This window comes from Streptomyces sp. NPDC040410 (genome assembly GCF_055595715.1).
Genome location: NZ_JBVIVK010000013.1, coordinates 1 through 56052 on the forward strand (window position 1 = coordinate 1; position 56052 = coordinate 56052).

Consider the following 56052-nt stretch of genomic DNA (forward strand, 5'->3'; position numbering starts at 1 on the left):
AGCGGCGTCCGGTGCGTGCTCTCGGCGTGCCGGCCGGAAGTCCTCGTACTGGACGTACGTGGGCTTTCGGCCGGTGCGGCGAGAGGGCGTGCCGGACGCCGCGACGGGGCGAACCTTGGCTGACGCGGCACTAGCGTGGACACATGGACCTGAAACTCAAGCAGTGTTTCATCGCGGTCGACGACCATGACAAGGCGATCGCCTTCTACCGGGACGTCCTGGGGTTCGAGGTGCGCAACGACGTCGGTTTCGAGGGGATGCGCTGGGTGACCGTCGGGTCGCCGCTGCAGCCTGACGTGGAGATCGTGCTGGAGCCGCCGGGGGCGAACCCGGACTTCTCGCCCGCCGACCGGGAGACGATGGCCCGGCTGCTGGCCAAGGGGGTGCTGCGCGGGGTCAATTTCACCACCGCCGACTGTGACTCCCTGTTCGAGCGGGTCGAGCAGTCCGGCGCCGAGGTGCTCCAGGAGCCGATGGACCAGCCGTACGGGGTGCGGGACTGCGCGTTCCGGGATCCGGCGGGGAACATGCTGCGGTTCATGGAACGGGACGGCGACTGACCCCCGGGACGGGCCGCGCACCCGCCCCGCCTACGATCACAGCATGAGCATCCGCTGGACGTACGCCTTCGTCGACCGGCCCGCAGCCCTCGTCGACCGCGCCGGTGAGTTCTGGACGGCCGTCACGGACACACGGCTGTCCGGACCCCGGGGTGAGAAGGACGAGTTCGCGACCCTCGTGCCGGACGCGTCCGACCCCTGCGTGAAGATCCAGGGCGTCGGCGACGGGGAGGGCGGGGCGCATCTCGACTTCGCCGTCGACGACGTACCGGGATTCGTGAAGTCGGCACTGCGGCACGGGGCATCTGCCGTCGCCGAACACGACGGGTGGGCCGTACTGCGCTCCCCCGCCGGGCAGTTGTTCTGTGCCGTGCCCTGGCACGGCGAGTCGGCCAGGCCGCCCGTCGTACGCGGCACCCGGCTCGACCAGGTCTGCCTGGACCTCCCGCCGTCCGCCTTCGACGCCGAAGTCGCCTTCTGGAGCGGCCTCCTGGCCGGCTGGGAGTCGCTGGCGGGCTCGCTCCCCGAGTTCCACGTGGTCAAGCCGCCGCCCGGGCTCCCGATCCGTATCCTGCTCCAGCGCCTGGGCGAGGAGCGGCCGGCCTCCGCCCATCTGGACCTGGCCTGCGCGGACATCGAGGCGACCCGCGCCGGCCACGAACGGCTCGGTGCCCGGCTCGTCGCGCGCGGCCGCCACTGGACGGTGATGCGCGACCCGGCCGACGGCACGTACTGCCTGACGGGACGCGACCCGGAGACGGGCGGGCTGCCCAGGCCCTGACGTCACCTTCCCGCCCGCCCCCGCCCTCCGGGCGGACGACGGGAAGGGGCCCACCGCCACACCCGGCGGCGGCGCCGTCCCCGAGGCTCCGTCACATCCAGGCCTCCACGTCCACGACCGCTTCCACCGGGATGGGCCCGTACACGTGCGGGAACTCCTCGCCGCCCGGCTCCGGGGCCTCGTACTTCAGCGGAACGCCGAGCCGCGCGGGGTCCACGACCAGGACCACCAGTTCGTCGGGGCCGTCGTAGGAGCCGTACAGGAAGGCGGCCACCCGCGGGAGCTGGTCGCGGGTCGAGCAGTGGATGAAGCCCTCCTCCCGGAGCGTACGTCCGCGGGTCGACATCTCGTACCTGCCCTGGGCGCGGGCCTCTTCCCACAGGGAGCGTTCGGTGATGTGGAGGATGTATGTGTGTTCGGGCATGGGGAGCACGCTACGGCCTCAGGCGGGCGGCCCGCGCCTGCAGATAGCGCCGCTCCGGCAGGCTCAGGGTCTTCCCTGCCGCGGACTCGTAGGCGGCGCGGGCCTCGTCGTGGGCGCCTGCCCGCTCCAGCAGATGGCCCCGGACCGCGTCCAGCCGGTGCCCCGTGCTCAGCTCGCCCTCCAGTTCGGCCAGTTCGGCGAGGCCGGCGCGCGGGCCGTGGACCATGGCGACGGCGACCCCGCGGCCCAGGCGTTCCACGGGGCCGGGGACGAGACGTACCAGCACGTCGTACAGGCCGAGGATCTCCGGCCAGTCCGTCGCCTCCGCGGACGGGGCCTCGTCGTGCACGGCCGCGATGGCCGCGCGTATCTGGTAGGGGCCCGCGGCGCCCCGGCCGAGCGCACGGGTGACCAGCGCGACGCCCTCCTCGATCGCCGCCTTGTCCCAGCGGTCGCGGTCCTGTTCGTCGAGCGGGACGAGTTCGCCGTGCGGGCCGGTGCGCGCGTCGCGGCGGGCGTCGGTGAGGAGCATCAGGGCCAGCAGTCCGGTCACCTCGCAGTCGTCGGGGAGCAGCCGGTGGACCGTGCGGGTCAGCCGGATCGCCTCGTGGGCGAGGTCGCGGCGCTGGAGGCTGGGGCCCGAGGTCGCCGTATAGCCCTCGTTGAAGACCAGATAGAGGATCTGCAGGACGGCGGGCAGGCGTTCCTCCCAGTTGTCCGGCCGTCCGAAGCGCACGCCCCGCACCTTCTGCTTGGCCCGGCTGATGCGCTGCGCCATCGTCGGCTCGGGGACGAGGTACGCGCGGGCGATCTCCGCGGTCGTCAGACCGCCGACCGCGCGCAGCGTGAGCGCGATCTGCGCGGGCGGGGTGAGGTCAGGGTGACAGCACAGGAAGAGGAGCGAGAGGGTGTCGTCCTCGCGGGGAGCCCGCTCCGCTCCCGGCAGCGGGGCCGTGAAGGCGTCGCGCGGGGTGAGCGCCGCGGCCCTCTCCTCGCGCGCCCGCCGCGCCTCATCCGCGCGCAGGGCGTCCGTCAGCCGCCGCGAGGCGACCTTGATGAGCCATCCGCGCGGGTTGTCCGGCACCCCGGCCGCCGGCCACTGCCCGGCCGCCGCGAGAAGTGCCTCCTGTACGGCGTCCTCGGCGGCGTCGAAGTGCCCGTACCGTCTGACCAGCGCGCCGAGGACCTGCGGCGCGTGCCGGCGCAGCAGGTCCTCGATGTCGGTCGGGCCGTGACCCATACGTCGCTCAGATGTCCCCGGCGCCGTCCAGGATCGGCCGGATCACCACCGGGTAGTCGGTGAGCCCTTCCGGACCGGGGCACCGGGCGACGCGCTCGGCGATCTCGGTGACCCGTTCGAGGCTCTCGCACTCCAGGACCCAGTAGCCGGCCATCAGCTCCTTGGTCTCGCTGTACGGCCCGTCGGTGATCACGGCCTTGTCGTCCTCGCCCACGGTCACATGGCGGATCCGCGCGGGCTCGGCCAGTCCCTGCCCGTCGATCATCTCGCCGGTCTCCGACAGGTCGTCGTTGATCGCGCCCATGTAGGCGTACATGGCCTGCAACTGCTCCTCGGTCCACGCCGGGGCGTGCTCGGACGCCTTGCCGCGCATCCCCTCGTAGTCCGCCTGGGTGCCCTGCACCATGACCAGGTACTTCATGAGTCCGCTCCTTCCGCATCCGGCCGCCCGTGGTGGGCGGCTCTCACAGGGGACGTCGGAGCCGGTCCGGGATTCTCGACACGCGTCAGGATTTCTTCGCGGTGGATTCTCCGGGTTCCTCGCCGGACTCCACGCCCCCCTCTACGGCGTATGCGTCGCACTTGGGATTGCGGCACGGGCCTGCGACCCATACCGGAACCCACGCGCCCAGGGTCTTGTGACGCCGGACGACCGTATCGACGGGCTGTCCGCAGACGGGACAGGCGTGTCCTTCGCGGTCCATGCCTTCAGAGTAGGGCGGACCGGGCGTCGGCGCTTCCTGCTGTCCGTTCGCGTGAGCATGCCGCTGGTGAAGGTGCGCACCGATTCGAGCGCGAACTCGGTCACCGCGAAGCCCGAGCCCGGCCATCGGCATGCCGGTGCCCGGCACGATCGGGTAGGTCGAGATGAGGAGTTCGTCGATCTCGTCGAGCGGTTCACCCGCGAGGCGCGAGCCGCCGATCGTACGGGCGTTGACCCTGGTGCCGCGGCACCAGCTGCTGAGTACGAAGGAACAGGCCCCGCACACCGTGGGGATGTGCGGGACCTGTTCGGCCGGAGCCTTCGGTGCGATGCGGGGTCAGGTCCGCACGGCCCGCGGGGGCTACGGGGTCCGAGAGAGGCAGCCCCGGCTGCCTCCTCTCAGCTGCTCCGCCGCGTCACGAACTCCGCCAGCGCCAAAAGGCCGCCCGCCGCCTCCGGGTCGGGTACCGCGCGGGCCAGTTCCTGCATGGCGCGGGCCATCCGGTCGGCTGCCTGGACCTGCGCCCAGTCGCGGCCGCCCGCCCGCTCCACGGCCAGCGCCGTCCGTGCGATGCCCTCTGCGTCTCCTTCCCGGTGAGGCGTTTCGTACAGCTCGGCCAGTTCGGCGGCCGCCGGTGTGCCGGAGACGAGCGCGGCCACCACCGGCAGCGACTTCTTGCGGGCGGCGAGATCCGCGCCGGCCGGCTTGCCGGTGCGGACCGGGTCGCCCCATATGCCGATCACGTCGTCGATGAGCTGGAAGGCGAGTCCGGCCTGACGGCCGAACGCGTCCATGGCCTCGACGTCCTCCTCCCCGCCGCCCGCGTACAGCGCGCCCAGGGCGCAGGCGCACCCGAGCAGCGCGCCCGTCTTGGCCTCGGCCATGGCGAGCACCTCGTCGAGGGTGACGTCGCGGGGGGCTCGCCGCTCCATGGCGGTGTCCGTGTGCTGGCCCGCGCACAGTTCCATGACGCACGTCGCGAGCCGGACGGCCGCCGCCGCGGATGCCGGGTGGGGGTCCTCGGCGAGCAGTCCGAGGGCGAGCGCCTGGAGGGCGTCCCCGGCGAGGATCGCGTCGGCGTCGCCGAACACGGTCCACGCGGTGGGCCGGTGGCGGCGGGTGGTGTCCCGGTCCATCACGTCGTCGTGCAGCAGGGTGAAGTTGTGGACCAGCTCCACCGCCGCGGCCGCCCGCAGGGACGTCGCCCGCGCCTGCGGTCCGCCGAGCGCGGCGGCCGCGGTGAGGACGAGAGCGGGACGGATCGCCTTGCCCGCGTTGCCCGCCGCCGGGGTGCCGTCCGCGTGCTCCCAGCCGAAGTGGTAGAGCGCGACGCGCCGTATGGCGCCGGGCAGAGACTCGACGGCGGCGCGCAGCTCGGGGTCGACGGACGCCCGGGCGCTCTCCAGGATCGCCGCCGCCTCGTGCCCGTCGAGCGGGCCGGCTTCGGTGGGCCGCCGCTGCGCCTGCGTCATGAACTCGGCCATGGGTCCCCCTCGGAGGGTCCGCGGACGGTGGCGCTTCCGCTGCGGGTGGGCGCGTACGACCAGGGCATACCCGCCCCGGCGGACCGGGACACGACAGTCAGGTGCAAAAACGTCACCCCCAGCGGCCGATCTCGACGTTCTCCAGGACACCGAGCGCGTCCGGCACGAGAACAGCGGCCGAGTAGTAGGCCGTCACCAGGTACTTGATGATCGCCTGTTCGTTGATGCCCATGAAGCGCACGGACAGGCTCGGCTCGATCTCGTCCGGGATGCCCGCCTGCTGCAGTCCGATGACGCCCTGTTCGGCCTCGCCGGTACGCATGGCGATGATCGAGGTCGTACGGGCCTCGGTGACCGGGATCTTGTTGCACGGGTAGATCGGTACGCCGCGCCAGGTGGGGATGCGGTTGCCGGCGACGTCTACGGTTTCAGGGACGAGCCCGCGCTTGTTGAGCTCTCGGCCGATCGCGGAGATCGCGCGCGGGTGAGCGAGCAGCAGCTTGGTGCCGCGCCGCCTGCTGAGCAGCTCGTCCAGGTCGTCGGGGCCTGGCACGCCGTCGTGCGGCTGCAGCCGCTGGTCGTACTCGCAGTTGTTCAGCAGGCCGAACTCCGGGTTGTTGACGAGTTCGTGTTCCTGGCGCTCCTTCAACGCCTCCACGGTCAGCCGGAGCTGCTGCTCCGTCTGGTTCATCGGCTGGTTGTAGAGGTCGGCGACGCGCGAGTGGATGCGCAGCACGGTCTGGGCGACGCTCAGCTCGTACTCACGGGGACTGGCCTCGTAGTCGACGAAGGTGTGCGGGATGTCCGGCTCGCCGGAGTGGCCGGCCGCGAGGTCGATCTCCTTCTCACCGAACCTGTTGGTGCGCTGCTCGGGGACGGAGCGCAGCCGCTGGAGGTGTTCGCGCAGGGAGTCGGCGCGCTGCGCGATCCGCTCGACGTCCTCGCGGGGCAGGACGAGCACCGTGCATGCGGTGACGGCTCGGGCCGTGTACTCCCAGATGGCGTCCGGGTCCAGCAGCGCCTGGTCGCCGAAGTACGCGCCGTCGGCGAGGACTCCGAGGACCGCGTCGTCGCCGTACGGGCCGGTGCCGATCTTCTCCACCCTGCCGTGCGCCAGCAGGAACACCTCGTCGGCCTGGCTGCCGAACGAGGCGATCACGTTCCCCGGGGAGAAATCCCTGCGCCGGCACTGCCTGGCGAGCTCGGCGAGGACGTCCTCGTCGTCGTACGACCGCAGCGCGGGCAGTTCGCCCAGCTCGGCGGGGATCACCTCCACGCGGTCGCCGGTCTTGACGAACGTCACCCGGCCGTCGCCGACGGCGTAGGTCAGCCTCCGGTTCACCCGGTACGTGCCGCCCTGCACGTTCACCCATGGCAGCATGCGGAGCAGCCAGCGGGAGCTGATCTCCTGCATCTGGGGCGCGGACTTGGTGGTCGTGGCCAGGTTCCGCGCGGCCGCCGTGCCAAGGCTCTGCTGCGGCCTGTCCTGCTCGGTGCGGACCTCTTCGCCTACCGACATGAATCGCCCTCCCGGTCATGCCCCGGCACCGGTCTGCGCGGGGGCATCGATCTGCACGAGCAAGCCTTCCATCACGCAGTGTGTCTATGCCATTACACGAAAGAGCGGGAATGGATCATCGCCGGTTGGGCACGGATGCGCTTTTTGTCCAGGCGGGCCGCCTGTCCGAATCGGCTCGCAGGCCGTGCCGACGAGCTGGTCCGGGCCGTCCGGTTTCGGTACAAGCACCGGTAGAGGCAGCGGTACGGGGCGGCCTCGCACGGCGGCCGGCATGCGGGACACGAAGGAGGCGGCCATGGCCCCACCCATGTCCGCGGGCAGATTCCTGGCCATGCTCAGGGCGGAAGGCGTCACCGTCGTCGAGGTCGGTGACTGGGAGCACCACAACCGCGATCACGTGGGCCCGTGGGGCCCCGTACACGGCGTGATGATCCACCACACGGTGACCCACGGCGTCGAGCGCACCGTGAAGCTGTGCCGGGACGGCCGCCCGGATCTGCCGGGTCCGCTGTGCCACGGCGTCGTCACCAAGGACGGCACCGTCCATCTCGTCGGCTACGGCCGGGCCAACCACGCGGGTCTCGGCGACGACGACGTGCTGCGCGCGGTGATCGCGGAGAAGTCGCTGCCGCACGACAACGAGGCGAACACCGACGGCAACCGTCACTTCTACGGCTTCGAGTGCGAGAACCTCGGGGACGGCGAGGACCCCTGGCCCCGGGCCCAGCTGGCGGCGATCGAGAAGGCGGCCGCGGCGGTCTGCCGGCATCACGGCTGGTCGGAACGGTCGGTGATCGGGCACCTGGAGTGGCAGCCGGGCAAGGTGGACCCACGGGGATTCACGATGGCGTGGCTGCGGGAGCGGATCCGGGACCGACTGAACTAGTGCCGCGGCAGGCAACGTTTGCCCGGCAAGGAGCGGCGTTCGGTGCGTGCTCTCGGCGTGCCGGCCGGAAGTCCTCGTACTGGACGTACGTGGGCTTTCGGTCGGTGCGGCGAGACGGCGTGCCGGGCGTCGCGACGGGGCGAACGTTGCCTGCCGCGGCACTAGCCCGCCGGCCCCGTGGGCGCAGGGTGACAATGGTGCCGTGACCAGCCCCGGCCCCGCCCTCCCGAGCCCCCGCCTCCCCTCGCCCGTGCAGGAACTGCCGGACCCCCGGTTCACCCGTTACGGCGTCCGGCTGCTCCTCAAGCGCGACGACCTCGTCCATCCGGAGCTGATCGGCAACAAGTGGCGCAAGCTCGCGCCGAACCTCGAGGCCGCGGCGGGCCGTCCCATCGTCACGTTCGGCGGCGCGTACTCCAACCACCTGCGCGCCACCGCCGCGGCCGGCCGCCTCCTGGGCCTGCCCACGGTCGGCGTGGTCCGCGGCCAGGAGCTCGCCGGCCTCCCCCTCAACCCGTCCCTGGCCCGGTGCACGGCCGACGGTATGCGGCTGCACTTCGTCGACAGGTCGACCTACCGCCGCAAGGCCGAGCCGGAGACCCTCACGGCCGTCCTGCGCGCGGCGGGCGCCGAGGACGCGTACGTCGTCCCGGAGGGCGGCAGCAACGCCCCGGCCGTGCGCGGCTGCCGCGTGCTCGGCGAGGAGCTGCGCGGGCGGGCCGACGTCGTCGCGGTCGCCTGCGGCACCGGCGGCACGCTCGCGGGACTGGCCGCCGGACTCGCCCCCGGCCAGCGGGCTCTCGGCATACCCGTCCTCAAGGGCGGCTTCCTGACCGCCGGAATACAGGCTCTGCAGGACGAGGCGTTCGGTTGCCGCCGCGGCGCCTGGCACCTCGACGACCGCTTCCACTTCGGCGGCTACGCCCGCACCACCGTGGAACTCGACGCCTTCGCCGCGGACTTCGAGGACCGCCACGGCCTGCCCGTCGAACGTCTTTATGTCGCCAAATTGCTGTACGGACTCGTCGCCCTGGCGGAACAGCGTTCCTTCCCGCGCGGGACGGCACTGGCGGCCGTCGTCACCGGCCGCCCCTTCCCGTGAAACGTGAGTCCGCGCGTGCGACGAGCGCCGCTACGCCGCCTCCCGGTACGCCGCCGCCTCCTCCAGATCCAGCCTGCGCAGCAGCGTCCGCAGCATCTCGTCGTCGATGTAGCGGGCGTCCCGCAGTTTCACGAACACCCTGCGCTCGGCGCCGATCATCTCCCGGGACAGGCGGCGGTAGGTGTCGTCGACGGTTTCGCCGGTGAGGGGGTTGACCTGGCCGAGGCGTTCCCAGACCGCGTTGCGGCGGCGCTCCAGGACCGCACGCAGGCGGTCGGCGAGGGGTGGCGGGAGGGCGTTGCGCTCGTCGGAGAGGAGTTCGTCCAGGCGCTGATCGGCGGCCCGGGAGGCCTGCGCCTGGGCGTTCGCCTCCGCGAGCGTCTCGGCCTGCGGGTCGCGGCCGGGCAGCTTCAGGAGACGGATCAGCGGGGGCAGCGTCACGCCCTGCACGACGAGCGTCCCGATCACCGTCGTGAAGGTGAGGAAGAGGACGAGGTTGCGCTCGGGGAACGGCTCGCCGCCGTGCATCGTGAGCGGAATCGAGAAGGCGATGGCCAGCGAGACCACACCGCGCATGCCGGCCCAGGCGATGATGAACGGCCCCTTCCAGGTGGGGTCAGCCTCGCGTTCCCGGATCCGGCGGGACAGTATCCGGGGCACGAAGGTCGCCGGATAGACCCACACGAACCGCGACACGACGACGACCAGGAAGAGGGCGACCGCGTACCAGGCGGCGGTGCCGCCCTCGTACTCCCCGAGGCCCCTGAGGACCACGGGCAGCTGCAGCCCGATCAGGGCGAACACGGCCGACTCCAGGACGAACGCGACCATCTTCCACACGGCCTCCTCCTGGAGGCGGGTCGCGAAATCGACCTCCCACGCGCGGTGTCCCAGGTAGAGCGCCACGACGACGACCGCCAGGACCCCGGAGGCGTGCACCTGCTCGGCGGCCGCGTACGCGACGAACGGGATCAGCAGGGAGAGCGTGTTCTGGAGCAGCGCCTCCTTCAGGTGGGTGCGCAGCCAGTGGATCGGCACCATCAGCACCAGCCCGAAGCCGATGCCGCCGACCGCCGCGAGCAGGAACTCGCGGATGCCGCCCGCCCAGGTGGCGCCCTCGCCCACCGCCGCGGCGAGTGCCACGCGGTAGGCGGTGATCGCGGTGGCGTCGTTCACCAGGGACTCGCCCTGCAGGATCGTGGTGATCCGGGAGGGCAGCCCGACCCGGCGCGCCACCGCGGTGGCCGCGACGGCGTCCGGCGGCGCCACCACCGCACCCAGCACCAGCGCCGCGGTCAGCGGCAGCCCCGGGACGATCCGGTAGGCGGCCCAGCCGACGACGAAGGTCGCGAAGAGCACGTACCCCACCGACAGCAGCGCCACGGGCCGCAGCTGCGCGCGCAGGTCGAGGTACGAGCTGTCGGTGGCCGAGGTGTACAGCAGCGGGGGCAGGAGGAGTGGGAGGACGACGTCGGGGTCGAGGGTGTAGTCGGGGACCCCGGGGACGTACGAGACCACCAGCCCGGCCGCCACCAGCAGCAGCGGCGCCGGCACCGGCGTCCGCCGGGCGGCCGCGGCGATCGCCGCGCTGCCCGCCACCAGCAACAGCAGTGGCATCACGTCCATCGTCCTCGCCCGCCCTCGTATTTTCCGCGCGGCCATCCGCACACCCGTCGTAATCTGGCAATCATGAAACAGTGCACGCATGCCGACGCGCTGCCGCACCCGGATCCCGAGCCGCTGAGCGAGACCTGCCCGGAGTGCCTGCGGGACGGCACGCACCCGGTACAGCTTCGGCTGTGCCTCACCTGCGGTCATGTCGGCTGCTGCGACTCCTCACCGGGGCGGCATGCGACGGGGCACCACAAGGGCTCCGGCCACCCCGTGATGCGGACCTTCGAACCTGGCGAGAACTGGCGCTGGTGCTTTGTGGACCATGTACTTGTGTGACCCTGGAAGACCGGGGACGACTCGGGTTTCGGACGGTTCGACCGTCTGACGCCTGGGTACGTCAACCCGGCGCGCGCTCTTCCCATTTGGGCCCGCAGACCCCTAGCCACGGAGCGTATTCAAAGGTTTACTATGAGTGACAGCAGGGGGTTAGGGTCCCCGGGACAGGAAAGTCGAGAGCGCGATAGCGTCACCGCTGAACCACCTGTCGCGTTACCCCGGGGGGCGACCCTCGGCCCTGAAATGCTTGTACCACCTTGGAGGTGAGGGTGTCCCAGATCGCAGGCGAGCCCGCGACCCAGGACTTCGTGGAAGTCCGGCTGCCGGCTGCGGGTGCCTACCTGTCGGTGCTGCGGACGGCCACGGCCGGCCTCGCAGCCCGTTTGGACTTCACCCTCGACGAGATCGAGGACCTTCGCATCGCGGTCGACGAGGCCTGCGCGATCCTGCTTCAGCAGGCCGTGCCCGGCTCGGTGCTCAGCTGTGTCTTCCGGCTCGTCGACGACTCGCTCGAGGTCACCGTCTCGGCCCCGACCACGGACGGCCACGCCCCTTCGCGGGACACCTTCGCCTGGACCGTCCTGTCCGCCCTGGCGGGCAAGGTCTCCTCCGCCGTGGACGAGGACAAAACCGTTTCGATCAGCCTCTACAAACAGCGCGGCGCGGGACCCGGGCCGGCGTGAGGAACGGGGACGGGCCGGTGCGGGACGAAGAGCGCGGCACACGGGAGCTGCCGGCCGAGGGCATGGCCTCTTCGGACGGATCCCGACGCACGTCGGGCGGCATCGACGGCATCCCCGAGCAGGCCCGGCCGCACCCGGAGGACGACGCCGGCGACACGGCGGCGGCCGGCTTCCTGGACGACGGGCGGCGTGATCGGGAAGGTGCCGTGCAGAGCGCGCCTCTGGACGGGCGGATCGGGGGCACCCCTGTCCGAGCAGAGGCGAGGGCTCGGGGAAGGGCAACGGGCGGGACGATGAGCGAGCACGAGCGAGACTCCGATGACGAGGCGAAGGGTGCGCAGAGCGTGCAGGCCACGCGGCACGACCCCCAGGACCGCAGCGGCGCGCGCGTCCTGTTCGTCGAGCTGCGCCAGCTGAAGGAGGGCAGCGCCGAGTACGCGGAGCTGCGCAACCAGCTGGTCCGCATGCACCTGCCGCTCGTCGAGCACCTCGCGCGCCGCTTCCGCAACCGCGGCGAGCCGCTGGACGACCTCACCCAGGTCGCCACCATCGGCCTGATCAAGTCGGTCGACCGCTTCGACCCGGAGCGCGGCGTCGAGTTCTCGACCTACGCGACCCCGACGGTGGTCGGCGAGATCAAGCGGCACTTCCGCGACAAGGGCTGGGCGGTGCGCGTCCCGCGCCGGCTGCAGGAGCTGCGCCTCGCGCTCACCACGGCCACGGCCGAGCTCTCGCAGCAGCACGGCCGCTCCCCCACCGTGCACGAGCTGGCCGAGAAGCTGGCCATCTCGGAGGAGGAGGTCCTGGAGGGCCTGGAGTCCGCCAACGCGTACTCCACGCTGTCCCTGGACGTCCCCGACACGGACGACGAGTCCCCCGCGGTCGCGGACACCCTGGGCGCCGAGGACGAGGCGCTGGAGGGCGTCGAGTACCGCGAGTCGCTCAAGCCGCTGCTCGAAGACCTCCCGCCGCGCGAGAAACGGATCCTGCTGCTGCGCTTCTTCGGCAACATGACCCAGTCGCAGATCGCGCAGGAGGTCGGGATCTCGCAGATGCACGTGTCCCGCCTGCTGGCCCGGACACTGGCGCAGCTGCGGGAGAAGCTGCTGGTAGAGGAGTAGGCCGGCCGGTCACGGCTCCTGCCCCGGTGGCCGGTCACGACTCCCGCCTCCGGCGATACGACCACCGCTGCCCGTCCACTGCTTCACGTCTCCTGCTTCCTACTGCTTCCCGTCCTGGGCACGGCCCGGACCCTTGATCCCGAGGGCCTGGGTCGTCGCCGGATGCACCAGCAGCACCAGCGCGGTGACCGCGACGACCGCGAGCGCGATCCCCGCCGGGATCGCCACGCTGTCCGCCTGCAGCAGGTTGTAGGCGACCGGCAGTGCCATGATCTGCGTGACGACGGCAGGTCCGCGGCTCCAGCCGCGCCGGCCCAGCAGCCCGCGGGCGGCCAGCAGTGGCAGCAGCGCGAGGACGATCAGCGTGATGCCGCCGGTGACGGCGGACCGCCGGTCGTCCGGGGCGCCGCTCAGGCCCTCCACGAGCATCCATGCGCCGCCGGCGACCAGGGCCAGCCCCTCCAGCGCGGCCAGCGCCGCCGCGGCGGTCAGCCGGACGGGGCGGGCTCCCGCCTGCTGGGCGGCTTCGGCGGCTTGCGGGGCGGGGTTCTGCTGAGACGTCACACCTGCAGGGTAGCCCGCACGTCAGGGGCGCCCGTGGCGAGGTTCACGCGCGATCTCTTGCTTGATCCCTACCTCGGCCTGGGATCGGTACCGCCGAGTAGGTACTCTGCAATCCATGCGTGCACTTCTCGTGGTCAATCCGGCGGCAACCACTACGAGCGCACGTACGCGCGATGTCCTGATCCACGCGCTGGCGAGCGAGATGAAGCTCGAGGCGGTCACCACCGAGTACCGCGGCCACGCGCGCGACCTGGGCCGGCAGGCGGCGGAGAGCGGCAACGTCGACCTGGTCGTGGCCCTCGGCGGCGACGGCACGGTCAACGAGGTAGTCAACGGCCTCCTGCACTCCGGCCCCGACCCGCAGCGCCTCCCCGGCCTCGCCGTGGTCCCCGGCGGCTCCACCAACGTCTTCGCCCGCGCCCTCGGCCTGCCGAACGACGCCGTGGAGGCCACCGGCGCGCTGCTGGACGCGCTGCGCGAGGGCAGGGAGCGCACGGTCGGCCTCGGGCTGGCCGCCGGCACTCCCGGCACCGAGGACGAGGCCGTCCCGTCCCGCTGGTTCACCTTCAACGCTGGCCTCGGCTTCGACGGGGGCGTGGTCGGCCGGGTCGAACAGCAGCGCGAGCGGGGCAAGAAGTCGACGCACGCCCTGTACGTGCGCCAGGTCGTCCGTCAGTTCCTCGGGGAGTCGAACCGCCGGCGCGGGACGGTCTCCATAGAGCGGCAGGGCGAGGACCCCATCACCGATCTGGTGGTGGCCATAGTCTCGAACACCTCGCCCTGGACGTATCTCGGCAATCGTCCGATGTACACGTCGCCTAAGGCCTCGTTCGATAAAGGGCTCGACGTACTCGGTCTCAGCCGTCTGTCCACTGCCGCGGTTGCCCGGTATGGCACCCAGTTGCTTACTTCGTCCCCCGAGCGCGGACCCCACGGCAAGCACGCTTTTTCGCTGCACGACCTCGACCGGTTCACCTTGCATTCGAAGGTGCCGCTGCCCCTCCAGATGGACGGCGACCACCTGGGGCTGCGTACGACCGTGACGTTCACAGGCGTACGCCATGCACTGCGTGTGATTGTGTGAGCAGAAGACGCTAAAGTCCTTTCACTCGAACGTTTAGGCCACGATCCACCCCATGGAAGTACGGCTGTGACCTAGTCGACACCGAGGAATCAAAAAAACTTTTCCGGAAGGGGTTGTATCCGCCGCTGAGGTTTGCGAGTCTCTACGTGGCGATCGGGACGGCCCGCAACACCGGCCTCCACTGATCACCAGAACCCCTCTTCACACCACAGGACCACGCCAGGGAATCTGGCAGTAGGCCCTTCACTTGTTGAGGGATTCGTGAAAGCGTTCACATTCACAAGCAAACAGCACGTAATACCAAGGAGAGGTAGCAGCCATGGACTGGCGTCACAACGCCGTTTGCCGCGAGGAAGACCCCGAGCTCTTCTTCCCCATCGGCAACACCGGTCCTGCGCTGCTGCAGATCGAGGAAGCCAAGGCCGTCTGCCGTCGCTGCCCGGTTATCGAGCAGTGCCTGCAGTGGGCGCTCGAGTCCGGTCAGGACTCCGGCGTCTGGGGTGGTCTCAGCGAGGACGAGCGCCGCGCCATGAAGCGCCGCGCCGCCCGCAACCGGGCCCGTCAGGCCTCCGCCTGACAACCCGCCCCGCGACAGCCTGAGCTTGGCGGCGCGTACAGCGAGTACGCATCTCCCGCCCCCGAGCCGCAGCGCGCAGTACCCCGATGCGCTAAGCAACGAGCACGAGCCCCGGATCACCGAGTGATCCGGGGCTCTTTGCTGTGTGCCGGAGGGGTCTGCCGTCGGTTCGGGCGGGCCGGCAGGGCAATGTCGTACGCGATGACGACTACTTGTGCGCCCGCACCGGAATGTCCAGGATCACCTGCGTACCCCCCTCCGGCGCCGGGACCATGTCGAACGTGCCGCCCAACTCCCCCTCCACCAGAGTCCGTACGATCTGCAGGCCGAGGTTGCCCGCGGTGTGCGGGTCGAAGCCCTCGGGCAGGCCGATGCCGTCGTCCTGGACGGTGACCAGCAGACGGGCCTCCTTGGTGGTGCCGCCGCGGACGGCCGAGACCTCGACCGTGCCGGTGTCGCCCTCACGGAAGCCGTGTTCCAGGGCGTTCTGGAGGATCTCCGTCAGGACCATCGACAGGGGGGTGGCGACCTCGGCGTCCAGGATGCCGAAGCGGCCGCTGCGACGGCCGGCGACCTTGCCCGGCGAGATCTCGGCGACCATCGCGAGGACGCGGTCGGCGATCTCGTCGAACTCCACGCGCTCGTCCAGGTTCTGGGAGAGCGTCTCGTGCACGATCGCGATCGACCCGACCCGCCTGACCGCCTCTTCGAGGGCTTCGCGGCCGCGGTCGGACTCGATGCGCCGCGCCTGCAGCCGCAGGAGGGCGGCCACCGTCTGGAGGTTGTTCTTCACCCGGTGGTGGATCTCCCGGATGGTCGCGTCCTTGGTGATCAACTCGCGCTCGCGGCGTCGCAGTTCGGTGACGTCCCGGAGCAGGACCAGCGAGCCGATGCGGGTGCCCTTCGGCTTGAGGGGGATCGCACGGAACTGGATCACCCCGTCATGGGCCTCGATCTCGAACTCACGCGGCGCCCAGCCGCTGGCGACCTTGGCGAGCGCCTCGTCGACCGGTCCGTGGGTGGGGGCGAGTTCGGCGGTGGTCTTGCCCAGGTGGTGGCCGACGAGGTCGGCGGCCAGGCCCAGGCGGTGGTACGCGGACAGGGCGTTCGGGGAGGCGTACTGGACGATGCCCTCGGCGTCCACCCGGATCAGGCCGTCGCCGACGCGGGGCGAGGCGTCCATGTCGACCTGCTGGTTCGGGAACGGGAACGAGCCGGCGGCGATCATCTGCGCGAGGTCCGAGGCGCTTTGGAGATACGTCAGTTCGAGGCGGCTCGGGGTGCGCACGGTGAGGAGGTTGGTGTTGCGCGCGATGACACCGAGGACGCGCCCGTCCCGCCGTACGGGGATGGACTCGACCCGGACCGGGACCTCTTCGCGCCATTCGGGGTCGCCCTCGCGCACGATCCGGCCCTCGTCGAGCGCGGCGTCCAGCAAGGGGCGGCGGCCGCGCGGGACGAGGTGGCCGACCATGTCGTCCTGATACGAGGTGGGGCCGGTGTTGGGCCGCATCTGGGCGACGGAGACATAGCGGGTGCCGTCACGGGTGGGAACCCACAGGACGAGGTCGGCGAAGGAGAGGTCGGAGAGCAGCTGCCACTCCGAGACCAGCAGATGGAGCCACTCGAGGTCGGAGTCCTCGAGGGCGGTGTGCTGGCGTACGAGTTCGTTCATGGAGGGCACGTGTGCGAGCGTACCTGGGGGTATATGCAGGTCCTAAAAGCCGGGGCTGAGCCGTTGCGGGGTCTGCCGGCGGGAACTCGGTACGGCGTCCGGAAACACCCGCGGGCCGCGGCGCCTGGGAGGGACCCTCGACCCTCCCGGCACCGCAGCCCGGAGCAATATCGGCCGCGGGGTGTGCGGTCCCGGTAGGCCGAAGGATGAGGAGCCGGGGCAGTCAGGGCAGAGAGCTCCGGTTCCTCGGTCCGCCTTCCTGTGCGGGGAAGACGGAGGTCTGCGTCCTCCGCATTCTGGACTAGACCACTCTGTGTGTCCATGCGCTGGAGGCTGTTTGTTGTTTGTCATTCCGCGAAGGTTCGGACGCTCCGGCGTCCACCACGCAGCCTAACGCTTGTGGGTTCATGTACGGGGCCAGATGGCCATGGCAATTTCCGCGGGCGCCCCCGGTTGCGCGCGGGGTGGCGCCGCCGACCTGGGCCGGCCCATTCGCTTCTGCTAGATTGGTCTAAACCACATAGTCGTTCAGATCGCTCTTCAGCATCGCTCTCAGATGGGCAGGCCCAGCGTGGAAGTTGTCATCGTTCCGGACGCCAGGTCGGGTGGCGAGCTCATCGCCGAGGCCATGGCACAGCTCCTGCGGCGCAAGCCCGACGCCCTGCTCGGCGTGGCCACCGGCTCCACTCCGCTGCCCGTTTACGAGGCGCTGGCGGCGAAGGTGAAGTCCGGCGCCGTGGACACGTCGCGGGCCCGGATAGCGCAGCTCGACGAATACGTGGGGCTGCCCGCCGAGCACCCGGAGTCGTACCGCTCGGTGCTGCGGCGCGAAGTGCTGGAGCCGCTCGGGATCAAGATGGACGCGTTCATGGGCCCCGACGGCACGGCCGAGGACGTACAGGGGGCGTGCGAGGCGTACGACGGGGCACTGGCCGGGGCAGGCGGAGTGGACCTGCAGTTGCTGGGGATCGGGACCGACGGGCACATCGGGTTCAACGAGCCCTGCTCCTCGCTCGCCTCGCGGACCCGGATCAAGACGCTGACCGAGCAGACCCGGATCGACAACGCGCGCTTCTTCGACGGCGACATCGAGCAGGTGCCGCACCACGTCATCACGCAGGGCATCGGAACCATCCTTGAGGCGCGGCACCTGGTGCTTCTCGCCACCGGCGAGGGCAAGGCGGACGCGGTCGCGGCGACCGTCGAGGGGCCCGTCGCCGCGGTGTGCCCGGCGTCCGCGCTCCAGCTCCACCCGCACGCCACCGTCGTGGTCGACGACGCAGCCGCGTCCAAGCTGAAGCTCGCCGACTACTTCCGGCACACGTACGCCGACAAGCCCGAGTGGCAGGGGATCTAGCCGCCCCCGACGACACGAGAAGGTGCCGGCCCCCCGGAACACGGGGTGACCGGCACCTTGTCGTTCGGGTGCCGGTCACAGGCGACTCGGCCCGCCCGCCCGGCGGTGCCGGCCGCCCGGAGGGGCTGACCGGCACCGGCCTCATGAGGGCGCCAACTCGGCGCGAGGCCGTGTGGGCACTGTGTGGATCCGGCTGAGGTGAGCCGCCTCCGGGTGCCGGCCGCTGTCCGGCGCGGGGCCCGGCCACCCTTGGCGTGCCGGCTACGTCCCCGCGATGGTCTCTGCCGCCGCGCGGCCGCAGACTCGGGCCGCGCCGTGGGTGGCGATGTGCAGGGCGCCTCGGGGGGCGGCCTGCGGGAGGCCCATTTCGACGACGATCGTGTCCGGGCGGGCGGACAGCAGGGCGCCGAGGGCCTTCGCCATCCAGGGGTGGCGGTGTTCGTCGCGGACCACGGCGACGATACGGCGGGAGCCCGCCGCGGAAAGGACCTGCGGGCCTGCCTCCTCGCCGGTGAAGCTGCCCGCTTCCGTGCCGGGGAGCAGGCGGCGGAGCTCGGCCGCCACGCCCCAGGGAGTCTCGGCGCCGACCGCGAAGTTCGCGACCGGGGTGAGGGCGGCCACGTACGGCGGTTCGGTGAGCGGCGTGAAGGCCTCCGCGCCGGTGATCCTCAGGGCGCGCCGGGCCGCGCGCAGGCCGACCTCGGAATCGGCCGTGCCGTCCGGGTCGGCCAAGCCCGCCGACACCGTCCACCGCGCCAGCCCCCGTACGCGTTCCGCCGCGTCCGCGAGGCGTTCCTCGGGCAGTTCGCCGGAGTGCACCGCCGAGACCAGGGCTTCGCGCAGGCGTCGTACCGTTTCGTCGTCGGACAGGCCGCCGCCCACGCAGATCGCGTCTGCGCCCGCGGCGACGGCGAGGACGCTGCCGCGTTCGATGCCGTAGGTGGCGGCGACGGCCTGCATCTCCATGCCGTCGGTGACGATCAGGCCGTCGTAGCCGAGTTCGCCGCGCAGCAGGCCGGTGAGGATGCTGCGGGACAGCGTGGCCGGGCACTCGGGGTCCAGGGCCGGGACCAGGAGGTGGGCGCTCATCACCGCGCGGGTGCCGGCGGCGATCGCCGCGCGGAACGGGGTGAGTTCGCGTTCCCGGAACACCTCCACGCCCGCGTCGATGCGCGGCAGCGCGTGGTGGGAGTCCACCGCCGTGTCTCCGTGGCCGGGGAAGTGCTTGGTGCAGGCGGCGACTCCGGCGGACTGGAGGCCGGTGATGTAGGCGGCCGTGTGCCGGGCGGCCAGGTCGGGGTCGGCGCCGAACGAGCGGACGCCGATGACCGGGTTCGCCGGGTTGGAGTTCACGTCCGCCGAGGGGGCCCAGTTGAGGTTCACCCCGCAGGCGGCCAGGCGGCGGCCGAGTTCGGCGGCGACCTGCCTGGTCAGCTCGACGTCGTCGACCGCGCCCAGCGCGTGGTTGCCCGGGAAGGAGGAGCCGGTCCGCACCTCCAGGCGGGTGACGTCACCGCCCTCCTCGTCGATCGCGACGAGCACGTCGTCGCGTTCGGCGCGCAACTGGGCGGTCAGGGAGGCCAGTTGTTCGGGGGAGGCGATGTTGCGGCCGAACAGGCCGACGGAGGCGAGGCCTTCGCCGAGTCGGCGCAGCAGCCAGTCGGGGGCGGCGGTCCCGGTGAAACCGGGCTGGAGGACGGTCAGCGCGTCGCGCGTCAGGGTGTCCGTACCGGAGGCAAATGTCGTCATCGGGGGGCGCTATCCCTTCACGGCGCCCGCGGTCAGGCCCGCGGCCATCCTGCGCTGGACGAGGAGGAACAGGACGACGATCGGCGCGGCCATCATCGTTGAACCGGCCATCATCGGGGCGTACTCGGTGCCGTGCTTGGTGGTGAAGTTGGCGAGCCAGACGGTCGCGGTCTGGTTCTTCTGGCTGAGCAGCATGAGGGCGTACAGGTACTCGTTCCAGGCCTGGATGAAGCCGTAGACCGAGGTGGCGACCATGCCCGGGGCGAGCAGCGGGAACACGACCCTGATGAAGGCGCCGGTGCGGGAGCAGCCGTCGACCATCGCCGCTTCCTCCAGTTCCTTCGGGATGTTGACGATGAAGCCGCGCAGTGTCCACACCGTGAAGGGGAGGATGAAGGTCAGGTACGTGATGATCAGGCCGGTGAGCCTGTCGTACTGCTCAAGGTCGTTCAGCAGCAGAAAGATCGGGATGATCATCGCGACCAGCGGGACCATCTGTACCGCCAGGATGCCCACGATCACGACCTTGCGGCCGCGGAAGGAGAAGCGGGAGATGGCGAGCGCGGCCAGCATGCCGACGAAGACGCCGATCACGACCACCGAGAGCGACACGATCAGGCTGCGGCCGACCGGGCCCCAGAAGTCGGCGATGTCCAGCGCCCGGCGGAAGTTGGCGAGGGTGATGCCGGTCGGCAGCAGGCTCGGGTCCGGGTCGATGGCGTCCTTGGCCGGCTTGGAGGCCGTGTTGAGCATCCAGTAGACGGGGAAGCCCGCCGTCACGAAGACGAGGAGACCGAGGAGGTTCCAGCCGAGCCTCGACTTCCGGGGCCGTCCGGTCGCGGGCGTGCTCACGCTGCTCATTCGACGTCTCCGATCTTCAGCATCTGGCGCATGTAGACGGCGACCACGCCGAGCAGCAGCACCACGGTGAGCAGGGCGATCGCCGAGCCCTGCGCGTAGTCGTTGACCACGAAGGCACGGTCGTACGAGTAGGTGGTGAGGAGCTGGAACTCGGCCTCCGGATGCCCGTTGCGCATCACGAAGACCTGCGGGAAGACACCCATGTCCCAGATGACCGAAAGCGTCGTGAGCATCACGATGATCGGCTTGAGGATGGGCAGGGTGACGTAGCGGAAGACGCCCCAGGCGCCCGCGCCGTCCAGCCGTGCCGCCTCCTCCAGTTCGCCGGGAACCTGGGTGAGGCCGGCACTCAACGTGATCACGACGAAGGGCACGGCGCCCCACACCACGAGCAGCATGATCACGGCCAGGCCCTGCGGCCCGCTCGCGAACCAGTTGTGGCCGATCATCTCGACCCCGGGCAGCTTGCTGAGCAGTGCGTTGAGGATGCCGTAGTCGGCGTCGAACAGCCACTTGAAGACCGTGGTGGCGACGATGATGGGCATGCCCCAGCTGGCCACCAGCGCGATGTTGACGAGGGTCTTCACCCAGCCGGAGACCCGCTGCAGCAGCAGCGCGATCAGCATGCCCGCGACCATAGTGAAGATCACGCAGCCGGCCGCGAAGACGATCGTCCGCAGGACCACCGCCCAGAACTCGCCGTCGCCCAGCACCTTGGTGAAGTTGCCGAACCCGGCCGACTCGGCCGGCTGGAAGCCCCACAGCTGCGGCTGCCCGAAGTTCTGGAAGGAGAGGGTGACCAGGCGGACCAGCGGATAGCCGAGGACGAGCAGCAGGATCAGCAGGCAGGGTGCGAGCAGCAGCCAGGGGGTGGCGGCGCCGGCCGAGGTCCGCTTGACGGGCCGCGGCGCTACGGACGGGGGTGGTACCGACCGGGGTGGCGGCACCTTGGCGGGGGTGGTCGTGTCTGCGACACTCATCGCGCGCTCCTCAGCGGTCCCTCAGGTCGTACGGACGGCGGGACTCCGCCCCAACGGAGCCCCGCCTCCGGTCACTTGGTGTTGATGACCTCGTCGATCGCGGCGTCCGCCTCCTTCGCGGCGGCCTCGACCGACTTCTTGCCGGTGCCGATGTCCTGCAGCATGGTCTGCAGGATCTGGGCCTTCTCGACCTTGCCCCAGCCGGGGGCCATCGGGACGAACCAGCTGGACTCGGCCGCGGTGGCGGGGACCGCGGTCGCGGGGTCGTCCTTCAGGGTCGCGAGGCCGGTCTTGTTGTTGGGCAGGTTGCCCTTGGCCATCAGGCCGTTCTGGCCGGAGGTTCCGGTGAAGGCGTTGATCCACTCGGCGGCGACGGCCCGCGCGCCGGACTTCGACGGGATGGCGAGGTCGGAACCGCCCAGGAAGACGGGGAGGTTCCCGCCGGACGGGCCGGGCATCACGAAGTTCTCGAGGTTGTCCTTGAGCTTGCCGGTCTTGTCGTTCTTCGGGTCGGCCGCCGTGGCACCCTCCCACGCGGCGCCGAAGATCATGCCGGACTTGCCCTGGCCGTAGACGATGTACCGGTCGGACTCGTCCTTGGTCTTGTCGCCGTGCATGTACTTGTCGACGACGTTCTTGAAGTCGGTCAGGCCCTGGACGGACTCCGGCGAGGAGAGGCCGGCCTTCCACCGGCCGCCCTCCTCCTTGGCGATGGAGCCGCCGGCGTCGTAGACGAAGGACATGGCCGCGTACCAGTCACGGGTGGGCTGGTACCAGGCGCTGAACTTGCCGCCCTCCTTCTTCTGGACCTTGTCCAGGGCCGCGGTCAGCTCCTTGTAGGTCTTCGGGGCGGACTTGACGCCCGCCGAAGCGAAGAGGTCCTTGCGCCAGTTGCCGACGCGGCCGCCGGCGTAGTACGGCACGCCGTAGGTCTTGCCCTGGTAGGTGACGGAGGCCTTCAGGCCGTCCAGCCAGGCGGAGGAGTTGTCGAACCTGGCCGGGTCGACGGGGGCGAAGGCGCCGTTGACCATGTAGGCGAGCATCTCGGTGTTGCCCATCTCGACCACGTCGGGGGCCTTGTCGGTGGCGAGGACCGCGTCGAGCTTGGTGTTCTTGTCCGGCCAGCCGTAGTACTCGTGGTTGATCTTGATGCCGGGGTGCTTCTTCTGCACCGCGGCGTCGGCGGCCTTGACCAGGTCAGGCCAGTTGTTCTGGGCGTCGACGGTGAGCCAGACGGTCAGCTCCTTGGCGTCCGCGCCCTTGCCGTCCGAACCACCGCTGCCACTGTCGTCCCCGCACGCCGCGATGGAGACCATGATGCCCGCGATACCGATCGCGGCTATCAGCTTGCGCTTCACGCCACCCTCCTCAGGGATGCACACAAACCCCCCTGCCTCCCCGCGGTTACCGGCGTCGAAGCACGTACCGCCTATGGGGCCGGGTCCTGGACCAATGGTGTAGACCAGTGAGGGGAGCTTGGCCCAGACCAATAGGACTGTCAAGGGTGTTTCAGCAGGCTCCAGGCGTCCGTGATAGGACCGAGATATGCAATGACCTTTCACCCCCAAGCGACAGATCGGACGTACCAGTTGCGGTGAACCACCGGCTCCGGGACGGCGCGGTGGACTAGACCAACACCGGTCCCGACGGTATACAGAGGGGATCACGGAGCGTGCGGGGCGCACCCCGGTACGCTGCCGTGCCACGATGTGAGCCGTGACCGACGGGATGTCGGTCGTTTCGGCACCAGGAGCCGGGAAGGCGGACCATGAGCACCGACGTCAGCAGTGCGGAGAACGAGGGTGGGACGACCGTCCGTACCGCGCGCGTGCCCAAGTACTACCGCCTGAAGAAGCACCTGCTCGACATGACGGAGACCCAGGCGCCCGGTACTCCGGTCCCTCCCGAGCGCACACTGGCGGCGGAGTTCGACACGTCGCGCACGACCGTGCGCCAGGCTCTCCAGGAACTGGTCGTCGAGGGCCGCCTGGAGCGCATCCAGGGCAAGGGCACCTTCGTCGCCAAGCCGAAGGTCTCGCAGGCGCTCCAACTCACCTCGTACACCGAGGACATGCGCGCCCAGGGCCTCGAACCCACCTCGCAGCTCCTGGACATCGGCTACATCACCGCGGACGACCGGCTCGCCGAGCTGCTCGACATCACGGCCGGCGGGCGGGTGCTGCGCATCGAGCGGCTGCGCATGGCGAACGGCGAGCCGATGGCCATCGAGACGACGCACCTGTCGGCGAAGCGCTTCCCGGCCCTGCGCCGGTCCCTGGTCAAGTACACGTCCCTGTACACGGCCCTGGCCGAGGTATACGACGTACACCTCGCCGAGGCCGAAGAGACCATCGAGACCTCGCTGGCCACTCCGCGCGAAGCCGGCCTGCTGGGCACGGACGTGGGCCTGCCGATGCTGATGCTCTCCCGGCACTCGCTGGACAGGGAGGGCCAGCCGGTGGAATGGGTTCGGTCGGTCTACCGGGGAGATCGCTACAAGTTCGTGGCGAGGTTGAAGCGTCCACAGGAGTAGCGCACACACCGATGCCGCCCACCTGCGCGCGGGCCGCCCCGGGGCGGAGGTGCCGACCCGGCGCGCCTTCGACGGATGCGGACACGGCGTCAGGAGGACGGCCCCGCCAGGGGTTCCGTTGCCGCTGAAGCCGATGTGCGGACGGGGTCTTTCGCTTTCCTGACACCGTCGCCTAGATTGCCCGCGCGTTACAACAGGTGATCAGTGAGGGGACGGAGTCGCCGTATGCCAGAAGTGCCCGAAGTGAAACCATCGGTGGTGACACCGGCCCGCGTCGTCATCGCGATCTGTCTCGTCGCTCCGTTCGTCGCGATGCTGTGGGTCGGGTCGTACGCCAAGATCGACCCGGCGCTCGCCGGCATCCCGTTCTTCTACTGGTACCAGATGCTGTGGGTGGTCGTCTCCACGGCGCTGACGATGGTCGCGTACACGCTGTGGCGGCGTGACCAGCGCGCCCGCGCCACGCGGAACGGGGGTGCGCCGGAGTGAAGGACGGAGTCAACGGCGTCGCGCTCGCCGTCTTCATCGTCTTCTTCCTGGCCGTCACCGTCATGGGTTTCCTCGCCGCCCGCTGGCGCAAGGCCGAGAACGAGCACAGCCTCGACGAATGGGGCCTGGGCGGGCGGTCGTTCGGCACCTGGATCACCTGGTTCCTGCTCGGCGGCGACCTGTACACGGCGTACACCTTCGTGGCCGTCCCGGCGGCGGTCTACGCGGCCGGCGCGGCGGGGTTCTTCGCGGTGCCGTACACGATCCTGGTCTACCCCCTGATCTTCACGTTCCTGCCCCGCCTGTGGTCGGTGTCCCACAAGCACGGATACGTCACGACGTCGGACTTCGTGCGCGGCCGCTTCGGCTCGAAGGGCCTGTCGCTGGCGGTCGCCGTGACCGGCATCCTGGCGACGATGCCGTACATCGCCCTTCAGCTGGTGGGCATCCAGGCCGTCCTCGACGTGATGGGTGTCGGCGGCGGCGAGAACACCAACTGGTTCGTGAAGGATCTGCCCCTGCTGATCGCCTTCGGTGTGCTGGCCGCGTACACGTACTCGTCGGGGCTGCGCGCCCCCGCGCTGATCGCGTTCGTGAAGGACACGCTGATCTACATCGTCATCGCCGTGGCGATCATCTACATCCCGATCAAGCTGGGCGGGTTCGACGACGTCTTCGCCAAGGCGGGCGAGAAGTTCACGGCGGCGGGCGCGGGCGGACTGGTCCCGGCCCCGGCCGGCCAGTGGACGTACGCCACCCTGGCACTGGGCTCCGCGCTCGCGCTGTTCATGTACCCGCACTCGATCACGGCGACGCTTTCCTCGCGCAGCCGCGAGGTGATCCGCCGCAACACCACGATCCTGCCCCTGTACTCGCTGATGCTGGGCCTGCTCGCCCTGCTGGGCTTCATGGCGATCGCGGCCGGGGTCGAGGTCACCAACGGGCAGCTGGCGATCCCGCAGCTGTTCGAGAACATGTTCCCGGACTGGTTCGCGGGCGTGGCCTTCGCGGCGATCGGCATCGGCGCACTGGTCCCGGCGGCCATCATGTCGATCGCGGCCGCGAACCTCTTCACCCGCAACATCTACAAGGACTTCATCAAGCCGGACGCGACGGCGGAAGAGGAGACCAGGGTCTCCAAGCTGGTGTCGCTCCTGGTGAAGGTGGGCGCCCTGGTCTTCGTCCTGACCATGGACAAGACGGTGGCGATCAACTTCCAGCTCCTCGGCGGCATCTGGATCCTGCAGACCTTCCCGGCCCTGGTCGGCGGCCTGTTCACCCGCTGGTTCCACCGCTGGGCACTGCTGGCCGGCTGGGCGGTCGGCATGATCTACGGCACGTTCGCGGCGTACGGCGTCGCCTCTCCCACGCAGAAGCACTTCGGGGGTTCGGCGAAGGAGATCCCCGGCATCGGCGAGATCGGCTACATCGGCCTGACGGCGTTCGTGCTGAACGTGGTCGTCACCGTGGTCATCACCTTCGTCCTGAAGGCCGCGAAGGCCCCGGAGGGCGTCGACCAGACCAAGCCGGAGGACTACACCGCGGACGCGGGCGACCCGGGCGTGGAGGTGGAGCTGCCGCCTGCCACGGCGGGGGCAGGCCACTGACGCCGTTGAGCAAGTACGACCCGCAGCGGGCCGCCGGGGAGCAGGACCGCGGCGGCCCGCTGCCGTGCCCGGCATAACTCTTCTCACCTACGAGTTGACGCTGCGAAGCCACCACGACACAACATCTGGGGGTGTCACCGCAGCCCGGCACAAGATGTATGCTCAAGCTCGCTGTCGCCGCAGGGGAATCCGGTGCGAATCCGGAACTGTCCCGCAACGGTGTACTTGTGCACGTCCGCCCCCGAAGCGGACGCGTACACGCGTCAGTCCGAGGACCTGCCGACAGTGCGCCCGGCCGTCCGGCCGGCGTGCCATGACGTCCGGGCCTCGCGGAATGGGCCGGTGGACGCGACGCCGCGTGCGCTCGTGAGCTGCCCCCTGCCCTCCGCAAGGCCCCGTGCCGAGCGAGGGAGAGCCCCACGTGACCATCGCGCCAGCCGACCCGGCTTCAGCAGCCAGCCCCGTGGCCGACGACGGTCCCGGCGCAGCGCTGCTGCGGACCCTGACCGAGCTGACCGCCGACCTCCCCGACGCCGACCCCGGCCGGGTCGCCGCCGCCGCGCTGCGCGGCCGGTCCGCTCGGGCCGACGAGGCGGAGCTGCGGGAGCTGGCCACCGAGGCGGCCGCCGGCCTCATCTCCGACGACCCGGCGTACTCCAGGCTGGCCGCCCGGCTGCTGACGATCAGCATCGCCGCCGAGGCCGCCTCGCAGGGCGTGACGACGTTCACGGAGTCCGTCGCGGTCGGGCACGGCGAGGGGCTCGTCGCCGACCGCACGGCCGCGTTCGTGCGCCTCCACGCCGACCGCCTCGACGCGCTCGTCGACCCCCTTGCCGACGACCGCTTCGGCTACTTCGGCCTGCGCACCCTGCACAGCCGCTACCTGCTCCGGCACCCGATCACCCGTCAGGTGATCGAGACGCCCCAGCACTTCATGCTGCGGGTCGCGAGCGGTCTGGCCGAGGACGACACGGTGCGGTCGCTAGAGGAGGTCGCGGCGCTCTACGGGCTCATGAGCCGCCTCGACTACCTGCCCTCCTCCCCCACGCTCTTCAACTCCGGCACCCGGCACCCCCAGATGTCGTCCTGCTACCTCCTCGACTCCCCTCTGGACGAGCTGGACTCCATCTACGACCGCTACCACCAGGTCGCCCGCCTCTCGAAGCACGCCGGCGGCATCGGGCTGTCGTACTCCCGGGTCCGTTCCCGCGGTTCGCTGATCCGCGGCACGAACGGGCACTCCAACGGCATCGTCCCGTTCCTGAAGACCCTGGACGCCTCGGTCGCCGCCGTGAACCAGGGCGGCCGGCGCAAGGGCGCGGCCGCGGTCTACCTGGAGACCTGGCACTCCGACATCGAGGAGTTCCTGGAGCTGCGCGACAACACGGGCGAGGACGCCCGCCGTACCCACAACCTGAACCTCGCACACTGGATCCCGGACGAGTTCATGCGCCGGGTCAACGCCGACCAGCAGTGGTCGCTGTTCTCGCCCGCCGACGTGCCGGAGCTGGTCGACCTGTGGGGCGAGGAGTTCGACGCCGCCTACCGCAAGGCCGAGGCCGAGGGGCTCGCGCGCAAGACCATGCCGGCCCGCGACCTCTACGGCCGGATGATGCGCACCCTCGCGCAGACCGGCAACGGCTGGATGACCTTCAAGGACGCCGCCAACCGGACGGCCAACCAGACGGCGGCTCCGGGCCATGTCGTCCACTCCTCCAACCTCTGCACGGAGATCCTGGAGGTCACGGACGACGGGGAGACCGCGGTCTGCAACCTGGGGTCGGTCAACCTCGGGGCGTTCGTCACCGGCGGCGACATCGACTGGGAGCGGCTCGACGCCACCGTCCGCACCGCCGTCACCTTCCTCGACCGCGTCGTCGACATCAACTTCTACCCGACCGAGCAGGCGGGCCGCTCCAACGCCAGGTGGCGTCCCGTCGGCCTCGGCGCGATGGGTCTGCAGGACGTCTTCTTCAAGCTGCGCCTGCCCTTCGACTCGCCGGAGGCGAAGGCGCTCTCCACGCGTATCGCCGAGCGGATCATGCTCGCCGCGTACGAGGCGTCCGCCGGCCTCGCCGAGCGGAGCGGCCCGCTGCCGGCGTGGGAGCTGACCCGCACGGCCCGGGGCGTGCTGCACCCCGACCACTTCGACGTGGAGCTCACCTGGCCGGAGCGCTGGGCGGCCCTGCGCGAGCGCATCGCCTCCGCCGGCATGCGCAACTCCCTCCTCCTCGCCATCGCGCCGACCGCCACCATCGCGTCGATCGCAGGCGTCTACGAATGCATCGAGCCCCAGGTCTCGAACCTCTTCAAGCGCGAGACGCTGTCGGGCGAGTTCCTCCAGGTCAACTCGTATCTGGTGAAGGACCTGAAGGAGCTGGGCGTCTGGGACGCCCGTACCCGTGAGGCGCTGCGCGACTCGAACGGCTCGGTGCAGGACTTCGCGTGGATCCCGGCCGACGTACGCGCCCTGTACCGCACGGCGTGGGAGATCCCGCAGCGCGGCCTGATCGACATGGCCGCCGCGCGCACCGCGTTCCTGGACCAGGCCCAGTCGCTGAACCTCTTCCTGGAGACACCGACCATCGGCAAGCTCTCCTCGATGTACGCGTACGCCTGGAAGCAGGGCCTGAAGACGACGTACTACCTGCGTTCGCGCCCGGCGACCCGGATCGCCCGCGCCGCCCAAGCCACCGTTCCCGTACAGCAGGCGACCTCTGAAGAGGCCGTCGCCTGCTCCCTTGAGAACCCCGAGTCCTGCGAGGCCTGCCAGTAATGAGCTCCACCCAGAAGAACCTTCTCGATCCGGGCTTCGAACTCACCCTCCGCCCCATGCGCTACCCGGACTTCTACGAGCGCTACCGGGACGCCATCAAGAACACCTGGACGGTGGAGGAGGTCGACCTCCACTCGGACGTCGCCGACCTCGCGAAGCTCAGTCCCGCCGAGCAGCACCTGATCGGCCGGCTGGTCGCGTTCTTCGCGACGGGCGACTCGATCGTGGCGAACAACCTCGTGCTGACGCTGTACAAGCACATCAACTCCCCGGAGGCGCGCCTGTACCTGTCGCGCCAGCTCTTCGAGGAAGCGGTCCACGTCCAGTTCTATCTGACGCTGCTGGACACCTACCTCCCCGACCCGGAGGACAGGGCGGCCGCCTTCGCCGCGGTCGAGAACATCCCGTCCATCCGCGAGAAGGCGGAGTTCTGCTTCAAGTGGATGGACTCGGTCGAGAAGCTGGACCGTCTGGAGACACAGGCCGAACGCCGCCGCTTCCTGCTCAACCTGATCTGCTTCGCCGCGTGCATCGAGGGCCTGTTCTTCTACGGCGCCTTCGCGTACGTCTACTGGTTCCGCAGCCGGGGACTGCTGCACGGCCTCGCCACGGGCACCAACTGGGTGTTCCGTGACGAGACGATGCACATGAGCTTCGCTTTCGAGGTCGTCGACACCGTCCGCAAGGAGGAGCCGGACCTCTTCGACGACCGGCTCCGGCAGCAGGTCACCGACATGCTGAGGGAGGCCGTCGAGGCCGAGCTGCAGTTCGCGCGCGACCTGTGCGGTGACGGCCTGCCGGGCATGAACACCGACTCGATGCGCGAGTACCTGGAGTGTGTCGCCGACCAGCGCCTGACCCGCCTCGGCTTCGCCCCCGTGTACGGCTCGGAGAACCCCTTCTCCTTCATGGAGCTGCAGGGCGTCCAGGAGCTGACGAACTTCTTCGAGCGCCGCCCGTCGGCGTACCAGGTCGCCGTCGAGGGCTCGGTCTCCTTCGACGACGAGTTCTAGGGGGAGACGTTCCAGGACCGGATACGGCAGGTGGGCTGTGCCTCGGCGTGGGTCGGGGGACAGCCCGCGACGGGGATCCTGACACCGGGGTGGCACGTCCAACCGGGGAGGAGGGCCCCCATGAGCCGAACGAGCCACCACCGGATCGCCGCTCTCGCGGCAGTGACGCTTCTTCTCGCGGGCTGCGGCGCGCAGAGCGGCGGCGGGGCGGGCAGCGGCGGCACTGTGCCGCCGTCCCCCACGACTTCCCAGAAGGGCTGTACGGCTACGGCTCGGGCGACGCTCACCGCCGCCGACTCCGGCCGCAGGATCTGTCTGGTGACCGGAGACGTGATCCGTATCGGCCTCGACGGCACCGCCGCGCGCCCCTGGACGCCCGTCGCCGTCTCGGGCCGCGCTCTCGAGGCCACCAACAGCGGCATCGTGCTCCAGCCGGGCGACGCCTCCGCGGCCTTCAAGGCGGTCTCGGCCGGGACGGTACGGCTCAGGTCGTACCGCCCGCTGTGTGCCGCCCACCCCGGCCGGGTCGCATGTGAGGGCCTTCAGGAGTGGTCGGTCACGGTCGTGGTGACGTAGCGCCGGGGTCGGGGTCGCCCGGGGCGGACGGCGTCCTGGCCCGGTCGCTCCGCCTCCTTGATCTGACGGTCGATGCGGCGCTCGCGCACGATGCCGATCACGGCGGGGGTGGCCATGAGCACCAAGGTCCCGAGGACGGTCAGTATTCCGATGAGGGCGTCCATGTGCGTCGTGTTCATGTATGCCACTGTCCCGCCGAATGCCCCTTACCGTCAGTGGCAGGACTGCCGCACACCCTCGAATTACTGCCACTTTCGAGGCATACTGGCAGCATGCTGAAAAACGTCGCCGCCGTCCTGCTCGACGGCGTGCACCCCTTCGAACTCGGCGTCGTCTGCGAGGTCTTCGGCATCGACCGCAGCGACGAGGGCCTGCCGGTGTACGACTTCGCCGTCGTCTCGGCGGAGGGCCCGAGCCTCAGCACCCATGTCGGCGGACTCACCGTCGCCACGCCGTACGGCCTCGACCGGCTGGAGGAGGCCGACCTGATCGCCGTACCGGCGGGGAGCGACTACGTCACGCGCGGCTATCCGCCCGAACTGCTGGATGCCCTGGTGCGGGCCGTCGGGCGAGGTGCCCGCGTGCTCAGCGTCTGCTCGGGCGTCTTCGTGCTGGGCGCCGCCGGGCTGCTCGACGGGCGGCGGTGCAGCGTGCACTGGCGGCAGGCCGACGAGCTCGCCGTGCGCTGTCCTCGGGCGATCATCGAGCCGGACGTGCTGTACGTCGACGAGGACCCGGTGATCACCTCAGCCGGCACCGCCGCCGGCATCGACGCCTGCCTGCACATCGTCCGCAAGGAACAGGGGCCCGAGGTCGCCAACAAGATCGCCCGGCGGATGGTCGTACCGCCGCACCGGGACGGCGGGCAGGCCCAGTACATCGAGCGGCCGCTGCCCCGGTCGCCCTGCGACACGGTCGGCGAGGTGCTGGTGTGGATGGAGCACCACCTCGACGAGGAGGTCACCGTCGAGCAGCTCGCCGACCGTGCCCACATGTCCCCGCGCACCTTCGCCCGCCGCTTCCAGCAGGAGACGGGGACCACTCCGTACCGCTGGATCCTGCGCCAACGGGTGCTGCTGGCTCAGCGGTTGCTGGAGGCGACGGACGAGACGATGGACGCGATCGCGGGCCGGACGGGCTTCGGCACCGCGGCCGCGCTGCGCCATCAGTTCGTACGCGCGCTGGGGACCACCCCGAACGCCTACCGGCGCACGTTCCGGGGGCCGCAGGCCGTGCCGGATGCCGATCCGGACGCGGCCTGACCCCTCACCTGGGATGTGCCCTGAGCAACAGCCTGTCGGGGCGCAGAGTGATGCCCACCCGCGTGGCGTCGTTCGACCCGGCCACCTGCTCGAAGCGGAATCTCGCCGCCAGTGTTGCCGTGATCAGGGTCAGCATGGCCATCGAGAAGTGGTCGCTCGGGCACTTGCGGTTGCCCACACTGAACGGGCGCATGGCGTATTTCGGAAGGTCCTTGACCCGCTCCGGAAGCCACCGGTCCGGGTCGAACTCCAGGTTCCGCGCATACGAACGCGGATCTCGCTGGATCGCGTACGGGCTGTACACGAGGTCGGCACCGGCCGGAATGCGATAGCCACCGAGTTCCGTGTCGGTCACCGCCCGGCGCGTCAATATCCAAACGGCGGGACGCAACCGCATGGACTCGACGACGACATTGTTCGTGTGGGCGAGCTTCCGGACGTCCTCGAATGCCACCAGCCCGCCGCCGGTGACGGATTCGACCTCCGCGCACACCTTGTCCGCGTGTTCGGGATGGTCGGCGAGCACCTGCAGCAGCGACATGATCGTGGACGCGATGGTTTCGCTGCCGGGGGTGAGTATGGCCACGACCTGATCATGGATCTCCTGTTCCCCGATCGGGTCGCCATTGTCGTCCGTCGCCTCCAGCAATGCCGTCAGCAAATCGTCCGGCCTTTGACCAGACGCCCGGCGCTCGGCGACGATCTCGTCGACCACGAGATGCAAATCGGCCAGTGCCCGGTTGAATTTGCGGTTGGGCGGCAGGGGCAGCCTGTAGAGCGGTCCGAGCGGGACCACCATCCGCTGGTACATACCGCGGAAGACGGTGGCGAGCGCGGCGCACAGCCGCTCGGCCCGCTCGTCCATGTAGTCGCCGCGCAGCAGACAGCGAGCGGCCACGCGCACGGCGACGCGGAAGGCCTCGGAGGTGCAGTCGATCGTCTCGCCCGGCTTCCAGCGCTCGGTCAGCGCGTGCGCCTCCTCCTCCATGATCGGCCCGTACGCGGGGACGGCGTCGAGCCGGAAGGCGGGCTGGATGGTGCGCCGCTGGCGCCGGTGCAGCGGACCGTTGGCGGTGGCGACGCCCTCCTTGCCGAGCAGACCTTCCAGTGACTCCCACAGCGGTCCGGCGATGATGTAGTCGGGGCTCAGTGCCAGGGCTCCGGTGAGGGCCGGCGTGGTGACGGCGTACACCGTCTTCGGTCCGAGCTTCAGCCGTACGACGTCGCCGTGGTCGCGCAGCCGGGCCATGAAGGCCAGCGGGTCGCGGGCCAGCTGCCAGCCGTGGCCGAGGGCCGGGACACCCCCGCCTGCGAGGGGCGGCTCACGAAGCTCCACCGCGTCGGGGGCTTCGCGCTTCACAGACTCGACGGTCATTTCTCACCTGCCGCTTCGTTGTTGACGTACGGGGGCGTGGACCGGTCGTCCCAGCTGTCGACCATGTACCGGCCGGACTCGTGGTGGAACCAGTAGACGGAACTGAACCAGTTCCGCATATTTGCGAGGCAGGCCCGAACGGCGGCGCTCAGTTCCTTTCCCCGCACGGTGCCGTCGACGAGGCCGTCCGCGAACCGTAAGGCAACCCGTTCAGCCACGAGGAATTCGGAAATGCATTCCTCGACACGTCGCCGGATTTCCGAGACCGCCTCTTCGAGGCTCAGTCCCCCGTGTTTGATGAGGCTGAGTCCGAGGTTGTGGACCTCGTCGCCCGCTATTTCCTTCGGGAGCGAGCAGAGGTCGTTGTACCAGGCGGCGAATTCCTGGCTGAGCAGCGCCGCCCGCCGGTATGCCGGGTGTTTTCGTACGCGGTCCGGAAGTTCACAGTCCGCGCTCGGCTCCAGCAGGTCGGTCCAGATCCAGTGCGCGAAGGTGAGGCGGCGCAGGGCGAGATACTCCTCGACCGTGGGAACCCTCCCCACGGTGCGGTTGTGGAATTCCCGGTCGTACGCGTCGATCACCGCGTGGAAGTGGCGGGCGAACCGCGCGTTCCACGTCCCGGGCAGGAACGAGTACAGCCGCATCACACCGTCCGCCAACCCGGCGACCACTGGGTCCTCGTGGTGCAGATGGGTCCGGGGTGAGTCCAGGGCCGCGTGTAAGCGGAACCTGAGCCGCCGCCAGGCGCCGGCCCGGCCGTGGACGATGTCACGGTCCTGCCGGTCGTCCCAGACGAAGAACCACGCGCTGTAGTCCGCTATCGCCTGCAGGACCTCGTCCGGGGCGCCGATGTAGTACCCGGCCATGAGGTCGGTGTAGCACAGGCCGTCGGCATATTCCTCCACCTTGTCCGCAGGCATGAGCCGTTTTTCCAGCAGCCAGGTGCGTGTCTTCTCCTGGAGCCTGGGCCAATACGAGTGGAGTTGCCTGGGAAACGCTGCCTCGATCACCGGAAGAGAGAGCGAGGGCGGGATGGCGATCGCCGTCGGTGTCGATGTGGTGCTGCGTGGGAAAGCATGCACGAACAAACCCCTCTCAGCCGCCAGTCGCGCACGCCCTCCCTCTGTGCGGGGCGTGCGCCGTTGCGTATCCCCGCACTGCCCATTCAGCACTACAACTGACCGTTCTGGGAACGGATTTGCTCCATTCACTACCCCGCAGTGCTGAGAATCCCCCCTCTGTGCCGGGTTACGGATCACTGGACGAGCACACGCGATCGAGCGTGCGACGGACAGACGAACGGCGTCTGTTCAGGCAGAGGAACCTGAACAGACGCCGTACGTACGGGAGTCGTGGGGCGTCAGTCGTTGGCGACCACGGGGTAGCGGGGCTCGTTCTCGGCCATCTGCCGCAGCGCGTCCTTGCGTTCGCGCTTGGAAAGCCGGTCGATGTAGAGGTACCCGTAGAGGTGGTCGGTCTCGTGCTGCAAACACCGGGCAAAGTAGCCGGTGCCGCGCACCCTGATCGGGTTGCCCTTCTCGTCCTGCCCGGTGACCTCGGCGTAGTCCGGGCGGGCGAGCGGCGCGTACGCGGTGGGCACGGACAGACAGCCCTCGTTGCTGTCGTCGAGGCGGCGCTTGTCGGCGGGCAGGTCGACGAGCCTGGGGTTGCAGACGACACCGACGTGCCGGACGCCCTCGTCGTCACCGCAGTCGTAGACGAAGACCTTCAGGTCGACGCCGATCTGGTTGGCGGCCAGGCCCACACCCTCGGCGGTGCGCTGCGAGGCGAACATGTCCGCGACCAGCTGCTCCAGCTCCTCGCCGAACTCGGTGACGTCCTTGCACTCCTTGTGCAGCACCGGGTTCCCGACCACCGTGATCGGCCGTGAGGTGCCGCGCTCACGCCAGGCGTTCTCGCGCTCCTCCGTCTCCCCGGTGTCGATGACGAAGCCCTCGTCGTCCACGGGGAGCACGCCCGCGTGCTGCTGATCGGTGTCCTGCTGCGCCATGACCGACGTATGCCTTCCTCAGAAAAAACGGGGGTGTGCTGCTGATACAGGGTACGGGGAACGCACCCCGCACGGGCGCGGGGCAGTGCGGCGTGCGGCTCCGCCACCGGGGGCGGCCAGCCACGACGGACCCGCAGCCAGCGGCGCGTCAGCCAGGCCCCGGGCTGACGCGGCACTGGCAACCCTTAACAGACTTCTTCGAGATCCCGCCAGTCACGAGAGTCCGGACTGTCCGCAACCCAGCCGTCGAGCAGACCCCGTACGAGTGAGGCGGGGGCGGCGATGCCGCACTCCCGCTCCGGCACCCACAGCTGCCCGTCGGTCCGGTGCCCGAGAGGACCGGGATGCCCCGGCTCACTGTGATCGTGCGGATCGAGATGCTCGCCGTCGCCCTCGTCGGACGGCATGCGGGACTCGGAGCACATGCGGCACAGCAGCCGCACGGACGACGACCAGTCCTCCGCGGCGAACCCCGCGTCGGCGGCGAGCTGCTCCAGGGCGTCCCGGTCGGCCTCGGTGGCGGCCTCCAGGAGGACCACCCAGGTGGGGACGGGTGAGGGCGCCCACAGCTCGATCTCGTCGAAGACGGGATAGGAGTGCCCGGCGGCGGTGGTCCGCTCACCATGGGGCACCCCGTCGTGCAGCACGACCTCGCCCCAGCGCCGTCCGGAGGAGGGCAGGGGGATGGAGAGCACTTCGAGGCGCGCCGGATCCAGCCGCCGCCCCCACACCACCTCGGCCTCCCCCTCGGGCGACAGCCGTACGGCCGCGCTGCCGAGGTCCATGCCGAGGGGCTCGCCGGCCGCCGTGGCGCCCCCGGGCACCCGCAGCCCGTACGCCTGCCAGGCCCGCCGGGCCAGCGGCCAGTCCTGCAGGGCGGTGGCGGCGATGCCGACGTTCCACCAGTCGGGCGCCCCGGTCTCCCGGTCGAGCAGAGCGACGGCGCGCAGTCCCGCCGCCCGGGCCTGCTCCCAGTCGTGCCGGAACTTGTGGAGGAGGGCGAGGTTGAACCACGACTCGGACAGCCAGGGCTCCAGATCGGCGGCCCGCGTAAGCAGCGCGCCCGCGTCCTCGTACCGGCCGTCGCCGATCAGCGTGAACGCGCGGTCTGTGGCCTGCCGCCAGGAGGCGGAGGGCCGGTGCCGTCCCTTGCCGAAGATCCTCACGATTCCCGCCTGCCAGTTCCGTGGAGTGGGCTGGCTGTGCCCCCGGACACCCTCTTCTTCGCATCCAACCACGTACGGCTGGAAGGGCGCTCATTACCCATGGGTTACCCCGTCGCGGGCAGGGTCAGACAGTCCCGGGACAGGACCGTGGCCAGCGCCTCCACCACTTCGGGCGCATACTCCCCCGCAGTCGCCAGGCGCAGTTCCTCCAAGGCCTTCAGGGCGCCGCCGGGCCCGGCGTCCCGGGCTTTCTCCTCGTACGCGTTCACGGCCCGCACGATCCGCGCGGCCACGGGCTGCTCCCGGCAGGGGTCGGCCTGCCGCTCCACGACCACGGCGACCGCCGCGTCGACCCCGGTCTGGCGTACGACAGCCCCTCCGAGGAGCGCGATCCGCCGCTGTTCGACGGCCGGCAGGCCGGCGGTGGCCCCCGCCGGTACCGGATCGACCAGGCTCAGCTGCCCGATGTCGTGCATCAGGGCCGCGTACTCCAGCACGGTCAGTTCGGGCCCGGACAGCCCCAGTTCCCGCCCGACGGCCTGGCTGAGCACGGCGACGCGCCGGGCGTGCCCGGCCGGGGTGTATCCGGCGACCTCGGTGGCCCGGGCGAGGGAGGTGATGGTCTGCCGGTACGTGATCCGTACGGCCGCGTACCGCCCGAAGGACATCTGGGTGAGCAGCAGGGGCAGCGAGAACACAGGCAGGGCCCACAGCCCGGCCACGGCGACGGCGACGGCCATCACCGCCCCCGTCGCGATCACGGCGGACCCGATCCCGAGCAGCGCCCGTAGTTCGTCCCGCAGCAGCGGGCCGAAGGGCCAGTCGGTGCGGGAGCGCGCCAGCGCGGCGGCGAGCAGGGCGTCGCACAGCGCGGTCAGGGACAGCAGCGCGAGCAGCACCAGGGCGTAGGCGGTCCCGCCCCAGGCCGCGAACACGCCCTGGCCGTAAAGAGGCTGGAAGCACACGGCCGCGAACCCGACGGTCAGCACGCGCCGGGCGAGATGGTCGAGCGCCGGCCCCTGCCCCCGCGCTATGTGCGGCACGCTGCCGAGAAGGGAGGCGGCCAGGACGACGGCGACGGCCTGAAAGGCGCCGTGATGCGTCGGCTGTCCCGCGTCCTCGCCGAGCAGCGCGTACGACAGGGCCCCGGCGGCCCCGAGCGGCGCGGCCTCCCTTGCCGGGGCGCCGGTCACGGAGGTCCCCCCGGTCGGGCGAAGCCGAGAGTGGGGAAGGGTGAGCTCACCCACCGTGACGAGCAGACCGAAGGCGAGGGCGACGGGGCGTTCCTGGAGGCCGGTCCGGAGAGTGTGAAGGAGAGAGAGGGCAGCGAGGAGTCCGGCAGAGGCGTGAACGAGACCGAGGGCGAAAGGGGGCCGCGTCGACGTCATGGGGCGCTCCGGCCGACGCTGTCGGGGTGCAAGCTCGGCCGACCGGAAACAGGTGCGCCCGGTGGGGAACCGGGAGGGGACCGTAAGTCGTCGGCTGTGACCGCCGGATGCCACCCGCACCGCCCGAGCGCCTGCCCCAACGCCGCGACCATCCGCGGATCGAACTGTGCGCCCGCACACCGCTCCAGCTCCTCCAGGGCAACGGCAACCGGACGCGCCCGGCGATAGGACCGGGTGGACGTCATCGCATCGAACGCGTCGGCGACCGCCACCACCCGCGCCGACTCGGGAATCTGGCTCCCCATCAGCCCGTACGGATACCCGCTCCCGTCCAGCCGCTCGTGGTGATGCAGCACCGCCGCCCGGGCCTCCCCGAGAAAGGAGATCCCCCGCACCATCTCGTGCCCGTACTCGGGATGCAGCTCGATCACCCGCCGCTCCTCGGGCGTCAGCGGCCCGTCCTTCCTGAGCAGCCGCGTGGGAACCCCGAGCTTCCCCACGTCGTGCAGGATCCCGGCGAACCGCAGCACCTCGACGCGCTCGTCGTCCATCCCGAGCTCACGCGCGATCATCATCGACGCCTGCCCGACCCGCTCACTGTGCCCGCGGGTGTACCCGTCCTTGATGTCGACGGCCTGCACCAGCGCCCGGATCGTCGCCCGGTGGGCCGCCCGTTCCCGGTGGTACTGCGCGAACACCCACCACGAGACACACATCGGGATCAGTACGAGCAACGCGGCGAAGGGCCCGTAGGGACTGCTCCACAGCACGGCCATCATCAGCCCGGCGAGCCCGTGGACGGTGACCGGAGCCGGCGACCGCAGGAACAGCCCCCGCCAGGCCCTGTGCACCGGCACCCGCTCGGCGAGCGCCAGAATCCCCCCGTCCAGGGCGGCGAGCACCAGACAGAACGCCAGCACGGCCGCCCCTGCCGGGACGAGCGCGTACGGGAAGTCGGACGCCACGACCGCGGCCCGCCCGCCGAACGCCCAGTGCACCCGCGCCGCCACCCACACGCCGACGACGAGCTGGGCGGCCCGCCAGATCCGCCTGAGCCCCCGCGGCCGCTGGTCGACAGGGGAAAGCAACGCCCCCGGCAGCGGCACGAGCGCGGCCGCGGACGGGGGCAGCAGAAAGGCCCCGGCGAGCAGCACGGGGTAAAAGGTTCCGGCAGACCGCCACCGGGCGGCGACCTGCTCGCAGCCGCCGTAGAGGACGGTGAGCAGGAGGACCGCCCACCAAGGCGTACACACGGCCGGCAGCGGCGACAGACAGACCAGCCCGGCGACGCCGACACAGGAGACGTACGCACGAGCCCGTGCCGGAACCGTCTCCATCACGCCCCTCCCCGGCCATGGCAGTCCAGGTTCCGGAGCCTAGGGCGGCAGGAGGGGGACCCGCGGGGCTATGTCCCGCGGATTAGCACGTTCGAGTGATGACGGCCCGTTTCTGGGCGGGAGTTCAGGACTCCTGCGGGGTCACGGTGACGTCGTGCTCGGGCACGGCCTGCCCGGAGCGGATCAGGTCGATCCGCCCCATGACCTTGGCGCGCAGGTCGGTGGGCACGTCGTCCTGTCCGCAGCACCGCTTGACGAGCTTCTTCACGGCCTGCTCCAGGCCGTACTTCTCGAGGCACGGCGAGCACTCCTCGAAGTGGTGCTCGAACTTGGTGCAGTCGGCGTCGGGCATCTCACGGTCGAGGAACTCGTAGAGATGATCCAGGATCTCGCTGCAATCCGTCTCGTGCGGCTCTCCGCAGCTCATGAGCCCGAGCCTTTCGCTTCGTTCGACTCTCCGGCGCCGGCCGGGACCAGCCCGCGGTCACGGGCGTAGTCCTCGAGCATGCCGCGCAGTTGACGGCGGCCCCGGTGCAGCCGGGACATCACCGTACCGATGGGGGTCCCCATGATGTCCGCGATCTCCTTGTACGCAAAGCCCTCCACGTCCGCGAGATACACGGCGATGCGGAATTCCTCGGGGATCGCCTGCAGAGCTTCCTTCACGTCCGAGTCGGGCAGGTGGTCGAGCGCCTGCGACTCCGCGGAGCGCAGACCCGTCGACATGTGCGACTCGGCACGCGCCAGCTGCCAGTCCTCGATCTCCTCGGCCGCGCTGCGCTGGGGTTCACGCTGCTTCTTGCGGTACGAGTTGATGAAGGTGTTGGTAAGGATCCGGTACAGCCACGCCTTGAGGTTGGTGCCCTCGCGGAACTGGTGGAACGACGCGTACGCCTTGGCATACGTCTCCTGCACCAGGTCCTCGGCGTCGGCCGGGTTGCGCGTCATGCGCAGGGCCGCCGAGTACATCTGGTCGAGGAATTCGAGCGCGTCCCGCTCGAAGCGCGCGCTGCGCTCGGCGGTCGTTTCCGTCGTCGCGTCGCTCGTGCCCTGGCCCTCGGGCTGCTCCGCCTGGCCGTGATCGGTCCCTGCGTCGGTCCCAGTGACCGGACCCACCTCCTCAAGATCCCGGGCAGAACCGAAACCGGTCCCACCAGAATCGGAGGATAGACGACGATCCGGTCCGCCCGCCGCCCGAATAGGGGTCGCCTTGGCCGCGTGCAGCACCGTCCAGTCCAGGTCAGAGCGGCTGCTGCTGCGGCTCGAATCAGACTCTGCCGGGCGCAGCCCGTCCACGGGGTGGTGGTGGGAGACGGGCGGGCAGATGGTCGAACCCATGCGGCGGACTTCCTCTCCTACGGCGTCGGCGCTGGTGGTTCAGCACTTCTGTCCGCTCAACAGTGGGCCGGTACGCATCATTCCCGAACCTTTACCCGAGTGACCCGGTCCACGTCACCACCCCGTCCGTGATGAGCGCCATGGCCTGGTCCTGTGTGATCTCCGCCCGCTTCGGCACGGCGAAGCCGTGATCGCCGTACGGCACCTCGACCAGTTCGTACGGCCCTTCGGGGAATTCCGCGGGCTTGCCGAACGGGTCGTTCCCGCCCTGGACGACCAGGGCGGGCACCCCCGTTCCGAGCAGCTCGTCGGCACGGGACTTCTCGGGCTTGCCCGGCGGGTGCAGCGGGAAGCTGAGGGCGAGGACGGCGTGCGCGCCCAGCTCGACCGCGGTGCGGCAGGCCACGCGGGCTCCCGCGCTCCGCCCGCCCGCGATCACGGGCAGTCCTGGCTCGGCCAACGCCGGCCACAGCCCACGCCACCCCACGTCCAGCGTCTTCGGCGCGGGTGCCAGCTTCTTCCCGGCCACCCGCCAGGGCTGCTCGACGAGCGCGACGGTGACGCCGTGCGCGGGCAGCACCGCCGCCAGCGCCCTGAGGTCGCGCGCCTGGATACCGCCGCCGGCGCCATGGCTGACCGCCAGCACGAACCTGGGCTTGCCGGCCTCGTGCCAGGTGATGCGAGCGGTGCCCGCGTCCGTCTCGACGGTCTCGATGGTCTGGGTCGTCACGTCAGAAAAGTGTGCCCTCTTCGGGCCCCTCCAGCTCCTTCAGCAGCTCCGGTCCGTTGTTGCGCACATTGCTCACCTCGGTCGACACCGGGTACGCCCGCATCAGCCCCGCGGGCGGCGGCTCCAGCAGCGACCGCAGGTCGTCGACGTCCGTGCGTGCCGGGTCAAGCCAGCTGTCCCACCGGTCCGGCGTCAGCATGAGCGGCATCCGCGGGTGGATGTCGGCGAGCGCGTGCGGGCCCTCGGCCGGTGCCACCGCCAGCGGGGTCCTCTCGGCCTCCGTGGTGATGACGGAGCACGTCACCCACCAGGCCTGCGGATGGTCGTCGGGCAGGGTCCGGTCCCGCCAGAACTCGTACAGCCCGGCCATCGCGAAGACCGAACCGTCGGCGGGGAGCACGAAGTAGGGCTGCTTGCGCGGCCGCTTCTTCTTGCCCTCCACCTCCAGCTCCCGCTCCTGCCTGCCGGTCACCCACTCGTAGTAGCCGTCGGCGGGGATGATGCAGCGGCGGGAGGAGAAGGCGCGGCGGTACGACGGCTTCTCGTGGACGCTCTCCGCACGTGCGTTGATCATCCGGGCTCCGCCCTCGGGGGTCTTCGACCAGGACGGGACGAGCCCCCACTTCAGCTTGCGCAGCTGCCGAACCGGCCGCGGGTCCGCGACGTCCTTCACAGGACGGTCCAGGACGGCGTAGACCTCCTTGGTCGGAGCGACGTTGTAGTCGGGCGCCAGAGTCTCCTCCGGCTCCCACTTCTCGATCTCAAAGATTCCTGCGAGATCCTCGGGCCTACGACTGGCCGCATACCGTCCGCACATACGTGCCACACTGCCAGATTCGCCGCGCCGAGAGGGAGCCACCGCCGAACATGCCCACCACCGCATCCGACTCGCTCGCCTCCCTCTGGGACGAGGTCTTCGGCAGCCAGCCCGACCCCGACCTGTGGGTGGTGCTCGCGACCCTGGTCGCCGCGCTCGCCCTCGTCGTCCCGCACGCCCTGTGGCGCCTCTCGCGCAACGCCATCACCATCGCCCACGAAGGCGGCCACGGCCTGGTCGCGCTGCTGACCGGCCGCACACTGACCGGCATACGGCTGCACTCCGACACCAGCGGCCTCACCGTCAGCCGCGGCAAGCCGCACGGCCTGGGCATGATCCTCACCGCGGCCGCCGGCTACACCGCTCCCCCGCTGCTCGGCCTCGGCGGCGCCGCGCTGCTCGCCGCCGGTCACATCACCGCGCTGCTGTGGCTGGCCACGGCCCTGCTGGTGGCGATGCTCGTGATGATCCGCAACGCGTACGGAGCGCTGACCGTGGTCCTCACCGGCGCCACCTTCGTCCTGGTGTCCTGGCTGACCGGCCCCCAGGTGCAGGCGGCGTTCGCGTACGCGGTGGTGTGGTTCCTGCTGGCCGGCGGCGTCCGCCCGGCCTTCGAACTCCAGGCCAAGCGGGCACGCGGCGGCGCCGGCGACTCGGACGCGGACCAGCTGTCCCGCCTCACCCACGTCCCCGCGGGCCTGTGGCTGTTCCTGTTCCACGCGGTGTCGCTGTGCTCGCTGATAGGCGGAGGCCGCTGGCTGCTGGAGGGATGAGGCGCCGCCGAGGGGCAGCGTCATCAGGGGCGCGGGGCCGTGTCGACTTCGCGGCTCCGCCGCGTGGTGCGCGACCAGCCACAACGCTCCCGCACCCGAACCACACGCTGCTTATACAGTGGGGCCATGGCCCCGAACCCCGCCCACACCGCCCTCTGGCCCGCCCCGCACGCGAGCGGAGCCGTCGACGCGACGGTCCACGTGCCCGGGTCCAAGTCGGTCACCAACCGCGCCCTCGTGCTCGCCGCCCTCGCCTCCGAGCCGGGCTGGCTGCGTCGCCCGCTGCGCTCGCGCGACACGCTGCTCATGGCGGGGGCCCTGCGGGCGATGGGCGTCGGCATCGAGGAAGGGGTCGGCCCGGACGGCTCCGGCGAGGCCTGGCGGGTCATCCCCTCGGGCCTGCACGGCCCGGCCACGGTCGACGTCGGCAACGCCGGCACGGTGATGCGCTTCCTGCCGCCGGTCGCCGCGCTCGCCGACGGCCCCATCCGCTTCGACGGCGACCCGAGGTCGTACGAGCGTCCCCTCAACGGCGTGATCGACGCCCTGCGCGCCCTCGGCGCCCGTATCGACGACGACGGCCGCGGCGCGCTGCCGCTGACGGTCCACGGCGGCGGTGCCCTGGAGGGCGGCCCCGTGGAGATCGACGCGTCGTCCTCGTCGCAGTTCGTGTCGGCCCTGCTGCTGTCCGGCCCGCGCTTCAACCAGGGCGTCGAGGTCCGGCACACCGGCTCCTCCCTGCCCTCCCTGCCGCACATCCAGATGACCGTCGACATGCTGCGCACGGTCGGCGCCCAGGTGGACACCCCGGAGTCGGGCGGCGAGCCGAACGTCTGGCGGGTGACGCCCGGTGCCCTGCTCGGCCGGGACCTGACGGTCGAGCCGGACCTCTCCAACGCCCAGCCGTTCCTGGCGGCGGCCCTGGTGACCGGCGGCAAGGTCCTGGTCCCGGACTGGCCCGCGCGCACGACCCAGCCGGGTGACCGGCTGCGCGAGATCTTCACCGAAATGGGTGGCAGCTGTGAACTCACCGAGTACGGCCTGGTGTTCACCGGATCGGGTTCGATCCACGGCATCGACGTGGACCTGGGCGAGGTCGGCGAGCTGACCCCCGGCATCGCGGCGGTCGCGGCCCTCGCGGACTCCCCGTCCACCCTTCGGGGCGTGGCTCATCTGCGGCTGCACGAGACAGACCGGCTGGCCGCGCTCACCAAGGAGATCAACGATCTCGGCGGCGACGTGACGGAGACCGCCGACGGCCTGCACATCCGCCCGCGACGGCTGCACGGCGGGATCTTCCACACCTACGAGGACCACCGCATGGCCACCGCCGGCGCGATCATCGGCCTCGCGGTGGAGGGTGTGCAGATCGAGAACGTGGCGACGACGGCGAAGACCCTCCCGGACTTCCCCGACCTGTGGGCCGGGATGCTCGGGGCGTAGGGACTCATCCATGCGCCGCTACGGCAAGCACACCGACGAGGACGACATCCGCTCCCGCCCGAACCGCAAGGGCAACCGGCCCCGTACGAACATCCGCCCCAAGCACGAGGACGCGGCCGGGGGCATGGTCCTCACCGTCGACCGGGGCCGTCTGACCTGCCTGGTCGAGGACCGGGTCGTGCTGGCGATGAAGGCCCGGGAACTGGGCCGCAAGGCGGCGGTGGTCGGCGACCGGGTGGCCCTCGTAGGCGACCTGTCCGGCAAGAGGGACACGCTCGCGCGGATCGTCCGGATCGAGGAGCGCACGTCCGTACTGCGCCGTACCGCGGACGACGACGACCCGTACGAGCGCGTTGTGGTCGCCAACGCCGACCAGTTGGCGATCGTCACGGCCCTGGCCGACCCCGAACCCCGCCCGCGCCTCATCGACCGCTGCCTGGTGGCGGCGTTCGACGGCGGACTGAACCCCCTCCTCGTCCTGACGAAATCGGACCTGGCCCAGCCCGACAAGCTGCTGGAGCTGTACGGCCACCTGGACATCCCCTACGTCGTCACCAGCCGTGAGGAACTGGAGACCGGCGACGCGGCGGACCGGGTGCGCGAACAGCTCGACGGCAAGATCACGGCGTTCGTGGGCCACTCCGGCGTCGGCAAGACGACCCTGGTCAACGCCCTGGTCCCGCAGGGCCGCCGCAGGCTGACCGGCCATGTGAACGCGGTGACCGGCCGCGGCCGCCACACCACGACCTCGGCGCTCGCCCTGCCGCTGACCGGGGACGCCGGCTGGGTCGTGGACACCCCGGGCGTCCGCTCCTTCGGACTCGCCCACATCGACCCGTCGCGCGTGATCCACGCCTTCCCCGACCTGGAGCCGGGCACCGAGGGCTGCCCGCGCGCGTGCGGTCACGACGAGCAGGACTGCGCGCTGGACGAGTGGGTGGCCGAGGGCCACGCCGACCCGGCGCGCCTTTACTCCCTGCGCCGGCTGCTTTCCACGAGGGAACGCACGGAAGGCGACTGACCTCTGCGTTGTTCGTCTCCCTGCAGGTCCGGTAGAGGCATAATCGCACCGAGCCGGATCCAAGCCTGAGCGAACCCTGAGGAAGCGGTCACAGAGCGTGGAGACACTGGAGGACAGCACATGGCGTGGCTGCTGGTCATCGTGGCCGGGTTGCTCGAAACAGGCTTCGCCGTCTGCCTGAAGCTCTCGCACGGCTTCACCCGCTTCTGGCCGACCGTCGCGTTCTGCGTCTTCGCCCTCGGCAGCTTCGGCCTGCTGACCCTCTCCCTGAAGAAGCTCGACGTGGGCCCCGCCTACGCCGTGTGGACCGGCATCGGCGCGGCGGGCACCGCGATCTACGGCATGGTGTTCCTGGGTGACCTGGTGTCCACATTGAAGATCGTCTCGATCACCCTGGTGGTCGCGGGCGTGATCGGACTCCAGCTGTCGGGCTCCGCGCACTGACGCGCTCTTCGGGGTGCCGGGGCATCAGCGCTCGGGAGTCAGCTGCCGGTGCAGCGCGCCCCGGACGAGGTCCGTCACGCCGCCCTCGCCGGGCGGGGCCGCGACACAGGACAGGGCGAGCCGGACGACGAGTTCGCAGGAGCGGGCCAGCTCGGCGCTCTCCTGCTTGGCGACGCCCGGAGGGGACAGGGCGGCCACGGCGCGGTCCCGGACAAGCGCCACGATGTCGCCGGGCGACGGAAGCGGCCCGTCCGCGCGGCGCTGCGCCGGCACGGCCGAGGAGGACGGCACCGCCTTCAGCGTCGGCGAAGGAAGCCGCTGGCTCCAGCAGCCGGTGAGCAGGGCCCGTACGAGCGCGTTCTCGCGGGCCGCCGAGACGGTCCACTCGGCGGCGGCGGCCAGCCGCTCACGGCCGTCGAGGTGCTGGGCGAGCGCGCGGTCGACCCCCTCTGAATAGGCGTCGGCCTCCCGCCGGACGAGCGCCCGGGCGAGGCCCTCCTTGCTGCCGAACTCGTTGTACAGCGTCTGCCGGGACACTCCGGCGGCCGCGGCGACGTCCACCATCCGCACGGCGGACCACGGCCGGCGCGCCAGCGCCGTGTAAGCGGCGTCCAGCAGGGATTCCCGCGCTGCAGGCATCATCGCCTCCCTGGGCGAGCGGCTCTGCGCCCAGGTTTGACGCGCACGAGGGGACTGTCAAGGGTTCGCGACGGCACTCAGGGGGGCGCACGGGGCTCATCACCGGCCGCTGTCCTGCGACCAGCCCCGTATGGCCCTGTGCCGACCCCGGAAGATACCGTTCACCACATGCCCGACTACCTCGATGACCTCCGCCTCGCCCAAGTGCTCGCGGACGCCGCCGACGCGGCGACCATGGACCGCTTCAAGGCACTCGACCTCAAGGTCGAGACGAAGCCGGACATGACTCCTGTGAGCGAGGCCGACACGGCGGCGGAGGAACTCATCCGCGGCCAGCTCCAGCGGGCCCGCCCCCGCGACGCGATCCTCGGCGAGGAGTACGGCGTCGAGGGCACCGGCCCCCGCCGCTGGGTGATCGACCCCATCGACGGCACGAAGAACTACGTACGCGGCGTGCCCGTCTGGGCCACCCTCATCTCGCTCATGGAGGCCGGCGAGGGCGGCTACCAGCCCGTCGTCGGCGTCGTCTCCGCTCCCGCCCTCGGCCGCCGCTGGTGGGCCGCGAAGGGCCATGGCGCCTTCACCGGCCGCAGCCTGTCCTCGGCGAGCCGGCTTCGCGTCTCCCGTGTGTCCAAGCTGTCCGACGCCTCCTTCGCGTACTCCTCGCTCACCGGCTGGGAGGACCAGGGCCGGCTGGGCGGCTTCCTGGACCTGAACCGCGAGGTGTGGCGCACGCGCGCGTACGGCGACTTCTGGCCCTACATGATGGTCGCCGAGGGCTCGGTCGACATCTGCGCGGAACCGGAACTCTCCCTCTGGGACATGGCGGCCAACGCGATCATCGTCACGGAGGCCGGCGGCACCTTCACCGGCCTCGACGGCCGCCCAGGCCCGCACAGCGGCAACGCGGCGGCCTCCAACGGCCTGCTCCACGACGAGTTCCTGGGGTATCTCAACGAGCGCTACTGACGGTTTGCCCTGACCTGAGCTTTTCCCCGAACTCCGCCTCTCCGGGCAGGCTCCGCGAGCTCGCGAAGGCGCGGGCCCAGTCGTCGAGGCCTCCACGTCGGTCGATCAAGTTGTTGTCGAGATCGAAGACCCTTTGCGTGCGTCTGCGCAGATGCAGGCCGTGCCTCCGAGGATGATCCCGGGGTCACGTCCGATCCTCGGGTCGTGATCGTGCACCCGCCGTCGCCGGCCGGCGGCCGGCGCGTGCGCGTGGATGGCGAGATCCTGCCCGGCGCGCCGGGGCGTCTGCGGGCCGTCCGAGGGCGGGCAGTGACGACCAGCAACGACCAGTGACGGCCGCCACCGCGCAGCTCTCCGCGGAGTGCGAGGTGACGCCGCACCCCGCCGGAGAGCCGGTTCCATACGGGCGCTACCGAGCGCGACGAGGTGAGCGCGTGCGCCGTCAACCGGCCGCACGCGCCCTCTTGTTGACCCGCGCTTTACCTGCGACTCTGAGAGTCCCCCCACTTGTGAATTTGTGAATCAGTGAACTAAGTGGATTCCGCAGGAGGTGGCTCCATCCCATGCTCGTCCGTGACGCCATGAGCACGGTGGTCCTCACCATCGGCCCCGCCCATACCCTCCGCCAGGCCGCCGCCCTGATGTCCGCCCGCCGGGTCGGCGCGGCCGTGGTCCTCGACCCGGACGCCGGCGGCATCGGCATCCTCACCGAACGCGACATCCTCAACTCCGTGGGGCTGGGACAGAGCCCGGACACGGAGCGCACCCACGACCACACCACCAACGACGTCGTGTTCGCCACCCCCGCCTGGACCCTGGAGGACGCGGCCCGGGCCATGGCCCACGGCGGCTTCCGCCATCTCATCGTCCTGGACCGCGGCGAGCCCGTCGGAATCGTCTCGGTCCGCGACATCATCCGCTGCTGGGCACCGGCACGGCAGCAGGTGCCTGCCTGAGAACGCCGAGCGGGCCGGGCCCCTCGCGGTCGCGAGGAGATCCGGCCCGCCCGCCCCGACAAGCGGTCCCTGCTGGTCAGCCGCGCAGGGCCTGGACGGCGGCCTCCAGCCGCTTGCCGAAGTCGCCGTCCGCCCGGCGGAAGTTGTCGATCGCGCGCTCGGCGATGCCGTCGCGCGAGACCTTCGCGATGAAGCCCGCCAGGTTGTCGATCAGGCGGCCCTTCTCGTCCTCGGACATCAGGCGGTAGAGGTCGCCCGCCTGGACGAAGTCGTCGTCGTCGGCATGGATTGGAGCGGGGTGGTTGCCCGTGCCGCCGGTCACGGCCGTGGGGGACCACAGGGGACGGTCCGTCTGGAACGGGCCGCCGAAGCTGTTCGGCTCGTAGTTCTTCGCGCCCTTGTGGCGGCCGTCGTACAGGAAGCCGTCTCGGGAGTTGGTGCGCGCCTCGGTGGCGTGCGGGCGGTTCACCGGAAGGTGGTCGGCGTTGATGCCGACGCGGTAGCGGTGGGCGTCGCCGTACGCGAAGAGGCGGCCCTGGAGCATCTTGTCGGGCGACGGGCCGATGCCGGGCACGAAGTGCGCCGGGGAGAAGATCGACTGCTCGACCTCGGCGAAGATGTTCTCCGGGTTGCGGTTGAGCTCCAGCTTGCCGATCTCGATCGGCGGGTAGTCCTCGTGCGGCCACACCTTGGTGAGGTCGAACGGGTTGAAGCGGTACGTCGCCGCCGCGGCCGCCGGCATGATCTGCACCTGCACGGTCCAGGTCGGGAAGTCGCCGCGCTCGATGGCCTCGCGCAGGTCACGCTGGTGCGAGTCGGGGTCCTCGCCGGCGAGCCTGTTGGCCTCGGCCTGCGTCAGGTTCTTGATGCCCTGGTCGGTCTTGAAGTGGTACTTGACCCAGAAGACCTCGCCGGCCTCGTTGTTCCACTGGAAGGTGTGCGAGCCGTAGCCGTTCATGTGGCGGTACGAGGCCGGGATGCCGCGGTCGCCGAACAGCCAGGTCACCTGGTGGGTGGACTCGGGCGACAGGCCCCAGAAGTCCCAGACGTTGTCCGCCTCCTGCGAGCCGGTGTACGGGTCGCGCTTCTGGGTGTGGATGAAGTCCGGGAACTTGATGGCGTCCTTGATGAAGAACACCGGGGTGTTGTTGCCGACGAGGTCGTAGTTGCCCTCTTCGGTGTAGAACTTCAGCGCCCAGCCGCGGGGGTCACGGACCGCGTCCGCGGCACCAAGGTTGCCGGCCACGGTCGAGAAGCGCAGGAACGTCTCGGTCTGCTTGCCGACCTCGGAGAGGAACTTGGCCCGTGTGTACCGCGTGACGTCCGCGATGACCGTGAAGGTGCCGTAGGCGCCCGCACCGCGCGCGTGCACGACGCGCTCCGGGATGCGCTCGCGGTTGAAGTGGGCCAGCTTCTCCAGCAGGAGCTGGTCCTGGACGAGAACCGGGCCGCCGACGCCCGCGGTCTCGCTGTTCTGGTTGTCGGCCACCGGAGCACCGGCCTCCGTGGTGAGCGGCCCCTGTGTCACGTGTCCTCCTGCGTCATTCCTGGCCGTTCCTGTCGTTGGCCAACATCGAACTCGATCCTACAATGGACTTTGTCCAAGTCAAGGAGAGCTCCAAAGTCACACCTGTTCGGGAACTGGTTCCCTTCTGTTAAGCTGGCCGGTATGAGTGACCTGTTGGAACGGCTGCGCGGCCGCGGATGGCGGATGACCGCGCAGCGGCGTGTCGTGGCCGAGGTCCTCGACGGCGAGCACGTCCATCTGACGGCCGACGAGGTCCATGTGAGGGCTGTCGCGAAGCTGCCCGAGATCTCCCGGGCGACCGTCTACAACACATTGGGCGAGCTGGTCTCCCTCGGTGAGGTCCTTGAGGTCGCCACCGACAAGCGCGCCAAGCGGTACGACCCGAACGCGCACCGGCCGCACCACCACCTGGTCTGCGCCCAGTGCGGCGCGATCCGCGACGTCCACCCGAACGGCAATCCGCTGGCCGACCTCCCCGACTCGGAGCGCTTCGGCTTCACGGTGTCGGACGTCGAGGTGACGTACCGCGGCGTGTGCCCGAACTGCGCGGCCGCCTAAAACCGCCTTCCGTAGCCCCCGGCGCCCCCTTCGGGTGCCGGGGGCTTCGTGCTGCCTGCAGGCTTCCTGAAGAGGGGGGTGGGTCATCGGCAGCAAAATGAACCGAGGGCCGGAAACCTTTCGGCTTCCGGCCCTCGGCCTTCAGTAGCGGGGACAGGATTTGAACCTGCGACCTCTGGGTTATGAGCCCAGCGAGCTACCGAGCTGCTCCACCCCGCGTCGGTGAATGCAACGTTACGTCAAGAACGAGGACAGAAGCAAATCGCTTAACGGCGCAGGTCAGCTGGGTTCCAGCCCGCCCGGCGCCGAGGAGGGGCGGTCGGAGCCGAAGCGGGGCCCGGGGGCGGCGGCCCCCGGACCCCCCGGACGGCAGCGCCGGGCTCCGCTCACCCGGTTCCGGCGCGGCGCAGCGTCACGCCGACAGCTCCTGCCGCAAGGCGTCCCGCAGCCGAGCCGCCCGCTCGGAGACCTCCGGCGGCCCCAGCGTCACCGCCCGGTCCGCCCACCGCTGCCCCTCCGCCAGCTCCCCCCGACGCGCGTAGACGAGCGCGAGTCGCAGCGCCGCCCGTCCGTGACCCGCGTCGGCCGCGCGCGTCCACCAGACCGCGGCCTCCGGCTCACTGCCCTCCCGGGCCAGCAGCAGCCCCAGATTGAACGCCCCGTTCCGCGAACCGGCCTCGGCTGCCTCCCGGTACCACCGGGCCGCCTCGACGACGTCGCCCCGGGCCGCGGCGAGCATCCCCACTCGCACCTGCGCGCGCCGATGCCCCTGGGAAGCCGCCCGCTCGTACCACTCCTCGCACTCGGACTTCTCGTGCACGGACTCCCCGAGTTCGTGGGCGGGCGCCGGCGACCGCCGCGCGTCCAGCACGGTGGCCAGCCGGTACGCGGCCTCGGGGCTGCCCCCGCCCGCCGCACACCGCAGATGCCGCTCCGCCGCCGGCTCGTCGCCGTCCCGCAGCCGTGCGATGCCGACCTGCAGCGCCGCCTCCGTGTGTCCGGCGGCCGCGGCCCGCTCGTACCACCGCAGCGCCGCCGGCTCCTCGCCTCGCCCGGCGTGCAGGATCCCCAGGTTGAACGCGGCGTCCACGCTTCCCGCCTCCGCCGCCTTGGAGAACCACGGTTCGGCGCCGGTCGTGTCCCCGCCCTGCAGCAGCAGGATCGCCAGCGCGTTCGCCGCCTCCCGGTGCCCGGCGTACGCGGCGCGCCGGTACCACTGCTCGGCCTGCGGGGTGCGCCCCTGTTCGGCGCAGAGCAGCCCGAGGTTGTACGCGCCGTTGACGTCCCCGGCGTCCATCGCCGCCCGGTACCAGCGCTCCGCAGTCTGCGGCTCGCCCCGCTCGGCGTGCAGCGCGCCCAGCGCGTTGGCCGCGTTGCCGTCCCCGTCCTGGGCGGCACGCAGCCACCACACGGCGGCGCTCTCCGTGTCGCCGGCGTCCCGCAGCAGGAAGCCGAGCGCGCACGCGGCCCGTGCCTCCCCGTCCTTGGCGGACGTCAGGTACCAGCGCCCGGCCTCCTTGAGCTCCCCACGCTTCTCCAGGATCGCCCCGAGGTGCAGCGCGGCCCGCCGGTGCCCGCGCGCGGCGGCCTGCCGATACCACTGCTCGGCCTCGTCCACGAGGGACGAGTCTGCGCCGTCGTCGGCGTCCCGGCCCGCCTCCTGCGCGGCCTGCCGGTCCAGGGCCCGCGCCAGCCGGTATGCGGCCTCGCGGTGCCCCCGCTCGGCCGCGGCCCGCACCCACTGCTCGGCGCCGGCGTCGCCCCGGTGCTCCAGGAGATCGGCGAGTGCGTACGCGCCCAGTACGTGCCCCTGCTCGGCGGACTGCCGCAGCCAGTACTCGGCGGCCGGCTCGTCACCGCGCTCACGGTGATGACGGCCCAGCGCGTGCGCGGCGGCCGCCGACCCGGCGACGGCGGCGATGCGCCACCACCCGGCGGCCTCTTCCGCGTATCCCCGCTGATGAAGCAGAACCCCCAGGTTGTTGGCGGCGGCGCGGTCCCCCGAGGCGGTGGCGGCACGCAAGTGGGGCTCGGCTCCGTCGAGATCGCCGCGGCGCAGCAGCAGGGCGCCGAGGACGCTCATGGCCTCGGCGTCGCCGGCTTCGGCGGCAAGTCGCTGCCGCACTTCTTCGGCGGCCTGCTCGGCCACCTCCTCCGCAACCTCAACGGCCTCCCCGGCTTCGCCCGGTTCGGAAGGCTGCACAAATCGCCCTGTCTCGAACAGAGTTGCCTTGTCCCCCATAACGTCCATCGTCGCACCACCTGCAACCTGGGTACACCTGGTATACCGCAGCCATTGAGGTCACTTCAGCGTTTTGTCGACATGCCCACAGAGAGACAAGTCAAACACAGTTTTCCCAACTCCCCACGGCGGCACGGCCTCCCGCACCCCCGGCACATCAGTTCGCACACCACGAAGGCCCGGATCCTTGAGGATCCGGGCCTTCGCATTCAGTAGCGGGGACAGGATTTGAACCTGCGACCTCTGGGTTATGAGCCCAGCGAGCTACCGAGCTGCTCCACCCCGCGCCGTTGTGCTGCAACCGTATCACGGCGCGGGCGGGCGGTTGATCAGTGATCGGGTCAGCCGCTGGGACTGCTCGTCGGACTCGGGCTGCCGGTGCCGCTGTTCTTCTCCCCGCTGCCGGCGGTCTTGTCGGCCTCGGACTGCGCCTTCTCTGCCCGCCGCAGCGCCTCCTCAAGGTCCTTCTGCGCCTGTCCGTACGCCTGCCAGTCGCCCTTCTTCAGGGCTTCCTGGCCGGCGTCGAAGGCCTTCTGGGCGTCGTTCAACGCCTCCTGGACCGTGGGGTTGCCCGATGTCGGCGGTGGGTTCGTGGTGTCCTCGGCGGGGGGTGGCTGGGTAGTCGAACCGGTCGCCCCGAAGACCTTGTCGAGGGCCTGGTCGAGGGTGTCCTCGAAGGCGGTGGCGCCGCCGTAGGTCACCAACACCTTGCGCAGCAGCGGGTACTTGAGTCCACCACCGCGTACGTACACCGGCTCCACGTACAACAGTCCTCCGTCGAGCGGCACCGTCAGCAGGTTGCCGTACTCGACCTCGGAGTCGCCGCCTCTCAGCAGCCTGATGGACTCGGCGATGTCCTGTTCGGAGTTGAACTGGCTCTGGACCTGTTTGGGTCCGTCGACGGTCGTGCTGGTCGGCAGTTTCAGGATTCTGATCTTGCCGTAGTCACTGGTGCCCGCCTCGGCGTCGACCGACATGAACGCGCTCAGGTTGTCCCGGCCGTTGGGCGTGAAGGTCGTCGTCAGCGAGAACGCCTGCGCCGCCTGGTCGGGCATCTTCATGCTCAGGTAGTACGGCGGCACCGCGTTGCCCGACTTGTTGGTCGGGTCGTCCGGCACCTGCCACACCTCGCTGCCGCTGAGGAACGTCGTGGCGTCCTTGACGTGGTAGCGCGTGAGCAGCTCACGCTGGACCTTGAACAGGTCCTGCGGATACCGGAGATGGGCCATCAGCGAGGCCGAGATGTCGGTCCTGGGCTCCACCGTGCCCGGGAACGCCTTCATCCAGGTCTTCAGGACCGGGTCCTGGGTGTCCCACTGGTAGAGCTTGACCTCTCCGGTGTACGCGTCGACGGTCGCCTTCACCGAGTTGCGGATGTAGTTGACCTGGTTCTGCTGGGCCACCACCGCACGCGAGTTGTTGGTCGCGGTCAGCGAGTCGGCCGTCGTGGAGCCGAGGGTCGTACGGGAGGCGTACGGGTATCCGTTGGTGGTGGTGTAGGCGTCGACGATCCACTGGATCTTGCCGTCCACGACCGCCGGGTAGGCGTCGCCGTCGATGGTCAGCCATGGCGCGACCGCCTCGACGCGCTCCTTCGGGGTGCGGTTGTACAGGATCCGCGACCCCTTGCCGATCGCCCCCGAGTACAGGATCTGCGGCTCGCTGAACGCCACCGCGTACGCGGCCCGGTTGACCGGGTTGGCGAGGTTGACCCCGCTCTTGCCCGCGTAGCTGGTCGTCTTCTCGCCGTTGTCGTCGGAGTAGTCGATCTCCTTCTGGGGACCGCCGACGATCGAGTACGAGTTGGTCTTCTCGCCGTAGTAGATCCGCTGCTGGTACGTCCCGAGGTCGCCCTTGGACGGCAGGTCGGACTCGGTGAAGACCGGACGGCCCTCGGCGTCGGCCGTGGTGCCCTTGGCGGCTACCACTCCGTAGCCGTGGGTGTAGCGGAAGTGGTTGTTGATCCAGTTCTGCTTGTCGACGCCGGCGAGGTTCAGCTCGCGCAGACCGATGACCGTGTCCTGGTCCTGGCCGCCCCTGTTGTAGCGGTCGACGTCCAGGTTGGTCGGAAACGCGTAGTACTTCCGCATCTGCTGGAGCTGCTGGAAGGTCGGCGAGACGATGTTCGGGTCCATGATGCGGACGCTCGCCGTGGCGTCGACGTCGTCGCGCAGCTTGGTCTTGTCCCCGGTGCCGCTCTTGCCCGAGTACTCGGTGACCTTGGCGCCGTCGATTCCGTACGCCTCACGTGTCGCCTTGAGGTTCTTCGCGACGTACGGCGCCTCCTTGGCCTGCTCGTTCGGCTGGACCTGGAACTTCTGGACGATCGCCGGGTACAGGCCGCCGATCAGGATCGCCGAGAGCACCATGAGGCCGAAGCCGATCACCGGCAGCTGCCAGGTGCGCCGCCACAGGGTGGCGAAGAACAGCACGGCGCAGATGACGGCGATGCAGAACAGGATCGTCTTGGCCGGCAGGTAGGCGTTGGCGTCGACGTACCTGAGGCCGGTCCAGTTGTCCGTCGCCTTGAAGTCGCTGGACTTGACCGCGAGGCCGTACCGGTCGAGCCAGTACGCGACCGCCTTCAAGGTCACGAAGACGCCCAGCAGCACCGACAGGTGCCCGGTGGCCGCCGCCGTGGCCCGCGCGCCCGGGCTGGTGATCCGCAGCCCGCCGTAGAGGTAGTGGGTGAGCGCGGCGGCGATCAGGGAGAGGATCGCGGCGGCGAAGCCGAAGCCGAGCAGGAAGCGGTACCAGGGCAGGTCGAAGGCGTAGAACGAGACGTCGAGGTGGAACTGCGGGTCCTTCTGGTGGAAGGGCACGCCGTTGACCCACATCAGCCAGGTGCGCCACTGGCTCGACGCCGAGGCGCCGGCGATCAGGCCGACCAGAGCCGTGATCCCGAGCAGCAGCCATGTCTTGTACGGCGCGATGCCCATCCGGTAGCGGTCGAGGCTCTGCTGCTCCATCGACATGGCGCTCAGCGGCGGCCGCATGCGGTGCGCCAGCCAGATGTTGAAGCCGACCGCGAGGGCCATGAGCAGACCGAAGACGAAGAACAACCCGATCTTGGTCCACAGAGTGGTCGTGAACACGGACGAGTAGTTCACCGACCGGTACCAGAGCCAGTCCGTCCAGAAGCCCGCGAACATGGTGAACGCCATGCCGAGGACGGCAAGGACGCCCAGTGTCATGAGCAGGGTCCGGACACGCCGGGACGGGCGGCCCACTCTCATCCGCGGCCCCGTCGGGCCTCCGCCACGGTCCGGCATCTGGAAAGCCAAGGTGCGCACCTCGAAGTTCGCTGTCGATCCGTCAGACCCTCGTTTGCCTGGGCCGTCCGGGGGGCCTCGTGATCGTAGGCCCACACCTATGCAACTTACTCACGCTTTACTCGGTTCCCGATTCCGGCCAGGAACGAGGCAGGATTGTGACCATGTCCAACACTCCCATGGCGGCGAGCCCGCTCACCCGGGCCGTACTCGAGATCGACGAGTACGCCTCCGGCCTCGGCTGGGACCAGCCCGCCCGCCTCTTCGCCCTCGTAGACACCGCACGGCTGCGCGCCCAGGAACCCGCGCTCGCATCCCAGCTGGGCCTGGAGGAGGAGCCGCAGACCTCCGGTCTCACACCGATCGAGCAGGACGAGATCCCGGCCGGCAAGGCGCTGGACGAGTTCCTCGGCACGATCGCCTGGCCCGACGCCGTGGCCGGCTGCGCGCTCACGGTGGAGCGCCTGATGCTGCCGCCGTCCGCCGAG

Annotated in this window: 52 protein-coding genes, 2 tRNA genes, 1 pseudogene and 1 riboswitch (1 of these 56 only partly in view); of the genes and pseudogenes, 25 read left to right on the forward strand and 30 right to left on the reverse strand. The window is 70.4% G+C overall.

What is annotated here, in order from left to right; genetic code table 11:
- Window positions 1-143: 143 nt before the first annotated feature.
- Together ACZ562_RS24560 and ACZ562_RS24565 are read left to right on the forward strand one after the other, a co-directional pair.
- The gene (locus ACZ562_RS24560) at window positions 144-560 is read left to right on the forward strand and encodes a VOC family protein (RefSeq protein WP_471182887.1); all 417 of its coding nucleotides are present in this window, start codon (window positions 144-146) and stop codon (window positions 558-560) included.
- 43 nt (window positions 561-603) lie between these two features.
- On the forward strand, window positions 604-1341 hold the full coding sequence (locus ACZ562_RS24565; RefSeq protein WP_471182890.1) for a VOC family protein: 738 nt from the start codon (window positions 604-606) through the stop codon (window positions 1339-1341).
- Between the two features lie 91 nt (window positions 1342-1432).
- Here the strand turns inward: ACZ562_RS24565 and ACZ562_RS24570 are convergent, their stop codons facing one another.
- The 6 genes and pseudogenes from ACZ562_RS24570 to ACZ562_RS24595 form a co-directional block, all read right to left on the reverse strand.
- Window positions 1433-1765: a DUF952 domain-containing protein gene (locus tag ACZ562_RS24570; RefSeq protein WP_471182893.1), complete on the reverse strand. Its 333-nt coding sequence runs from the start codon at window positions 1763-1765 to the stop codon at window positions 1433-1435.
- Between the two features lie 10 nt (window positions 1766-1775).
- Entirely contained in the window at window positions 1776-3005 is a 1230-nt protein-coding gene (locus ACZ562_RS24575) for an RNA polymerase sigma factor (RefSeq protein WP_471182895.1), read from the reverse strand.
- A gap of 7 nt (window positions 3006-3012) precedes the next feature.
- The gene (locus ACZ562_RS24580) at window positions 3013-3426 is read right to left on the reverse strand and encodes a YciI family protein (RefSeq protein ID WP_471182897.1); all 414 of its coding nucleotides are present in this window, start codon (window positions 3424-3426) and stop codon (window positions 3013-3015) included.
- Window positions 3427-3738: 312 nt separating this feature from the next.
- Window positions 3739-3925 (reverse strand): annotated as a pseudogene (locus ACZ562_RS24585) (dihydrofolate reductase family protein); the annotation flags it as partial.
- A gap of 182 nt (window positions 3926-4107) precedes the next feature.
- Window positions 4108-5193, reverse strand: a complete 1086-nt coding sequence (locus tag ACZ562_RS24590) for a family 2 encapsulin nanocompartment cargo protein polyprenyl transferase (RefSeq protein WP_471182900.1) — start codon at window positions 5191-5193, stop codon at window positions 4108-4110.
- A 112-nt stretch (window positions 5194-5305) separates the two neighbouring features.
- Complete coding sequence (locus ACZ562_RS24595) at window positions 5306-6712, reverse strand: family 2B encapsulin nanocompartment shell protein (RefSeq protein WP_471182902.1); 1407 nt, start codon at window positions 6710-6712, stop codon at window positions 5306-5308.
- Window positions 6713-7007: 295 nt separating this feature from the next.
- Here ACZ562_RS24595 and ACZ562_RS24600 point away from each other — a divergent pair, with 295 nt between their 5' ends.
- Together ACZ562_RS24600 and ACZ562_RS24605 are read left to right on the forward strand one after the other, a co-directional pair.
- A complete protein-coding gene (locus tag ACZ562_RS24600; RefSeq protein WP_471182905.1) occupies window positions 7008-7598 on the forward strand; it encodes an N-acetylmuramoyl-L-alanine amidase in 591 nt (196 codons plus the stop codon).
- A gap of 202 nt (window positions 7599-7800) precedes the next feature.
- Window positions 7801-8700 carry a 1-aminocyclopropane-1-carboxylate deaminase/D-cysteine desulfhydrase gene (locus ACZ562_RS24605; protein ID WP_471182908.1) on the forward strand — a complete coding sequence of 300 codons (900 nt, stop codon included), beginning with the start codon at window positions 7801-7803 and terminating at the stop codon, window positions 8698-8700.
- A 30-nt stretch (window positions 8701-8730) separates the two neighbouring features.
- Here ACZ562_RS24605 and ACZ562_RS24610 read toward each other — a convergent pair whose 3' ends face one another.
- Window positions 8731-10326 (reverse strand): Na+/H+ antiporter, encoded by a 1596-nt coding sequence (locus tag ACZ562_RS24610; RefSeq protein WP_471182910.1) that lies wholly within the window; start codon window positions 10324-10326, stop codon window positions 8731-8733.
- Between the two features lie 63 nt (window positions 10327-10389).
- Between ACZ562_RS24610 and ACZ562_RS24615 the strand changes: the two genes are divergently transcribed.
- The 3 genes from ACZ562_RS24615 (at window position 10390) to ACZ562_RS24625 (ending at window position 12454) form a co-directional block, all read left to right on the forward strand.
- On the forward strand, window positions 10390-10650 hold the full coding sequence (locus ACZ562_RS24615) for a UBP-type zinc finger domain-containing protein (RefSeq protein ID WP_471182914.1): 261 nt from the start codon (window positions 10390-10392) through the stop codon (window positions 10648-10650).
- A gap of 269 nt (window positions 10651-10919) precedes the next feature.
- Window positions 10920-11333 (forward strand): ATP-binding protein, encoded by a 414-nt coding sequence (locus ACZ562_RS24620; protein ID WP_004925829.1) that lies wholly within the window; start codon window positions 10920-10922, stop codon window positions 11331-11333.
- Window positions 11334-11350: 17 nt separating this feature from the next.
- The gene (locus ACZ562_RS24625; protein ID WP_471182916.1) at window positions 11351-12454 is read left to right on the forward strand and encodes an RNA polymerase sigma factor SigF; all 1104 of its coding nucleotides are present in this window, start codon (window positions 11351-11353) and stop codon (window positions 12452-12454) included.
- Between the two features lie 99 nt (window positions 12455-12553).
- On the opposite strand, the gene ACZ562_RS24630 is transcribed toward ACZ562_RS24625, so the two are convergent.
- Complete coding sequence (locus ACZ562_RS24630; protein ID WP_471182919.1) at window positions 12554-13018, reverse strand: hypothetical protein; 465 nt, start codon at window positions 13016-13018, stop codon at window positions 12554-12556.
- A gap of 115 nt (window positions 13019-13133) precedes the next feature.
- On the opposite strand from ACZ562_RS24630, the gene ACZ562_RS24635 reads away from it, so the two are divergent.
- Both ACZ562_RS24635 and ACZ562_RS24640 read left to right on the forward strand, forming a co-directional pair.
- Entirely contained in the window at window positions 13134-14102 is a 969-nt protein-coding gene (locus ACZ562_RS24635) for a diacylglycerol/lipid kinase family protein (protein WP_471182921.1), read from the forward strand.
- Between the two features lie 319 nt (window positions 14103-14421).
- The gene (locus ACZ562_RS24640; protein ID WP_003992873.1) at window positions 14422-14679 is read left to right on the forward strand and encodes a WhiB family transcriptional regulator; all 258 of its coding nucleotides are present in this window, start codon (window positions 14422-14424) and stop codon (window positions 14677-14679) included.
- 208 nt (window positions 14680-14887) lie between these two features.
- Here ACZ562_RS24640 and ACZ562_RS24645 read toward each other — a convergent pair whose 3' ends face one another.
- Window positions 14888-16363 (reverse strand): sensor histidine kinase, encoded by a 1476-nt coding sequence (locus ACZ562_RS24645; protein ID WP_471182924.1) that lies wholly within the window; start codon window positions 16361-16363, stop codon window positions 14888-14890.
- A gap of 562 nt (window positions 16364-16925) precedes the next feature.
- On the opposite strand from ACZ562_RS24645, the gene nagB reads away from it, so the two are divergent.
- Complete coding sequence (gene nagB, locus ACZ562_RS24650; protein ID WP_471183373.1) at window positions 16926-17711, forward strand: glucosamine-6-phosphate deaminase; 786 nt, start codon at window positions 16926-16928, stop codon at window positions 17709-17711.
- A gap of 261 nt (window positions 17712-17972) precedes the next feature.
- Here nagB and ACZ562_RS24655 read toward each other — a convergent pair whose 3' ends face one another.
- The 4 genes from ACZ562_RS24655 to ACZ562_RS24670 all read right to left on the reverse strand — a co-directional run bounded on the left by ACZ562_RS24655 (window position 17973) and on the right by ACZ562_RS24670 (window position 22659).
- On the reverse strand, window positions 17973-19460 hold the full coding sequence (locus ACZ562_RS24655) for a glycoside hydrolase family 3 protein (RefSeq protein WP_471182927.1): 1488 nt from the start codon (window positions 19458-19460) through the stop codon (window positions 17973-17975).
- A 9-nt stretch (window positions 19461-19469) separates the two neighbouring features.
- Complete coding sequence (locus ACZ562_RS24660; RefSeq protein ID WP_471182930.1) at window positions 19470-20321, reverse strand: carbohydrate ABC transporter permease; 852 nt, start codon at window positions 20319-20321, stop codon at window positions 19470-19472.
- A complete protein-coding gene (locus ACZ562_RS24665; RefSeq protein ID WP_471182933.1) occupies window positions 20318-21301 on the reverse strand; it encodes a carbohydrate ABC transporter permease in 984 nt (327 codons plus the stop codon). Before ACZ562_RS24665 ends, ACZ562_RS24660 begins: the two co-directional genes overlap by 4 nt.
- A 71-nt stretch (window positions 21302-21372) precedes the next feature.
- A complete protein-coding gene (locus tag ACZ562_RS24670; RefSeq protein WP_471182935.1) occupies window positions 21373-22659 on the reverse strand; it encodes an extracellular solute-binding protein in 1287 nt (428 codons plus the stop codon).
- Window positions 22660-23069: 410 nt separating this feature from the next.
- Here ACZ562_RS24670 and ACZ562_RS24675 point away from each other — a divergent pair, with 410 nt between their 5' ends.
- From ACZ562_RS24675 to ACZ562_RS24700, 6 genes are all read left to right on the forward strand, one after another.
- Window positions 23070-23834 carry a GntR family transcriptional regulator gene (locus tag ACZ562_RS24675; RefSeq protein ID WP_471182938.1) on the forward strand — a complete coding sequence of 255 codons (765 nt, stop codon included), beginning with the start codon at window positions 23070-23072 and terminating at the stop codon, window positions 23832-23834.
- A 225-nt stretch (window positions 23835-24059) separates the two neighbouring features.
- Window positions 24060-24323, forward strand: coding sequence for a DUF3311 domain-containing protein (locus ACZ562_RS24680; RefSeq protein ID WP_471182941.1), 264 nt, complete (start codon window positions 24060-24062; stop codon window positions 24321-24323).
- Entirely contained in the window at window positions 24320-25930 is a 1611-nt protein-coding gene (mctP, locus tag ACZ562_RS24685; RefSeq protein ID WP_471182943.1) for a monocarboxylate uptake permease MctP, read from the forward strand. The genes ACZ562_RS24680 and mctP overlap by 4 nt, the downstream gene beginning before the upstream one ends.
- 158 nt (window positions 25931-26088) lie before the next feature.
- Window positions 26089-26228, forward strand: a riboswitch (cobalamin riboswitch).
- 123 nt (window positions 26229-26351) lie between these two features.
- Window positions 26352-28706: a ribonucleoside-diphosphate reductase subunit alpha gene (locus tag ACZ562_RS24690; protein ID WP_471182946.1), complete on the forward strand. Its 2355-nt coding sequence runs from the start codon at window positions 26352-26354 to the stop codon at window positions 28704-28706.
- Window positions 28706-29719, forward strand: a complete 1014-nt coding sequence (locus tag ACZ562_RS24695; protein WP_471182949.1) for a ribonucleotide-diphosphate reductase subunit beta — start codon at window positions 28706-28708, stop codon at window positions 29717-29719. The genes ACZ562_RS24690 and ACZ562_RS24695 overlap by 1 nt, the downstream gene beginning before the upstream one ends.
- A gap of 120 nt (window positions 29720-29839) precedes the next feature.
- Complete coding sequence (locus tag ACZ562_RS24700) at window positions 29840-30295, forward strand: hypothetical protein (protein ID WP_471182952.1); 456 nt, start codon at window positions 29840-29842, stop codon at window positions 30293-30295.
- Here ACZ562_RS24700 and ACZ562_RS24705 read toward each other — a convergent pair.
- Window positions 30262-30474 (reverse strand): hypothetical protein, encoded by a 213-nt coding sequence (locus ACZ562_RS24705; protein ID WP_471182955.1) that lies wholly within the window; start codon window positions 30472-30474, stop codon window positions 30262-30264. The two genes, ACZ562_RS24700 and ACZ562_RS24705, sit on opposite strands and share 34 nt — an antisense overlap.
- 93 nt (window positions 30475-30567) lie before the next feature.
- Between ACZ562_RS24705 and ACZ562_RS24710 the strand changes: the two genes are divergently transcribed.
- Complete coding sequence (locus ACZ562_RS24710) at window positions 30568-31557, forward strand: GlxA family transcriptional regulator (protein WP_471182958.1); 990 nt, start codon at window positions 30568-30570, stop codon at window positions 31555-31557.
- Between the two features lie 4 nt (window positions 31558-31561).
- Here the strand turns inward: ACZ562_RS24710 and ACZ562_RS24715 are convergent, their stop codons facing one another.
- The 10 genes from ACZ562_RS24715 to ACZ562_RS24760 all read right to left on the reverse strand — a co-directional run bounded on the left by ACZ562_RS24715 (window position 31562) and on the right by ACZ562_RS24760 (window position 41719).
- Window positions 31562-32932 carry a bifunctional albaflavenone monooxygenase/terpene synthase gene (locus tag ACZ562_RS24715; protein ID WP_471182960.1) on the reverse strand — a complete coding sequence of 457 codons (1371 nt, stop codon included), beginning with the start codon at window positions 32930-32932 and terminating at the stop codon, window positions 31562-31564.
- The gene (gene cyc1 / locus ACZ562_RS24720; protein ID WP_471182963.1) at window positions 32929-34014 is read right to left on the reverse strand and encodes an epi-isozizaene synthase; all 1086 of its coding nucleotides are present in this window, start codon (window positions 34012-34014) and stop codon (window positions 32929-32931) included. The genes ACZ562_RS24715 and cyc1 overlap by 4 nt, the downstream gene beginning before the upstream one ends.
- Before the next feature lie 278 nt (window positions 34015-34292).
- Complete coding sequence (def, locus tag ACZ562_RS24725) at window positions 34293-34943, reverse strand: peptide deformylase (RefSeq protein ID WP_471182966.1); 651 nt, start codon at window positions 34941-34943, stop codon at window positions 34293-34295.
- 185 nt (window positions 34944-35128) lie between these two features.
- Entirely contained in the window at window positions 35129-36109 is a 981-nt protein-coding gene (locus tag ACZ562_RS24730) for a tetratricopeptide repeat protein (RefSeq protein ID WP_471182969.1), read from the reverse strand.
- A gap of 104 nt (window positions 36110-36213) precedes the next feature.
- On the reverse strand, window positions 36214-37497 hold the full coding sequence (locus ACZ562_RS24735; RefSeq protein ID WP_471182972.1) for an HD-GYP domain-containing protein: 1284 nt from the start codon (window positions 37495-37497) through the stop codon (window positions 36214-36216).
- Window positions 37494-38834: an HD-GYP domain-containing protein gene (locus ACZ562_RS24740; protein WP_471182974.1), complete on the reverse strand. Its 1341-nt coding sequence runs from the start codon at window positions 38832-38834 to the stop codon at window positions 37494-37496. Before ACZ562_RS24740 ends, ACZ562_RS24735 begins: the two co-directional genes overlap by 4 nt.
- Before the next feature lie 124 nt (window positions 38835-38958).
- Window positions 38959-39261 carry a mycothiol system anti-sigma-R factor gene (gene rsrA / locus ACZ562_RS24745; protein ID WP_471182977.1) on the reverse strand — a complete coding sequence of 101 codons (303 nt, stop codon included), beginning with the start codon at window positions 39259-39261 and terminating at the stop codon, window positions 38959-38961.
- Entirely contained in the window at window positions 39258-39950 is a 693-nt protein-coding gene (gene sigR, locus ACZ562_RS24750) for an RNA polymerase sigma factor SigR (protein ID WP_471182980.1), read from the reverse strand. The genes rsrA and sigR overlap by 4 nt, the downstream gene beginning before the upstream one ends.
- Window positions 39951-40263: 313 nt before the next feature.
- A complete protein-coding gene (locus ACZ562_RS24755; RefSeq protein ID WP_471182983.1) occupies window positions 40264-40902 on the reverse strand; it encodes an alpha/beta hydrolase family protein in 639 nt (212 codons plus the stop codon).
- 1 nt (window position 40903) lies between these two features.
- Window positions 40904-41719: an SOS response-associated peptidase gene (locus ACZ562_RS24760; RefSeq protein WP_471182986.1), complete on the reverse strand. Its 816-nt coding sequence runs from the start codon at window positions 41717-41719 to the stop codon at window positions 40904-40906.
- Window positions 41720-41769: 50 nt separating this feature from the next.
- Here ACZ562_RS24760 and ACZ562_RS24765 point away from each other — a divergent pair, with 50 nt between their 5' ends.
- The 4 genes from ACZ562_RS24765 (at window position 41770) to ACZ562_RS24780 (ending at window position 45400) form a co-directional block, all read left to right on the forward strand.
- Window positions 41770-42492, forward strand: coding sequence for a M50 family metallopeptidase (locus tag ACZ562_RS24765; RefSeq protein ID WP_471182989.1), 723 nt, complete (start codon window positions 41770-41772; stop codon window positions 42490-42492).
- Window positions 42493-42618: 126 nt separating this feature from the next.
- The gene (gene aroA, locus ACZ562_RS24770) at window positions 42619-43935 is read left to right on the forward strand and encodes a 3-phosphoshikimate 1-carboxyvinyltransferase (protein ID WP_471182993.1); all 1317 of its coding nucleotides are present in this window, start codon (window positions 42619-42621) and stop codon (window positions 43933-43935) included.
- 10 nt (window positions 43936-43945) lie between these two features.
- Window positions 43946-44956 (forward strand): ribosome small subunit-dependent GTPase A, encoded by a 1011-nt coding sequence (gene rsgA, locus ACZ562_RS24775; protein WP_471182995.1) that lies wholly within the window; start codon window positions 43946-43948, stop codon window positions 44954-44956.
- Window positions 44957-45076: 120 nt separating this feature from the next.
- Complete coding sequence (locus ACZ562_RS24780; protein ID WP_471182998.1) at window positions 45077-45400, forward strand: DMT family transporter; 324 nt, start codon at window positions 45077-45079, stop codon at window positions 45398-45400.
- A 24-nt stretch (window positions 45401-45424) separates the two neighbouring features.
- On the opposite strand, the gene ACZ562_RS24785 is transcribed toward ACZ562_RS24780, so the two are convergent.
- Entirely contained in the window at window positions 45425-46042 is a 618-nt protein-coding gene (locus ACZ562_RS24785; RefSeq protein WP_471183001.1) for a TetR/AcrR family transcriptional regulator, read from the reverse strand.
- Between the two features lie 165 nt (window positions 46043-46207).
- Between ACZ562_RS24785 and hisN the strand changes: the two genes are divergently transcribed.
- Complete coding sequence (gene hisN, locus ACZ562_RS24790; RefSeq protein ID WP_471183004.1) at window positions 46208-47008, forward strand: histidinol-phosphatase; 801 nt, start codon at window positions 46208-46210, stop codon at window positions 47006-47008.
- A 563-nt stretch (window positions 47009-47571) separates the two neighbouring features.
- Window positions 47572-47964: a CBS domain-containing protein gene (locus ACZ562_RS24795; protein ID WP_471183008.1), complete on the forward strand. Its 393-nt coding sequence runs from the start codon at window positions 47572-47574 to the stop codon at window positions 47962-47964.
- 76 nt (window positions 47965-48040) lie between these two features.
- On the opposite strand, the gene ACZ562_RS24800 is transcribed toward ACZ562_RS24795, so the two are convergent.
- On the reverse strand, window positions 48041-49492 hold the full coding sequence (locus tag ACZ562_RS24800; RefSeq protein ID WP_471183011.1) for a catalase: 1452 nt from the start codon (window positions 49490-49492) through the stop codon (window positions 48041-48043).
- A gap of 141 nt (window positions 49493-49633) precedes the next feature.
- Here ACZ562_RS24800 and ACZ562_RS24805 point away from each other — a divergent pair, with 141 nt between their 5' ends.
- Window positions 49634-50050, forward strand: a complete 417-nt coding sequence (locus ACZ562_RS24805) for a Fur family transcriptional regulator (RefSeq protein WP_471183013.1) — start codon at window positions 49634-49636, stop codon at window positions 50048-50050.
- 145 nt (window positions 50051-50195) lie between these two features.
- Here ACZ562_RS24805 and ACZ562_RS24810 read toward each other — a convergent pair.
- The 4 genes from ACZ562_RS24810 to ACZ562_RS24825 form a co-directional block, all read right to left on the reverse strand.
- Window positions 50196-50269, reverse strand: a tRNA-Met gene (locus ACZ562_RS24810).
- A gap of 193 nt (window positions 50270-50462) precedes the next feature.
- Window positions 50463-52301: a tetratricopeptide repeat protein gene (locus tag ACZ562_RS24815; protein ID WP_471183016.1), complete on the reverse strand. Its 1839-nt coding sequence runs from the start codon at window positions 52299-52301 to the stop codon at window positions 50463-50465.
- 204 nt (window positions 52302-52505) lie between these two features.
- Window positions 52506-52579, reverse strand: a tRNA-Met gene (locus tag ACZ562_RS24820).
- A 54-nt stretch (window positions 52580-52633) separates the two neighbouring features.
- Window positions 52634-55564 carry a UPF0182 family membrane protein gene (locus tag ACZ562_RS24825; protein WP_471183376.1) on the reverse strand — a complete coding sequence of 977 codons (2931 nt, stop codon included), beginning with the start codon at window positions 55562-55564 and terminating at the stop codon, window positions 52634-52636.
- 164 nt (window positions 55565-55728) lie between these two features.
- Here ACZ562_RS24825 and ACZ562_RS24830 point away from each other — a divergent pair, with 164 nt between their 5' ends.
- A protein-coding gene (locus ACZ562_RS24830; protein ID WP_471183018.1) for a PPA1309 family protein crosses the window boundary here: on the forward strand, window positions 55729-56052 show its 5' portion. It continues 219 nt past the right edge of the window; only the first 324 of its 543 coding nucleotides appear in the window; the start codon lies at window positions 55729-55731; its stop codon lies beyond the right edge, outside the window.

Bases quoted from the DNA above. Each gene is read 5' to 3' on its own strand.
- ACZ562_RS24705 (WP_471182955.1), bottom strand. From the start codon at position 30,474: ATGAACACGACGCACATGGACGCCCTCATCGGAATACTGACCGTCCTC.
- ACZ562_RS24710 (WP_471182958.1), top strand. From the start codon at position 30,568: ATGCTGAAAAACGTCGCCGCCGTCCTGCTCGACGGCGTGCACCCCTTC.
- ACZ562_RS24715 (WP_471182960.1), bottom strand. From the start codon at position 32,932: ATGACCGTCGAGTCTGTGAAGCGCGAAGCCCCCGACGCGGTGGAGCTT.
- ACZ562_RS24575 (WP_471182895.1), bottom strand. From the start codon at position 3,005: ATGGGTCACGGCCCGACCGACATCGAGGACCTGCTGCGCCGGCACGCG.
- ACZ562_RS24560 (WP_471182887.1), top strand. From the start codon at position 144: ATGGACCTGAAACTCAAGCAGTGTTTCATCGCGGTCGACGACCATGAC.
- ACZ562_RS24590 (WP_471182900.1), bottom strand. From the start codon at position 5,193: ATGGCCGAGTTCATGACGCAGGCGCAGCGGCGGCCCACCGAAGCCGGC.
- ACZ562_RS24760 (WP_471182986.1), bottom strand. From the start codon at position 41,719: ATGTGCGGACGGTATGCGGCCAGTCGTAGGCCCGAGGATCTCGCAGGA.
- rsgA (WP_471182995.1), top strand. From the start codon at position 43,946: ATGCGCCGCTACGGCAAGCACACCGACGAGGACGACATCCGCTCCCGC.
- ACZ562_RS24675 (WP_471182938.1), top strand. From the start codon at position 23,070: ATGAGCACCGACGTCAGCAGTGCGGAGAACGAGGGTGGGACGACCGTC.
- def (WP_471182966.1), bottom strand. From the start codon at position 34,943: ATGGCGCAGCAGGACACCGATCAGCAGCACGCGGGCGTGCTCCCCGTG.
- ACZ562_RS24660 (WP_471182930.1), bottom strand. From the start codon at position 20,321: ATGAGCAGCGTGAGCACGCCCGCGACCGGACGGCCCCGGAAGTCGAGG.
- ACZ562_RS24825 (WP_471183376.1), bottom strand. From the start codon at position 55,564: ATGCCGGACCGTGGCGGAGGCCCGACGGGGCCGCGGATGAGAGTGGGC.
- ACZ562_RS24610 (WP_471182910.1), bottom strand. From the start codon at position 10,326: ATGGACGTGATGCCACTGCTGTTGCTGGTGGCGGGCAGCGCGGCGATC.
- ACZ562_RS24595 (WP_471182902.1), bottom strand. From the start codon at position 6,712: ATGTCGGTAGGCGAAGAGGTCCGCACCGAGCAGGACAGGCCGCAGCAG.
- ACZ562_RS24635 (WP_471182921.1), top strand. From the start codon at position 13,134: ATGCGTGCACTTCTCGTGGTCAATCCGGCGGCAACCACTACGAGCGCA.
- ACZ562_RS24600 (WP_471182905.1), top strand. From the start codon at position 7,008: ATGGCCCCACCCATGTCCGCGGGCAGATTCCTGGCCATGCTCAGGGCG.
- ACZ562_RS24740 (WP_471182974.1), bottom strand. From the start codon at position 38,834: ATGGAGACGGTTCCGGCACGGGCTCGTGCGTACGTCTCCTGTGTCGGC.
- ACZ562_RS24815 (WP_471183016.1), bottom strand. From the start codon at position 52,301: ATGGACGTTATGGGGGACAAGGCAACTCTGTTCGAGACAGGGCGATTT.
- ACZ562_RS24655 (WP_471182927.1), bottom strand. From the start codon at position 19,460: ATGACGACATTTGCCTCCGGTACGGACACCCTGACGCGCGACGCGCTG.
- aroA (WP_471182993.1), top strand. From the start codon at position 42,619: ATGGCCCCGAACCCCGCCCACACCGCCCTCTGGCCCGCCCCGCACGCG.
- ACZ562_RS24665 (WP_471182933.1), bottom strand. From the start codon at position 21,301: ATGAGTGTCGCAGACACGACCACCCCCGCCAAGGTGCCGCCACCCCGG.
- rsrA (WP_471182977.1), bottom strand. From the start codon at position 39,261: ATGAGCTGCGGAGAGCCGCACGAGACGGATTGCAGCGAGATCCTGGAT.
- ACZ562_RS24615 (WP_471182914.1), top strand. From the start codon at position 10,390: ATGAAACAGTGCACGCATGCCGACGCGCTGCCGCACCCGGATCCCGAG.
- ACZ562_RS24785 (WP_471183001.1), bottom strand. From the start codon at position 46,042: ATGATGCCTGCAGCGCGGGAATCCCTGCTGGACGCCGCTTACACGGCG.
- ACZ562_RS24765 (WP_471182989.1), top strand. From the start codon at position 41,770: ATGCCCACCACCGCATCCGACTCGCTCGCCTCCCTCTGGGACGAGGTC.
- ACZ562_RS24695 (WP_471182949.1), top strand. From the start codon at position 28,706: ATGAGCTCCACCCAGAAGAACCTTCTCGATCCGGGCTTCGAACTCACC.
- ACZ562_RS24700 (WP_471182952.1), top strand. From the start codon at position 29,840: ATGAGCCGAACGAGCCACCACCGGATCGCCGCTCTCGCGGCAGTGACG.
- ACZ562_RS24640 (WP_003992873.1), top strand. From the start codon at position 14,422: ATGGACTGGCGTCACAACGCCGTTTGCCGCGAGGAAGACCCCGAGCTC.
- ACZ562_RS24680 (WP_471182941.1), top strand. From the start codon at position 24,060: ATGCCAGAAGTGCCCGAAGTGAAACCATCGGTGGTGACACCGGCCCGC.
- ACZ562_RS24580 (WP_471182897.1), bottom strand. From the start codon at position 3,426: ATGAAGTACCTGGTCATGGTGCAGGGCACCCAGGCGGACTACGAGGGG.
- hisN (WP_471183004.1), top strand. From the start codon at position 46,208: ATGCCCGACTACCTCGATGACCTCCGCCTCGCCCAAGTGCTCGCGGAC.
- ACZ562_RS24570 (WP_471182893.1), bottom strand. From the start codon at position 1,765: ATGCCCGAACACACATACATCCTCCACATCACCGAACGCTCCCTGTGG.
- ACZ562_RS24795 (WP_471183008.1), top strand. From the start codon at position 47,572: ATGCTCGTCCGTGACGCCATGAGCACGGTGGTCCTCACCATCGGCCCC.
- ACZ562_RS24735 (WP_471182972.1), bottom strand. From the start codon at position 37,497: ATGACGTCGACGCGGCCCCCTTTCGCCCTCGGTCTCGTTCACGCCTCT.
- ACZ562_RS24780 (WP_471182998.1), top strand. From the start codon at position 45,077: ATGGCGTGGCTGCTGGTCATCGTGGCCGGGTTGCTCGAAACAGGCTTC.
- ACZ562_RS24805 (WP_471183013.1), top strand. From the start codon at position 49,634: ATGAGTGACCTGTTGGAACGGCTGCGCGGCCGCGGATGGCGGATGACC.
- ACZ562_RS24565 (WP_471182890.1), top strand. From the start codon at position 604: ATGAGCATCCGCTGGACGTACGCCTTCGTCGACCGGCCCGCAGCCCTC.